Source organism: Cohnella suwonensis (genome assembly GCF_042655365.1).
GTDB lineage: Bacteria > Bacillota > Bacilli > Paenibacillales > Paenibacillaceae > Cohnella > Cohnella suwonensis.
Map to the genome: position 1 here is coordinate 399,121 of NZ_JBHSMH010000005.1, position 55,534 is coordinate 454,654.

The following is a 55,534-nucleotide window of genomic DNA, read 5'->3' on the forward strand; positions in this document are numbered from 1 at the left end:
CAGTCCATCCCGTCGATCAGCGCCGCGATCGTCATGGACGTCGCGGGCAAGCTCTTGAGCACGACGAGATTCTCGGCGTAATCCGCGCTAATGAAGTGATCGAGCAAAGCCCGCTTCAGCTTGTGCGCCGGATTGTATTTCTGGTCTTGCGGCATCGAATATTTGTAGCGCCCGTCTTCGAGGGGCACTTTGATCAATTGCATTTCCTTGATGTCCCTGGAGACGGTCGCTTGCGTCACATGCATGCCTTCGAGGCTTAGCGCTTCAACGAGATCTTCTTGCGTCTCGATTTCCCGCGAGGCAATCAGTTCCCGTATTTTGCGTTGACGTAATCCTTTCATTCGCCAGCCTCCACTTTGAATCGTACGATTTTGACTTGCCTCTCTTGAGCCGACGCGACGACGATGCCTTCGCAATCGGGAAAAAGCAACGCGTAAGGCAGCAACTTTTCCCGGAGGCCGCTGGCCGTCCAGAGAATCGGTTGCCTCGGCCGGTCGAGCTTCACGAGATAATATTTGTCGTCGCGCGAAACCAAATAATCGAAATAAAGCCTAGTCGGCATCGAAGGCTCGTCCCCGACGACGACGCCGAGCGGAATGCGGTGTTTCCCGGACAGCACTTCGAAGCCTTGATCTTCGAGCAATTCCACGGCGTCGTCGCGTTCCACGCCTCCGGCCTGCGCCAGCTTGCGAAGGCGCGAGCCCGGAGGCTCGTGCAGCCATCTGTCGAAGCGCCTGATCGCCCACCAGACTATGAGTCCCGCCGCGATCATGATCAGTAGACCGTCACCGAACTTTTCCATCGCGACCTCCAGGTAAGATCCGAATCGGATCGTCGTTCGCTGCCTGGACTCGTTGCTCGTGCGTCTTTTATCTTTCGCGACGGAAGCCGCATATTCCTCTTTCGCGGGCGAATCGACCGCCGACGTTCTCGCGCTTTAAACGAATAAAACCCGGAGCGGCCGCGAGCCGGCCCGCAGGTATCCGGCCGTTCTTCGGCGCTCCGGGTCGTCCGGACGATAGGTAGTTCAAAAAGTCCGCTTTTGATCACGAAGTGAAGCAGGAAGCGGATTCGGCATCGAATCTTGAATTCAGCCGGGACTTCCGGTTCTCGCGTAGGTTTTGCCTACGCTCCGATCCTCATTCCCTAGCTTCTTTCAACCTTCTCGGTGCTGAAAACCGGACTTTTTGAACGACTTCTAATAAAAGGCTTTCTAAGAACCTGGACCGCGCTTGAACGCCATCGCCGCTTCTTCCGCGGTCGCTTTGGCGAGCTTCGCCAGTTCGTTCTCCTCGAGCTCCGGCAGCGGCTGGTCTCCGCCGTGCAATCGCCACAGCGCAAGGAATTCGATGTTCCCCTCGCCTCCCGTTATCGGCGAGAAGGTAAGTCCTTGAAGCTCGAAGCCAAGGCCGTTCGCCGAGACGAGCACCTCGCGGATCACGCTCGCGTGAACCGCAGAATCCCGGATAACGCCCGACTTGCCGACTTGTTCCCTGCCCGCTTCGAATTGGGGCTTGATAAGCGCGACCGTCAAGCCGCCCGGTACTAGCATCTCCGCGAGAGCGGGCAAAATGAGGCGGAGCGAAATGAAGCTAACGTCTATCGAGGCGAACGACGGTCGCGGCCCTTCGAGCTGATCCGCGGTCATATGCCTGAAATTCGTGCGTTCCATCGCGTGCACGCGTTCGTCTTGGCGGAGCGACCAGTCTAACTGATTATAACCGACGTCGACGGCATACACGAGGGAAGCTCCGTGCTGCAACGCGCAATCCGTGAATCCCCCCGTCGAAGCGCCGATATCGATCATGATCTTGTCTTGCAGATCGAGACCGAAGTGCTTGATCGCCTTCTCGAGCTTCAGCCCGCCCCTGCTAACGTAAGGATGAACCGCTCCTTTGACGGTGATGGCGGCGTCCCGCGGGACCTTCGTGCCCGCTTTGTCGACGCGCTCCGTACCGACGAGCACGAGGCCGGCCATAATGGCGGCCTTCGCCTTTTCGCGGCTCTCGTAAAATCCTTGCTCCAGCAGCAGCACGTCGAGCCGTTCCTTGCCGGCTGTCGTCTTCTCCATCGTCACGTCGCTTTCAGCCGCTGGCGTCCGGGCAACGCGACCAATCGCTTCGCGATCGCTTCCGCCGTCAATCCGCTATCCGCGCGTTGTTCCTTGATCGTCGCGTGTTCGACGAAGAGGTCGGGCACGCCGGCCAGTTGGATCGATGCCGGCTGAATGCCGTTCAGCGCGTAGAATTCGAGGATCGCGCTGCCCAAACCGCCTTGAACGGAGCCTTCCTCGACGACGAGAAGCGGCAGATGTTCCTTCGCGAGGGACAGCAGCATCTTCTCGTCCAAAGGCTTCACGAAGCGCGCGTTAATGACGCGCACGTTCATGCCTTCGCGCTTGAGCAATTCGGCCGCTTCCTCCGCGACTTGGACCATCGGCCCGATCGCGAGTACCGCCGCGTAGTCCCCTTCCTTGACCGTTTCCCAAGAGCCGATCTCGATCGGCGTCATCTCGTCGTCGAACGCAGCGCCGGTTCCCGCCACCCGCGGGTAACGGACGGCGATCGGTCCGCCCTCGTAGTCGACGGCCGTCTTCAGCATATTGCGAAGTTCGTTCTCGTTCTTCGGCATCATCAGCACCATATTCGGAATATGGCGCAGGAACGCCATATCGTATACGCCCTGATGCGTCTCTCCGTCCGCGCCGACGAATCCGGCCCTGTCGATCGCGAAAACGACGTTCAGGTTCTGCCGGCAAATATCGTGGACGACTTGGTCGTATGCCCGTTGCAGGAACGTCGAGTACACCGCGAATATCGGCTTGGACCCTTCCATCGCCATGGCGGCAGACATCGTCGCTGCATGCTGCTCGGCGATGCCGACGTCGAACATCCGGTCGGGGAACCGCTCCGCGAACTTGAGCAAGCCGGAACCGCCCGGCATCGCCGGCGTAATCGCGACGATTCGCATGTCTTGTTCCGCGAGCTCGATGAGCGCGTTGCCGAACACTTCGGTGTACATCGGCGGACCGACCGGCTTGACCACTTGACCCGATTCGATCTTGTAGGAACCCGTCACTCCGTGCCACTTATGGGAATCGGCTTCCGCCGGGGAGTAGCCTTTGCCTTTCGTCGTCAGCACGTGAACGAGCACGGGACCGTCGACGCTATCCGCTTGCTTGAACGCTTCGATCAGCTTGCCGACGTCGTGACCGTCGACCGGCCCGAAATATTTCAAGCCGAACTCCTCGAATAGAACGCCTTCCGGCGCGACGAGCGTCTTCAGGCTGTCCTTGACCCGGTCGGCCGTTCTCGCCAGCTTGCCGCCGATGGCGGGCACTTTGCGCAGCAGCCAGTCGAGTTCGTCCTTCGCTTTGCGGTAAATTTTCTCGGAGCGGATTTTGCCCAAGTAGTTATGGATCGCGCCTACGTTCGGCGCGATGGACATCTCGTTGTCGTTCAGCACGACCATAAGCCTGCGCTTCTCGTGGCCGATATGGTTCAACGCTTCGAGCGCCATGCCGCCCGTCAAGGCGCCGTCGCCGATGATGGCGATCACTTGGTTGGACCCGCCTTGCTGGTCGCGCGCCAGCGCCATCCCCATCGCCGCGGACAGGGACGTGCTGCTATGACCGGCTTCCCAGACGTCGTGCTCGCTTTCGCTGCGCTTGACGAAGCCGCATAAGCCGTCCTTCTGGCGCAGCGTATCGAAGCGGTTTTGCCGCCCCGTCAACATCTTATGAACGTAGGCCTGATGACCGACGTCGAAAATCAACTTGTCGGACGGGCTGTTATACCTATAATGCAACGCCAACGTCAGCTCGACGACGCCCAAATTCGGCGCCAGATGGCCTCCCGTGGCGGACAATTTCTCAATGAGGAAACGCCTGATTTCTTCGGCCAATTGCGGAAGCTCGGGTAGCGTTAGTTGTTTCACGTCGTACGGACTGTCGATTCGCTCGAGCAGCAAGAGTATTTCCCCGCTTTCCCCCTGTGGATATTACGCTTATTATACCATATCGCCGATCAATGCCCAAATTTCTACACGACTCGCGACGACGCGCTTCGCGTAGCCATCAAACGGCAAACCCCGCCATCGGGGAAGGCATGCCTTCCGCCGCGGCGGGGTTTGCCGTGCGCGCGGCGTCTTCGTCCGACGCGCAAATGCTTAATGATCGCGGTTGAGCAAGGAGCCCGCGATTTCGATCAACCGTCGCGGATCGGACAGTCCCGCGCCGAGCAACGCCTCGTTCGCTTCTTCCGTTAAGGAAGACACCCGCTTGCGGCTTTCGTCCAATCCGATCAGGAACGGATAAGTGACCTTTTCCTGTCGTTCGTCGCTTTTGACCGGCTTGCCGAGCTTCTCTTCCGTTCCGGTCAGGTCGAGAATATCGTCCTGGATCTGGAACGCGAGTCCGACGTTCTTGCCGAATCGCTCGAGTGCCCGCAGTTGGTCGTCTCCGGCTTCCGAGGCATGTCCGCCCGCGCGCACCGAGAAAGCGATCAGATCGCTCGTCTTATGCAGATGGATCGATTCCAGCTGCCCGAGGGAAGTGACGCCTTGCTCGCCTTCCATGTCCAGCGCCTGGCCGCCAACCATGCCGAAGACGCCGGCGAACATGGCCAACTCCTCGGACGCGGCCAGCACGCGTTCGGCAGGCACGCCGCCCTTCGCGGCGGACGCGAGAACGTGAAACGCGTGCGTGAGCAGGCCGTCTCCCGCGAGAATGGCCATCGCGTCGCCGTATACCTTATGGTTGGTCGGCCTTCCGCGGCGGAAATCGTCGTTATCCATAGCCGGCAAGTCGTCGTGGATGAGCGAGTACGTGTGGATCATTTCGACCGCGCAAGCGAAAGGCATGGCGCGGTCCGAAGCCCTTTCGGCATCGTCTTGGACCGCCTCCGCGGCGGCCAGCACGAGAATCGGCCGAAGCCTCTTGCCGCCGGCGAGCAGCGAATAGTCCATCGCATCGCGCAGCGTCGACGGAATGCCCCACGCCGGAGGGAACACTTCGCGAAGCGCTTTCTCCACCCGTTCGCGCCTAGCCGTTAAGTATGTATGCAAATCTACCGATGTCGTCACGAAAATTCCCTCTCAGTCTCGAAGCCGATAGTCTCCGACCGTTACTGTTCGGCCGCGAAGGGCTTACGTTGCAAGCCTCCGTCGCCCTCTACGAGCATCTCGATGCGCCGTTCCACCTGTTCGAGCTTCTGCCCGCACAGCTTGGACAAGCGCATCCCTTCCTGGAACAGCTCGATCGCCGTCTCGAGCGGAACGTCGCCGCTTTCCAGCCGGGCAACGATATCCTCCAGCTTCTCCATCGCCTGTTCGAACGAAATCGCGGGAACGTCCGTCCCCTCCTGCGCCTCGTTCAAGTCTTCCGGTTTCTTGCCGGCACCGTTCTTAGCCATGAGCTTGTTCCTCCCCGCGAATACCCCATACTTGGCAATCCAGCGTTCCGTCCGCCAGCCTTACCCGGACGAGATCGCCCGGCTGCACGTCGCCCGTCGTCCGGACGAGCTTCTTCATGCTTTCATCGTACACGAGACTATAACCGCGCCCCATGATCTTAAGCGGGCTTAACGCGTCGAGGTGCCTTACGGCGGAACCGAACTCCGCCCGCCGCCTTCTCAGCAATCCGCCCATCGCCAGTTCCAGGCTTCTCGTCGCCGAGACGAGTCGTTGACGGGAGAGCGCCGCTTGGCGTCCGGGATTCGCCGCGAGCAACTTGCCGACGAGCCGGGCATGCCGCTCCGCGGACAGGGCTTGCCGATCCCGAAGCACGTAGCGAAGCCTTTCCTTCAACCGGTCGAGCCTCTCCGCCTGAACGAGCAAGCTTCTGCGGGGCTGCATGAAATACGGCGATCTCGCCGCATGTCTCAATCGTTCCCGTGCGCTCGCCAGCAGCGACGACAGAGATTTCGCCATCCGCCGCTCGAAATAGGCGAGGTTCTGCTTCAGCTCTCCCGCGTGGCGAACCGCCAGCTCCGCCGCAGCGGTCGGCGTGGGCGCCCGCAAATCCGCCGCGAAGTCCGAGATCGTAAAATCGGTCTCGTGACCGACCGCGGAAATGACCGGAATGCGGGACTCGCCGATCGCCCGAGCGACCGCCTCTTCGTTAAACGCCCACAATTCCTCGAGCGAGCCTCCGCCCCTGCCGACGATGAGCACGTCCGCTTCGCCTAATGCGTTCATTTCCCGGATCGCTTTCACGATGGACGGCGCCGCCGTTTTCCCTTGCACCGACACCGGATATAGTAGCACATGAACGGCCGGATTCCGGCGTTCGAGCGTGATCAGAATATCGCGCACGGCGGCCCCCGTCGGACTCGTAATGACTCCTACGGTACGCGGATAAGCCGGAAGCTCTCTTTTGCGAAGCTCGTCGAACAAGCCTTCCGCTTCGAGCTTCTTCTTCAGCTGCTCGTAAGCGAGGTAGAGACTGCCGATGCCGTCCGGCTGCATCGCCGTCGCGTAGAACTGATATTGCCCGTCCCTCTCGTACACGGAAACGCCTCCGCGAGCCAGCACCTTCATGCCGTCCTTCGGACTGAACGGAAGGCGCTGGTTGTAGGAGGCGAACATGATGCACTTGAGACGGGCCCCTTCGTCCTTCAGCGTGAAGTACATATGTCCGCTGGAATGGAACGTAAAGTTGGAGATCTCGCCTCTGAGCCAGATGTCCTGGAGCCCGGAGTCGCCTTCCAACTTCATCTTAATGAGGCGATTGATATCGCGAATGCTGATCGCGCGTGCCGGGTCCATTCTCTCCGCTCCTCTCTATTTCTTCGAGCGCTTCGCCGACGTCAGCGTGTTCGCCATCAGCATCGTGATCGTCATCGGGCCTACGCCTCCCGGTACGGGTGTAATCCAACCGGCCGTTTCCACGACGTCGTCGTAGTCCACGTCCCCGCACAGCTTGCCGTCCGGCAGGCGGTTGACGCCGACGTCGATGACGACCGCCCCCGGCTTCACCCACTCTTTCTTCACGAGCTTCGGCACGCCGACGCCGACGACGAGAATGTCCGCTTGACGGGCCATTTCTTCGATATTCGGCGTGCGGGAGTGGCAGATCGTCACGGTCGCGTTCTCGCGAAGGAGCAACATGGCGACCGGCTTGCCGACGATGTTGCTGCGTCCGATGACGACCGCGTGTTTGCCTGCAGGGGAGTTGCCCGTCCGCTTAAGCAATTCGATGACGCCGGACGGAGTGCATGGCAAGAGAGCGTCGTCTCCGATCATCAAGTTGCCGACGCTTTCCGGATGGAAGCCGTCTACGTCTTTCTCGACCGCGATCGCGTCGATGATCGCTTTCTCTTCGATATGCTTCGGAAGGGGAAGCTGCACGAGAATGCCGTGAACCGCGCCGTTTCCGTTGTATTCGCCGATCAGGGCCAGAAGAGCTTCCTGCGTCGTGTCCGCCGGAAGACGGACGACTTCGGAATAGTATCCGAGATCCTCGCACGCTTTCGCTTTGTTTCGGACGTACACCTGCGATGCCGGATCTTCCCCGACGATGATGACGACGAGTCCGGGCGTCACGCCTTCCGCTTTCAACCGATCGGCTTCCATGCGCAGTTCTTCGCGAATCGAATCGGAAATTTGTTTGCCGAAAATGATTTGCGCGCTCAATATTATTCCCCCTCTTGCGATTTCTCTTCTCTTTCCCTCATCATCCGGCCGAGCACGCCGTTGACGAATTTCCCGTTTTCGTCCAGACCGAAATGCTTCGCCAACTCGATCGCTTCGTTAATGACGACTTTCGGCGGTACGTCCGCCCGAAACATCATTTCGTAGGCGGCAAGCCGCAAAATTTGACGGTCTACGCGCGAAAGCCTGTCCACCTGCCAACCCGTCAAGTAGACGACGAGCTTCTGGTCGATCTGCTCGCGGTTGTCCGTCACTCCTTGCACGAGCTCGCGCGTAAACGCGTCGACGTGCTTTAATTCCGCGACGTCCGTTCCGATCTCGTTGTCATGGCGCGCCTCGTCCATGACGATATTGACGGCTTCTTCGCACGTAACGCCGTTCATTTCGATTTGGTACAGGCTCTGTACCGCGATTTCCCTTGCGATTCTGCGTTTCATGAGTCCTCCTGGAAACTTGCGATTCGTTTTAGCGGTTGTTCAAAACTCATGCTTAAAGCCGTTTATGTTTATTCTTTCATTATTCCCGTTCGGAACGGCTCTCTAGCATGGTGCGGATAAAAACAAAAAAACCCATGCGTATTTCCGCGCGATCGGCCACCGCGGAGCCTACTTCGCTCTGCCGTACCTCCCGGGCAAGAAACGTTCACGGGAATTATCGCGACCAGGGCCAGCGGTCCGTCATCCAATCGCCAATCCGCCCCCAAGGGAGCAATGGACCCCGTCCTTCGTCCTTCTGTTTGCCTATCCCGTAGCCGATGCCGACGAGCAGCGCGACGAAGAGCATATCCCAAAATCCGCTAATCAAATAAATGATGCCGAATAAGAAACCCGCAGCTACGCCGAGCATCCTACCGCCGAAGGTTTTCACCCAGGCTTTCCACATCCGCGGTTCCCCCTATTCCACGCGGCTTTTGAACGTTTTCGGCGTTTGCGTGACGTTCGCGATGAAAACGGACACTTCGGCTACCGGTATGCCGGTCGCATCTTCGATTTCCTTTGACACCGTGCGTTGCATTTCTTCCGACAATGTCGGAATGGAGCCCTCCCCGTCCACGAAAGCGCGGATAAGTATGCCCAAGCCCCGCTCGGACACTCTGACGCGGGCACGCAAATCTTTCACTCCGCGCGTACGGGAAGCAGCTTTAAGCGCCAAGTTTTCGACGGTTTCCACCGAAATGCGAATGTCGCCGTGCTCGGTTCGCTGGTTGATCGAGGGCGCGGAGCCGCCTTCGCGACGAACCGCCAGCACGAAAAACCGAACGCTGATAAGCAGCAAGACGATCGAGACGCCAATGACCGAAGCTTGCGCGGCTTGGGAGTCCCCCGTGAAGGAATCGACGACGTCCTTCATCCATTTCTCAGAAATGCCGCCGCTCGCCGCCACGATAGCAACGATCGCCGCAGCGCCGATGGCGATGCTGTACACGAACAAAAGCAGCTTGTCCAATACTTTAATCAACGTGTGAGCCCTCCCAGAACCTCGATATCGAGCAAAACGCCTTCGGCGTACTCAGAACATCACTTCCCCGAATAACCGCGAAAAGCCCTCCGCGAGAATTCGCACTGGAATTCCCGCGGAGGACCGTCATCCGCAGACCGGGAGATTTTGCCGTCACCGCGAACGTCAGCCTGCGGTCACGTCATTATCGGACGCGTGCGTGGGACTCGTCGTCGTCGGGCTTGTCGCCCGCTTTGAAGTGGACGTCATGAATATGCACATTGACTTCAACGACGTTCAGTCCGGTCATCGTCTCGATCGAGCGTTTGACGTTGCGTTGAATTTCCGTAGATACTTCCGGGATCTTGCGTCCGTATTGAACGATAATCGATACGTCGACCGCGGCTTCCCGCTGACCGACTTCCACTTTCACGCCCTTGGACAAGTTCTTCCGCCCCAACAATTCGGCGATGCCGGCGGATAATCCGCCGCTCATGCCCGCGACGCCCTCGACTTCGATCGTCGCCAATCCGGCGATCACCTCGATCACTTCCGGGGCGATCTCGATCGTACCTAAATCCGTGCGTTCATAATCTGGCGCTATCGTTTCCATGCGTAGTTCCACCTCCACATACCCGGACTTCATTTCGGAGTATCGTCCGAGCATCCGCTTCACTACTTATAAATATAGCATTCCGGGTTTATTATGACAAACGCTTGATCCGAAAATCACAGAGAGAACTCGTTATCCGAAGCCGCGGCGTCCGCGGCGTTGACGTCGTTCTCCTCGAGAAACTTAATGTCGAACGTGCCTTTGACGAAGGTCGGATGGCTCAGAAGCTTCTGATGGAACGGAATCGTCGTCTTCACGCCCTCGATCATGAATTCGCCCAGCGCCCGGCGAGCCCTCGCGATCGCTTCGGCACGCGTCGGCGCCCATACGATCAGCTTGGCGATCATCGAGTCGTAGTGGGGAGAAATCATATATTGAGAGTACGCTCCGCTGTCGATGCGCACGCCCGGTCCGCCCGGAGGCAAGTAAAATCCGACGCGGCCCGGGGACGGCATGAAGTTGCGGTCCGGGTCTTCCGCGTTGATACGGCATTCGATCGCCCAGCCGTCGAACTTCACGTCCGCTTGGGCGAACGAAAGCTTCTCGCCTTCCGCGACCGCGATCATTTCCTTGATCAAGTCGATGCCCGTGATCATCTCGGTCACCGGGTGTTCCACTTGGATCCGGGTGTTCATTTCCATGAAGTAGAATTTGCCGTCCGGTCCGAGTAAATATTCGATCGTGCCCGCGCCGGAGTAATTCACAGCTTTCGCCGCGCGAACCGACGCTTGGCCCATCCGTTCCCGAAGCTCGGGCTTCATGACAGGGCAAGGCGCTTCTTCCACGAGCTTCTGGCGGCGGCGCTGAACGGAGCAGTCCCTCTCTCCGAGATGCGCGACGTTCCCGTGCTTGTCGGCGATGATCTGGATCTCGACATGCTTCATGCCCGTCAAGTATTTCTCGAGATAGACACCCGCGTTGCCGAATGCTTTCTCTGCTTCCTGCTGCGCGGTCGAGATTTCGCGAACGAGCATGTCCTCGTTGTCCGCGATCCGAATGCCGCGGCCTCCGCCGCCGGCGGTCGCTTTAATGATAACGGGATATCCGATTTCGCGGGCGATGCGCACCGCGTCGTCGAGATCTTCGATCAAGCCGTCGGAACCCGGAATGACCGGAACGTCGGCGTCTTTCATCGTTTGCTTGGCGACGGATTTGTCGCCCATGCGGCTGATCGCCTCGGAGGACGGCCCGATGAAAGCAATATTGCAAGATTCGCAGATATCCGCGAAATCGGCGTTTTCCGAAAGGAATCCGTAGCCCGGATGGATGGCGTCGCAGTCCGTCAGCGTCGCGACGCTCATAATGTTCGTCAAATTCAAATAGCTGTCTTTGGACGCCGTCGGCCCGATGCAATAAGCTTCGTCGGCCAGGCGAACGTGCAACGATTCGCGGTCGGCTTCGGAATAAACCGCTACGGTGGAGATGCCCAGCTCGCGGCAGGCGCGAATGATCCGCACCGCGATTTCGCCGCGGTTCGCGACGAGAATTTTATTGAATTTCAAATTGAAGTCCTCCTCGTGATTATTCGGGCTTCACCAGGAACAGCGGTTGACCGAATTCGACCAGCTGTCCGTTCTCCACGAGAATGTCCACGATCTCGCCTTTCACTTCCGCTTCGAGCGGATTCATCAGCTTCATCGCCTCGAGAATGCAGACGACCGACTTGTCGTTCACGCGATCTCCCGCGTTCACGAAGTTCGGAGCGTCCGGAGAAGGGGCACGGTAGAACGTGCCGACCATAGGCGAAACGATGCGGTGCAGGTTGGACGTGTCCGCGGCCGGAGCTTTCGCTTCCGCGGATGCCGAGACGGCCGGAGCCGGAGCGGACGCCGCTTGCGGCAAGTATGTATGGGTAAGGTGCGGGGTTTGCACGTTAACGACTTCCGTGCGTCCCGGCTTGCGAATCGACAAGCGCATGCCTTCGTTCTCGATTTCCAATTCGTGTACGGTCGTTTGATCTACCAATTTGATCAGTTCTTTGATTTCGCTCAACTTAAACATATCGGTCACTCCTTGATTCGGGATTCCCCGTGTGAAGAAAGCCTGTTCGTGCCCACAACGGAACTATTATACCATAATCGACCGAAATGGAAAGGCTTATGCTCCTCGGAATCCCGGCGCGGCGCGTTCCGACGGCAAGAAGGCCGCGCGGGAGCGCGGATCTTTCCGCTCCCTTGCGGCCTTCCCTGTGACGATGCATCCGTCCGTTCGGCATTGCGATTCATTGCGATTCGTTATTGCACGTATTGGATGGTGACGCGGTCCGGCGTCACGTTAAGTTCCTTCGTGGCCAAGTCGAGAATGCCGATCGCTTGCTTCTTCTCAAGTTTGTCGCTGAGAACGATTACTTTGAAGTTGTTCAAATCTTCTTCTTCCACGACCGCGTTATCGTATTCTTGCAACAGCTTCGACTGGAGGCTAGTGATCCGCTCGTCCGTTTCCTCGAGGCGGGTCATGTCTTCAACCGCTTTGGCGCTTTCCTCTTGCGTCACTTTGGAAGTGCCGGCGATGATGTTGCGCAGCTGCTCGGCTTGCAGGCTGATTTTCTCGCGTTGGTCGAGAAGTTTCTGTTCGATCTGCTGGTTGCCCGAGGAGTTCGCGATTCCTTTTAACACTTCTTGATCTTCCGGGGAGATGCCGGACGGATCGTCGCTCGTCGCTTGCTTGTCGCCGGGCGCCGCCGTGCCGTCGAGCGTTCCCGTCGCCGTCTCCTCCTGGGTGATCGAGACGCCGTTCGCGTCGTCCGCGCTCAGCATGTCGTCGTCGCCGTTTTTCGTCTGCTCGATGCCGCTCGCCGTGCTGCCCGTCTTCGGCGCGTCTTCGGTGAATAAGTAGTAAGCCGACAAAATGACCATCAAACTGAGCATCGACACGAGCCAGATCGTTTGGCGTTTGTTGTTCATTGTTCAATTCCTCCCGAATAATGAATGATTTGGTTCCGAGATCAGCTCTTGCGCGGGACGACAGAAATCCGATGGATCGGCACGTCCAAGCCGCGGGATACCGCTTCGGCGACGAGACGGTGCACGGTCGCGTCCTCCGTCCCTTTGGCGATGATGAGCACGCCGCGGATTTTCGGCTTGATTTTCTTCAAGACGATCGGAGACTGAACGCCGGAAGAGATTTCGTACAGGACGACTTGGCCGTCCTTCGACACGTCGGTAATATGCCTCTTGGCACCGTTGCGGTCGGTTTCTTCCGTCAACGTTTGAACTAGTTTTTCGTTGAGCTGCACGACCGTCTCTTCCGTCGAATCAACCGTCACCATGACGTCCGCTGTGCCGACGCCGACGATCTTCTCCAGCATGTCCTTCAGCTTGCCTTCGATTTCCGTCTCGATGTCCGAGAACAAAGACGTCTTTTCTTCTCCGGCGCCCAGAAACGTCGATTGCTCGGGAGAGTCTTCGTCGCGAGGAGGAGATAAATCCGGATTCTGGCCGGGATCGAGACTTTTCACGTTCATCAGGGAGGACGCGAGCAGCAAGGCGGCGCCGATCAAGCCGATCAGGATGAGCCAGCGGAACGCCTTTACTCTTTTCTGGCCGCCCGATCCTCCTCCGATGAACGACTCCAATTGCTGCAGCCACTTCGCCATCCCTTGCCCCCCCTTATTCCTTGGTTGCGCGACTCTCGTCCGATGCCGGTTCCGCCTTGACTTCGATATCGCGCGACGGAATGCCGAACCGGCCGACGATCAGCTCAATCACGCGCGCGCGCGTCCCGTCGTCCGGTTCCGCGTTCTCGCCCGCCGCGGCCGGGACGTCGCCTTGCGCCGGTCCGCCGGCTTTCCCGCCGTCCGCGGTTGCCGAACCTCCCGTTTCCGCCGTCCATTCCTCGACCGTAACGCTCACGTCGACCGGCTCTACGTCCTTCACTTCCGAAGCGGCTTTCCCGCTGCCCGCGCCCGCTTCGGCGCCGGTATGTTCCGGCTCCAGCGTAACGACGACGCCGGCGACTTGCACGCTTCCGTCCGCTCCGCGCTCAAGCGACACGTCGACGCGGCTGACGCCGCGCTTCTCCGTCCGCTCCACCTCTTGGCGAATCGCGGCTTCCAGCCGCGTCGCGACCAGGTCCGCGGCTTGCGAAGCTTGCTTGTCGCGAAGCTTCGCCCCGTCCGATTCGATCATCGCCATTCGGCTCGCGGCGTTCATCGGTTCTTGTTCGACGGCGGTCAGTCCGTCGGCGAGCTTGGCGCCGAAGTCTCCCTTCATCCAGTTCAATATAGGCGTCGCAACCGTCATGAGGATGAAGAGCCCGGCCACGAGCCTGACGTAGCGTTGCATCGTCCGGTTCGGCAGCAGCAAGTCGATCAGCGACGCGAGAAGAATGACGGCGATGATCTGCCTGAGCCAATGGGATAACCCGTCCATGACGTTCATCGCGCGCCTCCTTCCCAGCTCATCGGATCATGAGCGCCGCGTTGCCGGCGGTCAGAATGATCGTCACGGCCAAGAAAAACATCAGGCCGACCGAAGCGAGCGCGGCGAACACGTAGATCAGCGTTTTTCCGATCGTCTGCAGGCATTGGACGATCGGCGTGTCTCCGAGCGGCTGCATGACCGCCCCCGCCACGTTGTAGATGAGGGCAAGCGTTAAGATTTTCAGCGCGGGGAACGCGCAGAGGAAGAGCAGCACGATAACGCCGGCCAAGCCTACGGCGTTCTTGACGAGCAAGCTCGCCGTCATGACCGTATCCGTCGCGTCCGAGAACATCTTGCCGACGACCGGCACGAAGTTGCCGGTGACGAACTTCGCCGTCCGGAGCGCGACGCCGTCCGTTACCGCCCCCGACGCGCCTTGCACGGAAAGCACGCCGAGAAACACGGTCAGCAGAATGCCCATGATGCCGATGCCGACGTTGCGCAGCAAGTTCGCGAGCTGCGTCGCCTTGTACCGGTCCGAGATCGCGCTGACGAGGTGCAGCACCGCCGAGAAGAACAGCAGCGGGAAGACGACGACGTGGATGAACGTCCCGACCGTATGGATCATGAACACGATAAGCGGATGAAGCACCGCCGCCGAGGCGACGCCGCCGGTACCCGCCAGCAGCGTCAGCAGCAGAGGCACCATCGCGAGCATGAACTGCACCATGTTCGCGATCGCCTCGCCCGCGTAGGAGGTCGCCGTCTTGAAGCTGTTCACGGCGAGAATGATAAGCACCATGTACGCGATGCCGTAGGCGACTTTGCTTACCGCGTTGCGTTCGAAGGCGCTTTGCATCGTCTCCAGCAGCATCGTGAACACGGAGAGCAGCACGATCGTGACGAGCAGCTTGCCGCTATACAGCACCTCGTGCAGGAAGAACCTTGCCAATCCGCCGAGCGCCCGCATCGGATTCCACGGTTCCCCGTTCGGGAACATGAGCTGCCGAAGCTCCGGCAGCTTGCCTTCCGGGAAGTAGCCGCCGTATTCCGACTTAAGGTCGTTCCAGTATTTCTGGATCTGCCCGAGTTCCACGTCTTCGCTCTGTTCCTTGGCGAGGTCGTCGGACAATCCGCCGTCCGCGCTACCGTTCGCGTTGCCTCCGGCGCTCCCGTCCGAGATCCGGGATTCGGTTCCGCCGTCCGGCGCCGCGCGTGACTGCGCCAGAGCGATCGTGTCCCCGAGAAGGAGGAAAACCATAAGCGCGAACAAGAGGACCATCGCTCTTTTCTCGATGCCCGCCCATCCCAACCTATCGTTCCAGCCCATGCTTTCCCTCCCGTCCCGCTCCCTTCGTCAAGCCGGCAATAAATTCAGCACCGTTTCGACGATGACGCTGATGATGGGCACGGCCATGACGAGAATGAGCATTTTACCGGCGAATTCGATTTTCGAGGCGATGCTTTCCAGACCGGCGTCCCGCACGATCTGCGCGCCGAACTCCGCGACGTAGGCGATTCCGATGATTTTGAGCATCGACTTCAGGTAAACCGCGGGAATGCCCGAACGGTCCGCCAGCTCTTCCAGCACGGTAATGACGTTGTCGATCTTGCCGACGAAGGCGAGGAATATCGCCACTCCGACGAACGCGGCAAGCAGGTAAGCGAACATCGGCTTCTGTTCCCGAATGATGAGAATGAGCACGGTCGCCAGAAACCCGATGCCGACGATTTGGACGATGTTCACCCGCTTCACCTACTGGAAAAGAAATATCGTTTTGATTTCCTGAAATAAATCGTTGAGCATCCGAACGACCATGAACAGGACGACGACGAACCCGATCAGGGTCACCCAATGCGCCATATCTTCCTTGCCCATCTGCTTCAGCACCGTATGGATCATCGCCACGATGATGCCGATGCCGGCGATTTGGAAAATGGTGCTGATGTCGATGTTCATCGTAACGGCCTCCTAAGTCGTTGACCGATCGCGCCCTTTCCGGCATCGGTTACAGCATGACAATGACGACGAGCGCGGCCCCGAGCATGCCCAAGCTGCGACTGAGCTTCTCGTAGCGCCGCTGGTCTTCCCTGGCCGTCCCTTCTTCGGCTTGAAGCTGGATCGACGCGAGCCGGATGTGCTTGATCTGGTCTTCCTTCCCGCTGCCGCCCAGCGTCGCCCCCAGCCGAACGAGCGCGTCCATCTCCGCTTTGCGCATCGCCGTCGATGGCCAGCGTTCGGCAATCGCTTTCTCCCAGATTTCCCTGACCGTCTCGCCGGACTCCGCGGATTCCGTGACGAGTCGGGTAGCGACCGCCGAGAATAGCGCGGACAGAGGCACGGACATCGGCTTGGCAATGCTGGCGAGCGCTTCGGGTAACGGCGTTTGGCCGTAGCCGACTTCCGTCTCCAATCGCTGCAGCGCATGCAGCAGTTCGCGAATTTGCCTCGGACGGGCTGCGAACCTCGCCGCCTGAAGGAAACCGATCATCGTCCCGGCGAACAGAACGAGCAGCACGCCCGCGAATTTAATCATGGCCGTCCCTCCGCTCCGCCGTTATGTGAGATGCCGGCGCCGGGGACCGGATCGTCGGCATCGCGCGGGTCTTGACGGTGACGGGCACGGGCTCGGCCGAAGAGACGGCCGGCGAAGGCGCGGGAGCGTCTCTCGGCGTCGCTCCGATCGTCCGACCGAACCGCCTCGACGCTTCGCGGACGGCTTCGTCCGCCGAGACGACGCGGTGCTCCACTTTGCCGCCGGCCCGCGACAGCAGCACGAAACGGCCGAACACGCCATCCGCCGCCAGTCCGGCCAACACCGGCCTCGCGAACACGTCGGCCAATCCCGAAGCGTGAGCCGTTGCCAGCACCCGCACCCCCGCGTGCAAAGCTTCCCGGATCGCTTCCGCGTCCTCAGTCCGGCCGATCTCGTCCACGACGACGACTTCGGGAGATAACGAGCGGATCATCATCATGATCCCTTCCGCTTTCGGGCAAGCGTCGAGAACGTCGCAGCGCGGGCCGAGGTCGAACGTCGGCACCCCTTTGTCGCTCGCCGCGATTTCCGACCGCTCGTCCACGATGCCGACTTTGCGGCTTCCCCAGCCGATCGCCGACGGATGATGCCACTGGCCGGAGCTGATGCAACGGGCGAGGTCGCGGATCAGCGTCGTCTTGCCCTGCTGCGGGGGAGATACGATCAGCGTGTGGGCGATCGTCTTCGCCCCGAAATCGAGCAATTCCGGCAATACTTCCGAGCCGAAGCCGACCCGGGCGCGGGCGACGCGAACGTTGAACCCGGCAATATCTTTCAAGTGGGCGACGGCGCCCTTGTCCAGCACCGCCCGGCCGGCCAGTCCGATCCGATGCCCGCCGGACACCGTCACGAAACCTCTGCGAAGCTCTTCCTCCACCGCGTACACCGAATGATGCGTGATCCTCTCGAGCAGCGCCCGGCAATGCTCGCTGGACGGAACGAACGCTTCGTCCCCGCGCTCCGATAACGCGCCGTCTTCCCGAACGAACGAATACCGGCTTGCGTATCCGATCTCGAGCGGTCTGTTCTCTCTTACTCTGATTTCCTCCAACGTCGTCTTGACGGGCGCCGGCAACTGCTCCAGCACCGCTCGCAAAGAGGCCGGGAACAGCTCCAACAACGGTTGCGGCAAGCTGGTTCCCCCTTTCCGCCGGAATCGTAATGGAATCTGTTTCATGTGTATGCTTGGACGACGCGATTATGACAGCTTGACCCTTCCTCGCGGACGAACCCGCCGTTATTTTCGGAGTATGCCGATGAGCAGGCAACCAACCCCCGCGAGAATCCATACGAACTTCGAGGGCGACAGCTTGTCCGCGATGCCGACGAGACCGATCGTCGTCGTCGAGATCAAGACGAGCGGTCCGACCAACGCGAGCATCGCATTGACGGCGAGCGCCTTCTGCACGTCGTTCAGCCTCAGCATGACGATCGCCGCGGTAAGTTCGATGCTACCGGACAATATCCGAAGCATGGCCATGCTGAAAGCGGCCTTGTCCATCCCCAATCCCCTCCCCGATACGCTAATGAGATGTTCCATTATATGCGGTACGAGCCCGCAACTTGTCTGCCTGGGGAAGAAGTTTATCCTTTTTGCTTGGCTTAAGCTCACCTCCGCATAGGCAGGTGCATATATTGCTTTGTAAAATTCCACCTTGTCACTACGGGGAGAGAGCATACATGAACAGGACGACGCTTACGGCCAAATGGCCCGAAGGATTATCGGATCCGAGCGGCAGCAGGCACGCGAAGCCGCGCGCGAAGGGCCGGACGATGATCATCGACAAAGGGATCGGCGTGCACGCTTTCGAAGATTTGCTATCGACGTCCGGACAATATATCGATATCGTCAAATTCGGCTTCGGCACGTCGCCGCTCTATCCGCCCGAAGTGCTGCGGACGAAGATCGAAACGGCGTCCAAGTACGGGGTCGCGGTCATTCCCGGCGGCACGTTGCTGGAAGCCGCGGTCAGGCTCGACGTCGTCCCAGGATTTTTCCGCCAAGTGCTCGCTTTCGGATTTACGGGCATCGAAGTATCCGACGGCACGATCAACATGAGCCGCACGCTCCGGAGCGACTTGATCCGGGACGCTCGAAGTCTCGGCTTGACCGCGTACACGGAGTACGGAAAGAAGCTGTCGGGCTCTCGCATCGACATTCGCGATTTCGCTGAAACGGCGGAACAGGACTGGGCGTGCGGGGCCGAGCTCGTAACCGTCGAAGCGAGGGAGTCGGGCAAAGGGGTCGGCCTGTTCGACGAGCGCGGAGAACACCGGGAAGGAGAGCTTGCGATGATTCTGGAAGCCGTGCCGAACATGGACCGCGTATTGTGGGAGGCGCCTCTGAAGGAACAGCAAGTGTATTTGATCCGCGAGCTCGGGCCGAACGTCAACCTCGGGAACATTCCAGTCAACGACGTACTAACGCTCGAGACGATGAGACGCGGGCTTCGTTCCGATACGTTCGGTCTTCACCGCGAGCCTTACATCGACTATATGATCTGAGCGGACCCCGACTCCCCACGCTCAAGCCCCGCGTTCTAAACGCGGGGCTTGTTCCATATCGTGTACCATTCGGTTATTCCATTTCGAGCAGCGGGAGCGTGCATCGGTATGTACGGAGAACTCGTTCTCGTCGCTTTAATCGTCATCGGTCTGATCGGCCGTTCATCGATCATTACGACCGCCGCCTGTATTCTGCTCATCATCAAGCTGACCCATCTGGACCGGTACCTTCCGGCTATCGAGCGAAGAGGCATCGAACTCGGCCTGTTGTTCCTGACGCTCGCGGTACTCGTCCCGTTCGCTTCCGGCCGCGTGCAGCCGAAAGACCTCGTCGCGGCGTTCACCGGTTGGACGGGCTGGGTCGCCCTGGCGGGGGGCGCGATCGGCGCGTTCCTGAACAGCCGGGGATTGGACACGCTTCGCGCCGATCCGCAGCTCATCGTCGGTATCGTGCTCGGCTCGATCGCGGGCGTATTGCTCCTGCGAGGTATCCCCGTCGGTCCGCTAATGGCCGCCGGCATCAGTGCCATGCTAATCAAACTCGTTCAGTTGTTCATGGATAAATGAAACGGCGAACCGCCGCCCCCATCTGCGCAAAAAAACCGCCTCCGCGTCATCCGCGCGCTTTCGCGAGGATGACGTGAGGCGGTTTACTTCATAGGCCTATCTATTATCTGCGATCTTGAGGACCGCCGACGAACGCCGTTTCCGCCGTGTCGAGGCTATACGCCGTATGAAGGGCGCGAACGACTTCCTGGACCGGTTCGGCCGCGATGACGCACGACACTTTGATTTCCGATGTGCTCACCATTTTGATGCTGACTCCGACGTCGGAGATCGCCTTGAACATCGTCGCGGCGACGCCCGGGTTCGACACCATGCCGGCTCCGACGATCGAGACTTTCACGAGACCTTCTTCGTACGTCGTCTCGCGGTATGGCACTTCGCCCTTGATGCTCGCGAGCACGTCGATCGCGCGCTGGCGATCGCCCAGCGACACGGTGAACGAGAAATCCGCTTTGCCGTCTTGCACGCCGCTCTGCACGATAATATCGACGTCGATGCCTTTGTTCGCGAGCGCGCCGAACATTTTCGCCAGTACGCCCGGCACGTCCCCGACGCCTAGCACGCTGATGCGCGCTACGTTTTTGTCCGCTGCGATTCCTCTAACGACGATTCCTTGTTCCATTTCCGCGGCCTCCCTCACCAACGTGCCTTGATTTTGCGTAAAGCTCGAACGTACGACCAAGTTGACCTTATAGTGCTTGGCGTACTCCACCGCGCGCGGGTGAAGCACCGCGGCGCCCAGATGGGCCAGCTCCAACATCTCGTCGTACGAGATTTCGTCCAATTTTCTCGCGCATTTCACGACCCGCGGGTCGGTCGAATAGACGCCGTCGACGTCCGTATAGATCTCGCACACGTCGGCTTTGATGGCCGCGGCCAGCGCGACCGCGGTCGTGTCCGATCCGCCGCGTCCGAGCGTCGTGATTTCCCCGCTTTCCGACATCCCTTGGAAGCCGGCGACGATGACGACGTTGCCTTCGTCGAGCGCCGCGAAGATCCGGTCGGGGGATATGTCGTTGATGCGGGCTTTCGCGTGCACCGCTTCCGTCACGATGCCCGCTTGCCAGCCCGTGAACGATTTAGCGGCGTGTCCGTGCTTATGGATCGCCATCGAGAGCAAAGCGACCGAGATTTGCTCGCCGGTGGTCAGCAACATATCCATCTCGCGCGCGGGCGGATTGTCGTTTACTTCGTTCGCTTTATCGATCAGATCGTCCGTAGTATCTCCCATCGCCGACACGACGACGACGACGCGGTCGCCTTGCAGCTTTTTGTCGATTATCCGCTGCGCTACCCGATTCATCCGCTCAGTCGTCCCGACGGAACTTCCGCCGAATTTCATTACTATCAAAGACACCGGTAGTCACTCCCCCAGAGAACATCTGCATACAGCATTATATTATAGCATAAGTCCATCGGCCCAAAAATAAAAAAAATTCCCGCGCGCACTCCAATCCGGAGAACGGCGGGAATCGTCTGTTCCTGCATGATTAAGCGCGGGAAACGTATTTGCCTTCGCGGGTATCGATCGTCAATACGTCGCCTTCGTTGATGAAAAGAGGCACTTGGACGGAATAACCCGTCTCGAGCTTCGCCGCTTTCGTCGCGCCCGTCGCCGTGCTGCCTTTAATGCCCGGCTCCGCTTCGACGACTTTCAAGTCGACGCTGTTCGGTAAGTTGATACCGATGATTTCGCCTTGGTAGCTGGCAATGTTCACGGTCATATTCTCGATGAGGAAGTTGACTTCCCACTCGAGCTGGGACTTTTTCAGTTCGAATTGGTCGAACGTCTCGTTGTCCATGAACGTGTACTCCGTGCCGGAGTTGTACAAGTATTGCACGCCGCGGTTCTCGACGTGCGCGCGTACGACGTTCTCGCCGGCGCGGAACGTTTTTTCTACGACGTTGCCGTTGCGGAGGTTTTTGAGCTTGGAGCGGACGAACGCCGCGCCTTTGCCCGGTTTTACGTGTTGGAAGTCGATAACGCTGCACAGAGCGCCGTCCACGTCGATCGTCAAGCCTGTTTTGAAGTCGTTTACGGAAATCACTTCGATATTCCTCCTGTAGAGACGTTGCTCTTGATTAGTCCAGCGTAATGAGCTGTTTGGGCGATTGCGTCAATATCCGGATACCGCTCTCGGTCATGACGACATCGTCCTCTATCCTTACTCCGCCGAAGCCGGGGAGATAGATACCTGGTTCGACCGTGACGACCATTCCCGGCATGAGCACGGGGCCGCCCGACTTGGACAAACGCGGCGACTCGTGGACTTCCATCCCGAGGCCGTGCCCTGTCCCGTGGCCGAAATATTCTCCATAACCATACCTTGTGATGATATCCCTCGTCAAGGCGTCCCCTTCGACTCCCGTCATTCCGGGACGTAAGTTTTCGAGGGCGTGAAGCTGGGCTTCCAGCACGATGCCGTGGATTTCGCGGTGCTTGTCGCTCGGCTTGCCCACGACGATCGTGCGCGTAATATCCGAGCAGTACCCGTTATAGTAGGCGCCGTAGTCCAGCTTGACGAATTCGTCCCGGCCGATGACCCGGTCGCTGGCGGTGCCGTGCGGCAACGCCGAACGTTCGCCGCTTGCTACGATCGTGTCGAACGAAGAGCTCGCCGCCCCTTGGGAGCGCATGAACACTTCGAGTTCCAGAGCGACCGCCTTCTCCGTCATGCCAGGCTTGATGAAGCCGAGAATGTGCCGGAACGCGCGGTCCGCGATGTCGGCCGCTTCCTGCATGATCGCAAGCTCGCCTTCGTCCTTGATCTCCCTCAGCTTCTCGACCATTCCCGCGGACGTCGACAGCTTCGCCGGCGCGAAATCCGAAGCCATCTTCCGATAGGAAGCGATCGTCACGTCGTTCTCTTCGATCAGCAGCGTGCCGACTTTCCATTCCCCGAGCAATTCGGCGATTTTGGCGTTCATGCTCGCGCCGTGCTCTTCGATCCGGAACCCGGCCGCTTGCTGCGGCGCTTGTTCCCGGTAACGGAAATCGGTCACGAGCACGGCGTCGTTCGCGGTCACGAGGACGACGCCCGACGAACCGGTGAACCCGCTCAAATATCTCCGGTTGACCGGATGGGTGACGAGAAGGGCATCTCCTTCCGAAGACGCGAGCAACTCGCGTAATCGCTTGATACGCGCATTAGGCATGAATGATTCCCCGCTTCCGGCATTTCGTTAGTTTCTCGTTCGTTTCGCCTCGATGTGACGGCAAAGGGCTTGCAGCCCCAACTCATAGCCGAAGGGACCGAATCCGGCGATTTGCCCGACGGCGACCGCGGCGGTTACCGAGACGTGGCGAAACGCTTCCCTCTGATGGATGTTGGACAAATGAACTTCGACGACGGGCAGGTTGACGGCGGACAATCCGTCCCTCAGCGCGTAGCTCGTGTGGGTCAGCGCGCCCGGATTGATTAGAATGCCGTCGTGCTTGCCATACGCAGCGTGAATCTCGTCGAGCAGCGCGCCTTCGTGGTTCGATTGGAAAAAGCCGAGGGAGACGCCGAGTTCCTTGCCGTATTCGGCGAGGCGCGCTTCGATGTCCGCCAGCGTCGATGCTCCGTACACGCCGGGCTCCCGAATGCCGAGCATGTTCAAGTTAGGTCCGTTCAGCACCAAAATGCTTGTCATATCCGATGTTCTCCTCCCGCTAATAGCCGGAATCCGGTTCGGCTTCGCCCTTCCCCGGAGTCGTCAAGTCCATCAGGCATTATACCATATTTGCCCTTCGCGTTGAAGCCGCGACCGGCGGCGACCGGATGCCGGCGAACGGGCGTCAGGAAGCCGGCTGCGGCGAGTCGCCCCTCCCGTTAGCGGTAGGCTCGCGGCCGGATTCGTCGTGCAGTTCGAAGGCGATGCTGTAGCCGATGAAAAGTCCCCATGCGAGAAACAGGCAAAAGTCGGTGGCGATGCTGCTCCACCCGATTTCGCGCAACGGCGGCACGGTGCCGACGAGCGGTCCGAGCCAGGCGTAACATAGCGCCCACCAGAGCGCGCCGAACCAAAAACCCGGCCAAGGGCCGCCGAGCCGGCCAAGCGCGGCGACGTAGACGACCGCGGCGAGCATGGACATCAGAATGAACATCCCCCAACCCGCTAACTGCCAATAAAACCCGGCCAAATACGACCGCGGCACGAAAGGGTCGAGCAGGAACGCCTGATGGACGTTCGTTAAATTCAAGCCCGTCGCGAGCCATCGGATCAGCCCCCAGAACACGCCCGCGAAAAAACCGATTTTCAGGCTGAACAAAATCTTGTTCGTCGGCGCGGGATCGTTGCCGTTGCCGTTGCCGGCCTTCCCGTTCCTGTTCTTTCCGCCGCCCTTCTTACGCTCGCACTCTCTTTCTTCCTCCATGCTGGCCAGCCCCCGATCTCCAGTCGTTAAACTGCGAACTAGTATTTCCTCCCCGCCTCCCCCTTAACCGCCGGGAGAACCGAATTCCTTTGCTTGTGGCGTTCCATCCGCCAATCTAGTAAAATAAGATTACTTGGGCCGTCGATTCCCGTCGCCCAGAGTATCAAGATAAGCAGGTGGCTAACCATGTCGGATCAAACACCCGCGGTCTACGGCGGACAAGCGGTTATCGAAGGGGTCATGTTCGCGGGTAAACACGTCCACGTGACGGCCGTTCGCCGCAAGGACCAGCAGATCGCCTTTTTGGAAGTTCCGAAGAAACCGAACGCGTTCCTATCCGCTTTGAAGAAAATTCCTTTCGTTCGCGGCATCGTCGGCATTATCGAATCAGCCGCCAAAGGCTCTCAGCATCTGACGTTTTCCGCCGAGGCTTACGCCGAAGACGAGACTTCGCCCGAGGACGCGGCCAAGAGCAAGGAGAAAAAGGAACGATGGAACTTGACGATGATTCTCGGCGTCGCCGTCGTCGGCATTCTCTCGTTCGCGGTCGGTAAAATTATTTTCACGTTAGTGCCCGCGTTCGTCGAAGGCATGATCTTTAGCCAAGCCTTCGAGAATAAGATATTGCACAACCTGCTGGAAGGCGTTATCAAAATCGTATTCCTGCTCTGTTATCTCTGGTTCATCTCGCAGACGCCGCTCATCAAGCGGCTATTCCAATACCACGGCGCCGAACACAAGGTCATTACCGCTTACGAAAACGGATCGGAATTGACCGTCGAGAAGGTACAGAAATTCAGCCGGTTGCACTACAGATGCGGAAGCAGCTTCATCATTTTCACCGTCATCGTCGGCGTCATCATTTATTCGTTCTTCACGTGGGATACGATGGGAGAAAGGATTTTGCAGCGTCTTCTGCTGCTGCCGGTCGTGCTCGGCGTCTCGTACGAGGTGCTTCGCTGGACGAACGCCCTGAGGGATATTCCGGTGTTGAAATGGCTGGGCGTTCCGGGGTTGTGGCTGCAGCTGCTGACGACGAAAGAACCGAACGACGATCAAGTCGCCGTCTCGATCGCTTCTTTCAACCGCATGATGGAATTGGATCGGCAAACCAGCAAGAGCTGAAACAAAGCGCAAGGAGGACGATGAGGATGAAAAACCGAATTCAGCCTTGGTTCGCCGTCGTACTCGCCTTCATGGCCATCGGCGTGGCCACGAGCCTGTTCCGGGGCTCCACCCAAAGTTGGCTCGTGCCGGTCGCGCTCATCGCGATCGTGTACTTGCTTTACAAGTTTCCGCCGAATCTATGGCGCGCCAAGCTGAGCAAGCCGAAGCAACCGGCGCGCAAAGCCCGCCCGGACTTCCGCCGGACGAACGCGAAGAGCGAACGGCGCCGCAATTCGACGTTCACCGTCATCGAAGGACGGAAAGACAAGGACGACGAGCCGCCTCGTTACCATTGATCGGCGGCAACGCGAACGGATGATACGCCAAACAAAACCGCCTCCCCGGGCTTCAAGCCAACGGGAGGCGGTTTTGTTATATTCAAGTACCCGGTTCCGTCATCTTCGTCATCGTTACCTTCAACGTGCCGGACTTTCGGTCCCAGCCGCGGAAAAACTTCTCCCCCGCCCGCAGCCCCGATTCGTAAAGCGCGAGGCTCATCTTCGGCGACAAGTCGAACGACGTGCTACCGACGCCGAGCGTCGGGATTTTGATCGTTCGGATAACGTTATGCTTCTCGATATATCTTTCGTCGTGCGCCCCGAGCATCGTTTCGAACATCGCCTGGAACATCGTGACCGGACCGGAAATGCGGTGGGGATGCGCATCGGAGCGTCCGACCATCTGGAAACCGATGACCGGGATCGGCGCCTCTTCGTTCGCGTCCCGTTCGAACAGCCACAACGGAAAATTGCTCAACAGACCGCCGTCCACGACATACGACGCTCTCGACTGGATCGCGCTTCTCTTCCGTTCCTTCCAAGGCTGCTTCAGGACGACGGGATCGAAGAAATACGGAATGCTCGTGCTCATCCGGATCGCCTTGGCGACGGACAGCTTGCCGGGCTCCGCGCCGTAATGGCGAATATCTTCCGGCAAGACGAGAAGCTTTCCGTTCGTAATGTCCGAAGCGACGATCCGCAGCTTGCCTTCCGGCAAGTCGCCGAAACATCGGATGCCTCTGTCGGCCAGCATGCTTTCGACCCACGCTTCCAAGGCGTCGCCGGAGTAAAGTCCTTTGCGAAGCAACACTCTGAGCGCCGGTCCGACGAGCTTGGCGTTGTAGAGGGCACCCCGCTTGAGGAGCGACTTGAATGGGGTCCTCTCGATCATGTCCCGCATCTCGACCGCCGAGTACCCGGCGGCGATCAATGCGGCGACGATGCTCCCCGAAGACGTACCCGCCACGCGATGGAACACGATTCCGTTCTGCTCCGCGGCGCGGACCGCGCCCGTCAGCGATATGCCCTTCACGCCTCCGCCTTCGAAAACCGCGTTCACCGCCGTCGTCTGCACGCGTTACTCCTCCGCCGGGCGGTCCGCCCGCTCCGCCCTACCTTCATCCTTATGCGGCGCCGATAACGCATAAAACCATTCTTGGCGATAACGTTAAAAAAACCGCCCCTCTTCCGGACGTGCCGGATGTTGGCGGTTTCCCCTGTTTGCATGCTTATTCGCTTATTCAAGCTCGCCGGCGGCACCGGTTACTCGTTGTCCAACTCCGCGCGCAGACGGCTCAATTCTTCCCCGCGGGAAGGATCCCGGTTGAAGTATTCGACGAGAGTCTCGATGCACGTAATGGAGTCCCAGCTCAAGTGGTGCTCGATGCCTTCCACGTCTCCGTATATCTTGTCTTCCTGCACGCCGATGATGTGCAAAAACGTCTCCAAGAGATGATGCCGGTCCATGAGCCTTTTGCCCGTCTTCTTGCCTTTGTTCGTCAGGACGAGTCCGCGGTACTTCTCGTAAATGAGGTAATTGTCCTTATCGAGCTTCTGGATCATCTTCGTTACCGATGAAGGATGAACTTCCAGACCCTCGGCGATGTCGGATACGCGGGCATAGCCCTTCTCCTCGATCAGCCGGTAAATTCGTTCCAAATAATCTTCCATGCTTGGGGTCGGCAAAGCTAATCCCCCTTTCCTTCAATATCATACACCTCTGCGAGGTTCGGGAGCAAGTCCGACTGTCGAAAAGAATCGTACCGGATCGCAATTCGCATACTAGCCGTAGGGCCGCCGGGGACAGATTACATACGGCTATCCCGACGAACAAGCGGAAGCGCTCCGCGAATTCATCGCGGAGCGCTTCTTCGAATTATTCCGGAAGCTTATCTTATCCGAGCCACTTCGGCGTAATGCCTTGCAGCCAAATCGTAATCGTCGTCATCCGGTCCGTGAACAGCAGAATGCCCATGACGATCATGAGCGCGCCGCCGATCTTCATCAACAAGTTCGAATACGTCAATATCCAACGAGCCGTTCCCAGGAAGAAGGCAAGCACGAAAAACGGAATCGCGAACCCGAGGGAATACGCCGTCGTCAAGCCGGCCCACGTGCCGGGATGGCTTGCCGCGAGCATGAGGATCGAACCCAGGATCGGTCCGATGCAAGGCGACCACCCCGCCGAGAAGCCGATGCCGAACACGAACGAGCCCAAGTAACCGGCCGGCTTCCAGTTCATCTGAATCTTGCGCTCCTTCATGAGAAGCTGCGGTTGGAACACGCCGGCCAGGAACAGGCCCATGAGCACGATGAAGATGGCGGAAAGCTTGCGGATCGTGTCCTGATGGTCGCGGAACACGTCCGCGAACACGTTCGAGCCGTAGCCGAGCGCGAAGAAGACGGCGGAGAAGCCGAGAATGAAGAAGAAGGTGTGGCTCATCGTCTTGAACCTCATGCTCCGGCTCGTGTCCGTCTTGATCTGCGACACGGATACTCCCGTTATGTAAGATAAGTAAGCCGGATAGAGCGGCAAGCAGCACGGGGATATGAAAGAAGCGAGCCCCGCGGCCGCCGCGATTCCGACGTTCACGTCTGCCATGTCTTGAAGTCCTCCCTTTGGGCGACGACGGCCGCCCGATATATCATCGATGCCGTTAGGCTATGCTCCCCTGAGACGACGGAACAGCATCGACGCAATCAGCACGGAGATGAGCAACAGAACGATCGTGCCGCCAGGCGCCAAGTTCGCGACGCCGGCGATCCACAAGCCGGCGAGTACGGCGACTTCGCCGATGACGACGACGAGCACGACCGCTTGTTTGAAGCTTCGGGCGAGCGTCAAGCCACATGCGGCAGGCACCGTCAAAAGTGCGGACACGAGCAACGCGCCGACGGTCTTGATCGAGGCGCTGATCACGAGCGCCGTCAATATGCTAAGCATGATATTGAAGTATTTGACGGGCAAGCCGCTGACCGCCGCCGCGTCCTCGTCGAATGTGAGCAGGAACAGTTCCTTCTTGTGAAGCAGCACGAGGGCGAGCACGACGACTGTGATCGCTCCGATGACGCCGATATCGACCTGGTTGAGCGTATAAATGTTGCCGAACAAATACGAAATGACGTCCAGATTAAAGCCTTTGCCCATCGTGAACAAGATCGAGGCGAGACCAATGCCACCGGACATAATAATGGCGAGTGATAATTCGGCATAAGTGCGATACGCCCGCCGGATGAATTCGATGGCGAACGAAGCCGCGATCGCGAACGCCAACCCCACCACTACCGGGTATACGTTGATCAAGAAACCGAGGGCGACGCCGGCGATGCTGACGTGAGCCAGCGTGTCCCCGATCATCGCGAGCCGCCTCAGCACAAGGAAAAGCCCCATGAGAGGCGCAGTGATCGCGATGAGCGCCCCGCCGATCAACGCCCGCTGAAAAAATTCAAACGTTAATAAATCCACGCCGGGTTACCCTTCCTTCCGCAGCGAATGCAGCAAGTCCGTTCCGTCGCAGTCGTCCAGGTCATGAGAATGGCGAACGTAGAACGACAGCTTGCCGCTCCGTTCCTTCGGTTCCTGCCCCAAGTAAGAGCGGACCATCTCCATGTCGTGGGACACCATCAAGAACGTGATGTTATGCCTTTGGTGCATGTGCTTGATCATATGGAAAAAGCTTTGTTGCGTCTCGACGTCGATGCCGGTCAGAGGCTCGTCCAGAATGAGCAGCTTCGGGTTGTTGATGAGCGCCCTCGCCAGAAACACCCGTTGCTGCTGGCCTCCGGACAAGGCGCCGATCTTCTTGTTCGCCAAGTCGCCGATCTTCATCGCGCCGAGCGCGTCCTCGCTACGGCCGATATCGGTTTTGCTTAGCCGGCGGAACAGCTTCTGCCGCCCGTACATGCCGGATAGGACGACTTCCCGGACCGTGGCAGGAAAAAGCGGATTGAAGTGGCTCCGTTGCGGAACGTAACCGATATCATTCCATTCCTTGAATTGCGATGCCGGCTTGCCGAACAACGTAATCGAACCTTGCTGGGGTCGGGTCAGGCCGACGATCATCCTGAGCAGCGTTGTCTTGCCCGCGCCGTTGGCGCCGATCAAGCCGACGAAGTCCCTTTCCAAAATCTTGAAGCTGACGTCTGATAGGATCGTCTGGGAATCGTATGCGTACGATACGCCGTCCAGGCGGACTATTTCCCGATGGCAGCCGGCCTGCGGCTTTGCGAATTCGTTCATGGCTGGCGCTCCTGTTCTTCCGGGCGATATCGCCTTCGTCTATTCTATGTTAGATTACCCGAGAGCCTTCCGCAAGTTTTCAAGATTGCGTTCGCTGAGTGTGAAATAATCGTCCCCGGCTTTCTCTTGCTCCGGCGTCAATCCTTCCATCGGGTTCAGCACGAGAGTCTTTACTCCCGCCTCGCTAGCAAGCGTGTTCGCCAGCCGCTCTGATACGAGTTCCTCGAAGAAGATGTAAGGTATTTTGTTTTTCTTCACGAACTTCGCGATCTCGATTAAGTCCTGAGCGCGAGGCTCCGCTTCCGGCGAAAGCCCCAGAATCGCGATCTGATTGAGGCCGTAATCGCGGCACAAGTAGCCGAAAGCTTGATGGGAGACGACGATGTCTTTGCGTGAGAAGCCCGATAAGCCTGCGACGAGCTTGGCGTCGAGTTGCTTGAGCCTTGCCGTCAGATCGGCATATCTAGATTCGTATCCGGCGGCATGGCCAGGATCCGCCTTCACGTAAGCATCCTTGATGTTCGTCGCCATCATCATCGCCGATCGGGGGCTAACCCACGTGTGCGGATCGACATCGAGGCCGCCTTTTTCATGGCCGTGGTCATGATCTTCTTCGTCTTCTTCGGGATTGCCTTGGATCAGGTCGACTCCCTTGCTCGCTTCTACTCTAATGACGTCGCTACCGGACCCGGCGCCGTGAAGGAAGTCCTCGACCCAGCCCTCCAGGCCCGCGCCGTTATAGACGAACAAACGCGCTTTTGTCAGCGCCGTCAAGTCTTTGCTCTTCGGCGTCCAATCGTGCGGTTCGACGCCGGCCGGAATGAGGTTCGTGACGGACGCGTCTTCTCCGCCGATTTCCTTCGAGAAATAATAGAGAGGATAGAAGCTCGTGACGACTTTGACCTTGCCTTCGCCGTCCGCGGCGCTCGATGTGCCTCCGCATCCCGAAATGACGCTAACAATCATCGATAGGCCGAGCGCGATCGCCAGCCGGAAATGTACGTTACGTTTCATGGTCGTTCCCCTTAATCGTAATAATTATTATTAACATTCCGAATTATAGACGCAAGCCCGGCGAACTGTCAACTCGCAAAGTCGAATCCGTAAAAACAACACCCTCTAGTATGGCCATCCGGCACGCTTCGGGCGCGCTTCGGTTGCCATGCTGGAGGGTGTTGTCGGACTTGCTAGGGGAACGGTCCGGATCGGCCGTTATTTCACGATCGCGCCGTTAGGCATGCCTTCCGGCACGGTCGCGAGCGTTAATCGGTCGCCTTGGGAAGCGGCCAGAACCATGCCTTGCGACATTTCGCCGCGCAGCTTGACCGGCTTCAAGTTCGTCACGCAGATGACCTTGCGCCCGATCAACTCTTCCGGCTTATAGAACTTCGCGATGCCGGAGACGACTTGCCGGCGCTCGAAGCCGAGATCGAGCTGCAGCTTCAGCAGCTTGTCGGCTTTCGGAATCGGTTCGCAAGCGACGACCTGCGCCACGCGAAGCTCGACTTTCATGAAGTCGTCGATCGAGATTTCCGGCGCGAGCTCCGGCGTTTCTCCGTCAATCGAAGGCGTCGTAACTTCCGCAGCTTGTTCTTGCGGCTTCGCGGCGCCTCCCGCCATCGTTCCGGTAATGAAGGCGACTTCGTCTGCCAATTCCAAGCGAGGGAAGATCGGATCACCCTTGCTCGTCTTCGTTCCCGCGATCGCCGTCCCGAACGTTCTCAGGCTTTCCCAAGCCGTCGCTTCGCCTTGCGAGATGCCGAGCTGAGACCAGATCAGAGAAGGCGTCTTCGTCAAGAAAGGCTGGATCAGGATCGAGACGTAACGCAAGCTTTCCGCGAGGTGCCCCATGACGGACGCGAGCGCGTTCCGATTCGATTCTTCCTTGGCGAGCGCCCAAGGCTTCGTCTCGTCGATGTACTTGTTCGTGCGTCCTACGAACGCCCAGATCGCGCTTAGCGCCACGGAGAATTCCATATTCTCCATCGCCGCCTCTACCTTCTCGACCGTCGATCTTGCCGTTTGCTCCAGATCGGCGTCGAATTCGGTCGCTCCGCCCGCATATGCCGGAACGGTTCCGTCGAAGTACTTGTCGATCATCGCGATCGTCCGGTTAAGCAAGTTGCCTAGGTCGTTGGCGAGGTCGAAGTTGATGCGTTCGACGAAGTTTTCCGGCGTGAACGCGCCGTCCGCTCCGAACGGCACTTCGCGAAGTAAGTAATAGCGCACCGCGTCGAGGCCGAAATGCTCGATCAGCTTCGCCGGATCGACGACGTTGCCTTTCGATTTGGACATTTTGCCGTCCTTCATGAGCAGCCAACCGTGGGCGAACACCTTCTCCGGTAGCGGCTCCCCGAGCGCCATCAGCATGATCGGCCAATAAATCGTATGGAAGCGGACGATTTCCTTGCCGACGAGATGCACGTTCGCCGGCCAGAATTTGCGGTACAGGCCGTCGTCGTCCGTGCCGTAACCGAGCGCCGTAATATAGTTCGAGAGTGCGTCGATCCAGACGTAGATGACATGCTTCGGATCCCGGGGAACGGGAATGCCCCAGTTGAACGTCGTGCGGGAGACGGCCAAGTCTTCAAGTCCGGGCTTGATGAAGTTGTTGATCATCTCCGTCTTGCGCGACTCCGGTTGGATGAAGTGCGGATGGTCTTCGTAATAGGCCAACAACCGATCCGCGTATTTGCTCATCCGGAAGAAGTACGATTCTTCCTTGACGAGCTCGACCGGGTGGCCGCTGTCCGGGCTTTTGCCTCCGACGACTTCGCCCTTCTCGCCCCTAACGACGTCCGTTAATTGCGTCTCCGTGTAGAACGTCTCGTCGGGAATGCTGTACCAGCCTTCGTACTCTCCCTTGTAAATATCGCCCTGTTCCAGCAAGCGGTCGAAGATCTTCTGAACGACTTCCTTGTGCCGGGGCTCCGTCGTCCGGATGAAGTCGTCGTTCGAGATATCCAGCTTGCGCCACAGTTCCTTGATGCCGACGACGATGTCGTCGATGAATTGCTGCGGCGTCTTGCCCGCTTCCTGCGCCTTGCGTTCGATCTTCTGGCCGTGTTCGTCCGTCCCCGTCAAGTAGCGGACTTCGAATCCTCTAAGCCTCTTGTAGCGCGCCATCGCGTCTCCCGCCACCGTCGTGTAGGCGTGCCCGATATGCAGCTTATCGCTCGGGTAGTAGATCGGCGTCGTAATATAGAACGTTTTGTTGCTGTCGGTCATTCCGGCCATCTCCTCGAATTGTGATCGGTTTTTAAATGCAAAAAGCTCCCGTCCGCATGGGACGGGAGCGACGCTCACGTGGTACCACCCAATTTCCCCTCGCCGGCGGATATCCGCTCGCGAAGGCTCTTGTACGACGTCCGTTAACGCCGGACCCGCGTCGTCCTCTTACGGTAACCGGTCCGCGCATGCGGACGGAACTCGCTCGAAGCCGATTCCTCCGGGACCATTTTCCGAAGCCGTCCTATGCCGGTTCCCAGCTTCCCCGGCTCTCTGAAATAGGCGCGATTCCCCGTACTTATCCCATCACAAGAAGTGATATGAATGTTTCAATGCGCAAAATATACCCGATCCGCGTCGCTTTGTCAAATCGTACTTGTCATTTCTTGGGCGGCACCGGGTCGTAGCCCCCCTTGTGAAACGGATGGCATTTGCCGATTCTTCGCGCCGCCAAGTATGATCCTTTTAACGCGCCGTGCACTTCGATCGCTTCCAAGGCATAGGCCGAGCATGTCGGCAGGAACCTGCAGGACGGCGGAGTAAGCGGCGATATGTATGCCCGGTAAAAGCGGATCGGGGCTTGCAGCGTCATTCTCGCGATACGCATCAGCTTTCGCGTCCGGAGGACGATTGGGCCGGCGCTTCCGCGCAAGTTCCGCAATAGCCGAACACTTCGAATTTATGTTTGACGACCCGGAAGCCTCCCGGCACGTCGGTTTCCGACATCGGGCAGAAACGGATCGGCAGCGTCTTCTCGCAGTTCAGGCAAATCATATGATGATGTTGCATGATTTCGTCCGTCGTCCCCACAGGGCTTCCCTCCGCATTTCCGCTTCGTATTTTCTACTATGCCGGAAATCAACTATTGCGTCAAACGAACCGCGCAATTCGGGCGAGCCCCATAGACTATTACCACCCGCAACAAGTCGACGTTATCCATCAGATCCAAGTCGTCCGTAGACACCACTGCGTGCCGGTGTATAACCACGTGACGACCGTTTCGTTAAAGACGTCTATTGCGGCGATTTCTCCGGAGAGCGCGGCCTCCTGACGTCGAACGTCCGCAAGAGACATTTAAGACGTCGAAAGCCGACCGATCCAGCCCGGCTGGAGCGATCGGCTTTTTCGCGCCTCGCGCGGGCGACCCGTCTAGACGAACCACGCCTCTACCGCGACCAGAAGCCCGACGAACGAAAGAACGGACAAGCCCATGTAAATGCCGCCCTGGCGTTTCTTCAATTGGAAAAACCGAAGAACGCCCAAGCTCAGAAACGAGCCGATCATCAGAATGAACACGATTCCCGTCACGAACAACGCGGGGGAAACGTCCTCTACGTTAACCAAATCCACCGAAAATCCTCCTTCAAGCCTGTGCGCCTCGACATTCCGGCTCTATTTTGTCTCTAGCATTATACCGATTTCCCGCCGGACAAGCAAAAATGTCTTCGGCGTCCTATTAGACGCCGAAGAAGCTTTGCGACAGTATCGGAAGAGTCGGAAGAAATCGAAAACGGATACTTTCCGATATTCCAAGCAAAAATGTCGTCTCGCTATTGCCGAATAAACAATTCGTGTTCCAACTTTTCCGGAGGCTTTCTCTTGAAGCGGATGACGACGATCCCGTCGCCGGTCATATCCGCCCGGCCGGATCGAGGAAAGACGAGACATGGGAATTTAACGAGCTTCTTCTCGTCGTCCGGAAGTCCCGTAATCTTTAATCTTTCGGAAGTGACGAACAGCTGGAGGTGGCGCAATTGGACAGAAGGCGCAAGGCGCAACGTGACGGTCACCGTCTTCGCATCCCGCTTCACGTCGGCGCGCGCGTTGGCGCTTGGGCCTGTTTTCCCGTTCGCGTTCGCGTGGATTCGCGCTCCGTCTTTCCCGTGCTGCAATATGTTTTTCACGTATTGGTCGAGCCAGCCCGAGTCTCCTCGCCGGTCCCATTTCTCCGCCAGCTTCCAAGGGATTTCCTTGCCCAGCCACTGCTGGACGTCTTTCCAATCCGGAAGAGGACCGCTATCGAAAAAAGACCCCACCGGGATCCCCCCTTCGACGATTCGTTGCTTCTATACATATGCCCATGAACGTCCCTCCGTGCACGGCTTCCCGGTAACGAACCTCTGGGCGCTCGCCTTCATACACTGTTCCATGACCCTACAGCGAAGGAGTCGCATTGCCCATGCCTTGCATTGTCGGCAACGTCAAAATACTAAGCGTCGGCGGCAGCGGCGTCGTTCAGTTCGGGGATACGCTTCAGATTTCTCCTTCGAGCAGTTCCAAAACCTACGCCGGGGCGGGCTCGTTCCTGACCGGGGATTTATCCCGCACGAACAACGCCATCAGCGCGACGAACACGAACGATCCTGACGTAGAAGACTCCACGCAGAACACTATCGGCGGCAATTCGGGGGTAATCTAAATGATATGGAACGTTCAGCAAACGATCACGATCGGGCAGCTTCGCATAGACGGCATCACGAACTCCTCCGTCCTCCAGATCGGCAGCGCCGGAAGCATCCAAAGTCTTTCGCAGCTTTACAATACCGGCGGATTCAAGGAACCCGCGCCGGAGCTGACCGAGCTCGGCGCGGCTTCTCAAGCCTTATCGCTCGTGCCGTTGCCCAATCCGACTTAATCCGAAAGGGGGGGTGCCGATGAATACGCGTTCTCAAGAGGAGCGGCAGACCGCGCCTTACGTCTATCCTCAAGACTGGCCGTCGTTGCTGCAGCGGCTCATCATGACCGAAACCGCGCTGCAGCGCGTGACGAACCAGGTCGCCGGCATGCAGAAGCGCATAGACGAATTGTCGGCGAAACAGCCGGTCCATATCGAATACCATTTCGACCAGCTCAAGGTCAACCGGCTGGAAGGCACGCTGAACGTCGGCATTTCCCCGCAAGGCATTCAGGATATCGAACAACTTTCGACGCCGGATCCCTCATGCTTTCAAGTCAATTCGGTGCCCAGCGACAACGCGAACGAAAAGGACGAACCGCCCGACGAGCTGATCAAAGACTTGCAACGGACGGCGCTGGAGGAGATGGGTGCGAACGGCGAAAGCGCGCTGCTCGAGATGGAACGGCAGTTCGAATATCCGCTCGGCGCGGAGCATCGCCGGAGGGTCGTCGAGGACGTGGAGAATCAAGTGGGCGGACGCGTCCATTATTACGCCAGGAAGACGAAATATCCGGCATCCGGAACGGACGAGGAGAAGCGCAAATGGCGCGAAGACGTTCTCGGGAAGACGAGAGCGGACGTCAAAGCCGCCTTCTCGGATTATTTGAACAAACAAAAACGGCAGCAACCTTCGGCAGCGCAACCGCAACGCCGATAGAAAGGCGGGTTATGGAAGCATGGGCAACGCGATAACGTTAAACGTCAACAACGGTCCCGTCAAAGTCGACTGCATAACGCTCGTCGGCGTATCGAGTTCGTCCGCACTCCTTATCGGGGATACGGAATCCTTCTCGCTTTATTCCTATTTCGACACCCCTCCCGAATCGGTCATCGTCGGTCCTCTCGCGCCGATGCCGGTACCTCCGGAGGAGGAGGAGGAGGAGGAGGAATGAGCATCGGGCCGCGAGCGTCCATAATCGGTTGCGTGTTCGTCAATACGGTCAGTTCTTCCGGCATCGTTCAATTCGGGGACGGCGGCGCCTCGACGCTTCGCACGAAGGCGCTCGCCGTTCAGCGTAAAATCTCCAATTACGCGGACGACGAATTCAAATTCGAATCGTATCCGCTTTTCTACATGCCGAGACTCCGATTGGAGCCTTGCGACGAGGTCGCGTTCGACAGCCGCTCGACCGACTGCCCCGACATCCGCGTCGGGTGGATGTACATGCTCGGCGTTTCTTCGTCCTCCTTGCTGCGCGCCGGTTCCGGCGGCCCGGTCGATGCGGAATCCCGGATCAAGAACATTCGCCATTTCAACGATCTCGCGCTCGTTCCGAACCCGGGACATTCGCTGAAATACGAGGAATAAGCATCCTTCCGGTACAAACGTACAGGAGACTGAATGCCCCCCACCATATGCTGACATTGTGATTCGCCATCACAAACAAACAAAACTTCGGGAGGTTTTCTAAAGATGGGTTACCCGGTTGCAGGTGTAGGTACAGGTTGCGGTTGCGGACACGGAGGCATGGGAGCAGCTGCTTTCGCACTGGTTCTCTTTATTCTCTTGGTCATCATCCTTCGCGCTGGCTACTAATACAAAGCTAATTTCTTGAAACGAACCGCATACGCGCGAAAAACCCCTTCGGCCGAAGGGGTTTTTCGCGCGCGTCTTGCAACTTGAGGCTAAGCCGTCGGGGACGGCGTAATTTGCACGAGCTTCAGCGCCAAATGCAATTGAAGCCGATCTTCCGGATCGTCCAGAGAAACGCCTAGAATCGATTGCGCTTTCTCCAGACGGTAGACGATCGTGTTGTAGTGGGCGTACAGCTTCTCCGACGTCAGCTTGATGTTGCCGTTGCAACGAAAGAACATTTCGAGCGTCTCCACGAGCCGGCCGCCGCCTTTGCGATCCGCCAATTGCAGCGGAATCGCGTAACGATTCAGAAACTGCTCCCTCTCGTCGCCGGGCGGAATCAAATAAAGCAGCGAATAGACGCCGAGCTTGTCGTAATGGACGATATCTCCCGGCAAGCCGCACACTTCGGCTACCTGCCTCGCGCGGACCGCCTGCGACCAACTGGCCGGCAAACCTTCGGCGCGTCCGAACGTCCTTCCGGCGTACAATCGAAGCTCTTTATCCCCGAGCAACGAACGAAGCTCCTCCAGCAGCTTGGCGGACACCGCTTCCGCCGCTTTGGACGTTCCGTCGCCCGCGGATTCCGGTACAGGCACGACGATCGCCAAGTCATCGCCGACCGGCGAAACGAGCACCCCTTCCGCGGCACGAACCAGCTCCGAACGCAATCTTCGCGCAGTCTCCTTGAGCTTCTCGGCCGGATCGCGCCGCTGCATGCCTACGAGCAAGGCGCACATCGGCACGCCTTCCGGGACGACGCAGCCGCATACGTCCGCGCGAAGTTTCCAATCGTTATCCGAGACGATCTTTCCCGTAAGCCAATCCTGCACGAATTGATCCAAATATTTGCCCTCGACTTCTCTAACCGCCTCGACGTTGGCGAGCTCCACCCCGACAAGCGGCGCCATCCGATCGACGCTTAGCGCGTCTATCGCGCGAATGTCGCGACTTCGTTCGACGAGCACGAGGCAAGCTTGCCTGCCCCGTCCTTGCGGAATTTCCCGCGCATAGACGCGAAACGACCCTTGAAGCATGGCGAATCCGTTGCCCGCTCCGCGCGAGACTTGGCGATACGCGAGGGATTGCAGAAGCGGCCAAAGCTCGGATGGCTCCTTGACCCGCAAAGAGGCGGAAAGCCATGGCTTGTCGTTCTCGCGAACGATCGCCACCGGATTGTCCAGCAGGTCTTCCATCGCGTCCAGCATGCCGAAGATGCCTTTGCCTTCCAACAGAAACCGGGACATCGCTTGGATACGACGCTGAAGCTCGGAAATTTGCGACGTCTCGAGAGCGAGCACGTTCTCCATGACGGCGACGGCAAGCTCGGAAATGCCGCAGTCGCCGGGAAGCGCCAACAACGGCAAGCCGTATCTCTCCGCTTCTTCTACGACATCGCGAGGCACATCTGCGGAGTCGTCTCCCGTTCGGATGCCGATCGCCGCGACGCCGTTTCTGGCCAGCTCCGGCACGAGGCGGAGCAATCGGTCCGGTTCGTCGCGGTACGGATAGTCGGCGGCCATCAGAAACTCGCCCGGCCGGGTCAGATTCACTCCGTTTCCGTCCGCGACGTTGACGGCCGTGATCGGACGGGAAACGCCTTTATCACCGGTAAGTAAACGCGCGCCTTTCAGCAGCGGTATGCCAATCATATCCTTGACCGTGAACTGTACGTTCGAAATCGGCGTGGCAGATAGCTTATCTTTGCGCGGCATCATCGCCATGAGGGTACCTCCTTCATGCAATCCCGAATTCTGTTTTGTGTCATATAATATAACATCTTAAACGATAGAAATAAAAAAGCTGCTCTATAATGTTATATTTTATTACATAATCGCGAAAATGTCTTTAGCGAACATCGCTAGTTTCAGGAAAGATTTTCCCGGAATCGCAAAAGACCGACCCCGTCGGCCTCATGCCGTTAGGGTCGGTCTTCTCGGGAATCGATTGACGGAGGGGTTATTGGGTCGGTTGACCGCAAGCCGGGCAATAGTGGCTGTCCGCGTAAAGCGGCGTTTCGCAATGCCGGCATTTGATACGGTTATCGACGTAAGCGGATGCGCCTTCGTCCGTCGCCTTCTCCAAGGATACTCGACCAGACACCGAGGAAACCTCCACCTCCGACTCGTTCGTCCCGAACGCGTCCACGTTCTGCTCCGGCCGTTCGGACGGCTCCTCCGCGGCAACGGGCGCCGGGAACTCGCGACCGCATGAAGGGCAGAACCTCGCGTCTTCCGCCACTAGCTTGCCGCATTCGCAATCTTTCTCGTTGCGGATCGCCTTGATCCGATCTTGTAAACCGGCGATTTCTGCGCGAATGACGGCGATCTCCTCGGAACGGCGCAGCACTTCCGTTTCCGCAGTCAACAAGTTGCCAGCCGCGACGGCCTCGTATACGGATTCGCCGATCGAGGCGAACAATTTATCGACTTCCTTGCGCTTGCTCGATATTTGGGCGTGCAACTTCGTGATCTCGACCGTTTGCTGCGCTTTCTCCGTCGCCGTAGCGACCCCTTTGCTTACCGTATCGGTCAGTTTCTTGAAAAAATTCATGCCTACCACTCCTTTCTGACTCTTATTATCTCATACGACGGCCGACGTTACATGGTTCCGAAGCCCAAAAAAAAAACCGCCCGTTCCCGCCTTTTGGCGAAGAACGGACGGTTTTAACGAAATTACGCTTCCTGCCGAACGATCCACAGATCCCGAGCCGCCAGCGTCGCGACGCCCTCGAGCTTGCCGCCGCTTAACAGGTCGGTTCCCGCGAACGATCCCAGATCGACTTGCGCAGGCTCCGGGTTATGGTTCAATACGAACAAGTACCGAACGCCATCCTTTTCCCTGACCGTCGTCTCGACGGCGGTGGGAGCGTCGGCCACGAGCGGCTCGATTCCGCGGGACGCGCACAGCGCCGGGAGCCACTCTTGCAAGAAAGCCGCTTCCGGACTCGTCGCCAAGTACCACGCCTCTCCTTTGCCGAAGGCGTTCTTCGTAAGCGCCGGCATGCCTTTGTAGAAATCTTCCCCGTATTCCGCGACGACCTCCGCGCTTTCCGGGTGTATCAGATCGCAAAGCATGCCGCATTCGTACGACGGCGCAAGATCGCCTTCCGGCGAACGAAGGACGATCCGGTTGCTTTGGGTCGGCAGCAAGGCGTCGATCTCCTCCGACCAGATGCCGAGCAGCTTGCGCAGCTCGCCCGGATAGCCGCCCAGCGTCACCAGGTCGCTTTCGTCGACGATGCCGCTGAAGAACGTCGTCAAGAACGTGCCGCCGCCCTCGACGAACGTCTCCAACCGCCGCGCGGCTCCCGGCTTCACCATGTAGAGAACCGGCGCGATGACGACGTCGTACCCACTCAAATCCGCGTCGACGCCGACGACGTCGACGGCGATATTGGCGCGCCAGAGCGCATCGTAATGCTTATGGAGTTCGTCGACGTACTTAAGAGCGATCGTCGGGCCGCTCGACAGCTCGACCGCCCACCAATTGTCCCAATCGAACAAGATCGCGACCTTCGCCTGAACGCGGGAATCGAGCAAGGCGTCGCCGAGCTTCGCGAGCTCTCCGCCCAGCGCGGCGCTCTCCCTGAATACTCGCGTATGCTCGTGGCCGACGTGCTCGATGACGGCGCCGTGATACTTCTCGCAAGCGCCGATAGATCGGCGCAATTGGAAGAACATGACCGTGTCCGCTCCGCGCGCGACGGCTTGATAACTCCATAACCTCATGACGCCGGGCCGTTTCAGCGAATTGTACGGCTGCCAGTTCTGCTGGCTCGGCGTCTGCTCCATGAGCATGAACGGTTGCCCTTCCTTCAGGCCGCGCATCAAATCGTGCATCATCGCCGTATAGCTGTAGGGCGTATCGAGACCCGGATAGTTATCCCAGGAGACGACGTCCATCTCTTTTGCCCACTTATGATAGTCGAGCTCCTTATACGCGCCCATCAAGTTCGTCGTTACAGGCACGTCGGGCGTAAGTTTTTTAACGGCGTCCCGTTCCAGCTTATAACACTCCAGCAAGCTGTCCGATTGGAATCGGCGGTAATCGATCGAGATCCCCTGGAAGTTCGTCGCCGTACGGCCGTTCCAGCTTCTCCATTCTTCGCTCAGCCCGTTCGGCGGAACGACTTCTTCCCAGTCGTAGAACGTATGTCCCCAGAAGCTGGCGTTCCAAGCGCGATTGAGCGCCTCGAGGCTGCCGTACCGCCCGCGGAGCCAGACGCGGAAAGCCGCCGCGCAATTGTCGCAATAGCAAAGCCCGCCGTATTCGTTGGAAATATGCCAAATGAGCAACGCCGGGTGATCCTTGTACCGCTCCGCGAGCTTCTCCGCCATGCGCACGGAATACGTCCGGTATGTCGGACTGTTCGGACACGAGTTATGCCGTCCTCCGAACTTCCGCTTGTTGCCGTCGAAGTCGACGCGGGTAATGTCCGGATATTTCCGCGCCATCCAAGCGGGATGGGCGGCCGTGCTCGTGGCGAGACAGACGCCGACGCCGTCCGCGTGCAGCTTGTCCATCATTTCGTCGAGCCAACCGAATTCGTAAGCGTCTTCGCTCGGTTGATTGTTCGCCCACGCGAATACGTTTAACGTCGCCACGTCGATGCCCGCAAGCTTAAACATTCTCAAATCTTCGTCCCATACCGATTTCTCCCACTGGTCGGGATTATAATCGCCGCCGTACCAGATTTTCGGCAACCGTTCGTTGATCATCGTCGCACCTCGGTCGTATGATTGATATCGTAAAATGTCGCTACTACGTTTATTATATAAGTACAGAATATTCGATCCCATATAATAAACCGGAAATCGCATATAAGAATATGGAGGTCCCTTTATGCTTAGACGAACCGTGTACCCCACGCCGGCGGAGTTGCTTCCGTTGCAGCTGGAGACGATCGGCTTGAATTCAGAGCAAGAACCGATCGCCCGCCCCCGCGGGTACCCTTGCTTCCACTGGCTGCAGACGATCGCGGGCGAAGGAGAATTACGTCTGCACGGCAAAGCCTACAAGCTTCCCGAACGATCCGGCTTCCTCCTTCATCCGAACGTCGAACATGCCTACTCCGCCAAAAGCGCGAATTGGCAAACGTATTACGTCACGTTCGCCGGTACGCAAGCGGCCGCCTTGGCGATCGAACTGCTCGGCGCCGCCCCCGGCAAGATTCAATGGGACAAAGACGACGACGAAATCGCGGAACAGCTCGAACGCCTCTTGGCGCTGGCCGAATCCGGCGGCGATCCGTCCGGTTGGAAAAGCTCCGCCGAGTTATATCGTTTCCTGACGATGCTCAAAACAAACGGAAGACAAAACCATCTTCCGTCGCTCTCCCGAAGGCTCGACCGGATCATGGAGCTTCTCGAATGGCTTGAAACGCAATACGCCAACCCCGACGTAGGGCTGGCGATGATGGCGGAGCGCCTGCATATCGGCGAAAGGCAACTGAACGAACGGTTCCGCGAGCTGTTCGGCCAGACGGCTTACGCCTATTTAATCCAATTGCGCCTTCGCAAAGCGAAAGAATGGCTCCCCGCCAGACCCGACTTGACCGTTCGCAGCATCGGCGAGGCGGTCGGCTTCCGCGACGCCAGCCATTTCGTGGCGACGTTCCGACAGAAGGAAGGCATGACGCCCGAGCAATACCGGCGTCTTCACGGAACGGCTTTCGTTTGAGCTTGGCCGCCGTATCGTTCCGACGCCGCCAAAGCGCGAACGCGGCCGCTCCCGATCATATAAAGCGAAACATAGATAATGAGGATCATCGTCCCGAACAACAACGTAAAAACAAAAGCGTTGCGATTGATCCCTTCGAGCACCCCTTCGATCAACCGGAACGGACTGAAGACGACGTCCCAGCTGTTCAGACGGACGACGCGACCCAAATAGACGCCGAAGCCGCCCAAATACGAAGTCGCGATCACGAATAACCAGCCCGCGAACGCGCCGCCATAGCGAACGACGATAGAATGAAAATGCCTCGCCGATTGATAGCCCAGCAATAAGCCGCACCAAGAGAATAGAAAGAACAGCACGAGATCGTACCAGACGAGCAAGTCTTCCTCCCGGTTATAGAAGCGGTATTCGTCGTTGAAGATCAAATGAATCAAATCCGTCGTTAAATACGGGGCATTCGGAAAGAGAAGCAGCCAACCGACGCCCAGGACCGCCAACCCTGTCGCAAGAGCGGTGCCGCCCTTGACGATACGGGCGTACGCGACGGCCGTCATCGAGAAGAGAAGCGGCAACCAGGCAAGGAACAAATTCCATAGCAGAAATTGATATTGCACATAGTCCATGCGCTCGGCTCTGATGACGATCAAGCACGCGCACAGCACGGAAGTCGCCGTCAGGACGTAAAACAAGGGATTTACGATCGGCATCGAGACAATCGAGGCATTCGCACCTCTCATTCGGCAACACCTTCTTCGACTGATTTTCTACGCTATACATATTGTATCATTATCGCCGCCATTCGGACAAATCCATACACATGCGACAAAAAATCCCGAAATGCCGCCAAGGCACTTCGGGATTGTTGAATGCATGCATGATTCGCGCTATCTCTCGAATTCAATAGGATCCCCGAATATAAGGATGCACGTCCGTCTCGTAAAACTCCGTTAAGCGGAGGCGTTCTTCCTCCGTGAAGGGAGTAACGTCCATCGCGCCCAGGTTATCTTCGACTTGACGGACGTTCTTGAAGCCCGGAATGACGCATGTGATCTCGGGTTGATCGAGAAGCCAGCGCAGCGAGGACCGCGTCATGTTCTCCCTGCCCTCGGCGATCCAAGCAAGCTTGCGCGCCAGATCCGCGCCTTTGGCGAACGGCAAGCCCGCGAACGTCTCCCCGACGTTAAAGGACTTACCGTCGCGGTTGAAGTTGCGGTGGTCTTCCGCTTCGAAGGTCGCGTCCGACGCGAACTTGCCCGTCAGCAAACCGCTGGCGAGCGGAAGGCGGACGAGCAGACCGACGCCGCGTTCGCTCGCCTTCGGCAACAGTTCCGCGAGTGGCTTCTGGCGGAACAGGTTAAAGATGATCTGAAGCGCCTGCACGCCCGGCTGCCCCAAGCATAGAAGCCCTTCTTCCACGCTTTCGACGCTGACGCCGTAAGCGCGGATCTTTCCTTCCGCCTTCAGCTTGTCGAGCACGCCGAATACGGCGCCATCCTTCAGAATCGCCATCGGCGGGCAATGGATCTGGTACAGATCGATCGCCTCCCGGTCAAGCCTGGTCAAGCTGTTCTCGCACCATTCGCGTACTCGCGCTTCGGAATACGTCGCCGGGTCGCGAATGTCTCCCGCCCGGCAGAACTTCGTCGCGATCGCGATGCGGTCTTCCTTGCCCTTAGTCGCTTGCGCCAGCAGACGCTCGCTTTTCCCGTCGCCGTAGACGTCCGCGGTATCGAAGAAGTTGACTCCCTCGTCCATTGCCCTGTCGAGCGCCCTCAGCGATTCCTTCTCGTCCGTCTGCCCCCAGGAACCGCCGATCGCCCACGTGCCGAAGCTGATTTCGCTAACGTCGATGCCCGCCTTGCCTAAAGGTCTGTATTTCAACCGAATCGAACTCCCCTTCTCTTCGCGATACTTCTCCCCGAACATTGTATCACGTGTATGGCGGGGAGAGAAAAGCGTTTTCCGATCCCAAAGTCTCTCGAATCAATTCCAAGAAACCCGCGAGATCTGCGAACCCGAAGAGTTAGCCGAGGACGAGACGAGCTGCTCCCGCTTCCGCACATATTTGCACACCGTCGATACGAAAGTCGCGTGAGACCACGTTAGCGGGGCGACCGACAACGGCGCGCCCGTCTCCGGGTGCACTTGCTCCGGCAAGTTGCCTCCGGGCAACGCGAACGTCGTCACCTTCTCGAGCGTTCGGCGCGGCTCCTCCAGATCCTCGAGCGACTTTGCCGTCTCGATCTGGAAGTTGGCCACCCACAGCGTGCAGATGATCCACGGATTGCCCGGGATTTTGCCGATATCGTCGGACTGCCTGAAATAATAGTCGTTCGTGTATCTGGCGATGCCGCCGACGTCCGTATGAATGCGAAGCTTCTCGGAGATCGCGTTCATCGTCCGCGACACTTTGTCGTCCTCCGCCGGGAACACGCCGAACTCGAACAAGCCGAACATGCTGCTTTCGACGGTCATGTCCTTCTCCCAGCGACCGTCGACGAAGACGATGCCGCGGGCGTAACGCCCCTCTTGCTCATCCCACAAGTGGGTGACGATGCCTTGCTTGATCTGCTCCGCGACGTCGCGGTACTGGTCGCTCCGGTCGTAATCGCCGAACAAATCGGAGAAATACGCGGCAGCCATAAGCCCGCCGTACACGGACGCGACCGTGTACGTCCAGATGCCGTACCGTTCCTCCCACAGGTCGTAGCTCGGCTTCGGCAATCCGAGATCCGGCTCCAAGTATTCGCACAGGAACGCCGAAGCTTTACGAATGAGCGTGCTATAGAGCGCTTGAGGCAGCTCGATCTCCCCGTGTCGGGCGTAGTCCTTCCAGAGCGCGTACAAGACGAGTGCCGTCTCGTCCTCTTGGATCGGCAGCCTCGGCACCCCTTGCACGACGTACGGATGCCAGCTCGAACCGACCGTGCCGTCCGGATTGTACTTATGGTGCAAGTAGCCATCCGGGGATAGATTGCGACCGCAGAAATGGAAGAAGGAAGCGATCGTGCCATGATACCCGGCAAGCGACATCGCGTCGGCGATCAGCGCGCCGTCGCGCGGCCACATGTAACTGTAATGGTCCCGGTTATATTGGAGAATATCCGTGTCGTTGGCCGCAAGAATGGCGCCCCGTTCGTCGATCTGCGTCCGCACGATAAGCAAGCTATGCTTGAATTGCCGGACGACGTGGGACGGCAAGTCGCCGAAGCTATCCCCGACGCGAGACAGCCAGTGGTTCCAGTAGATGACGATCCGGCTGAGCAGCTTCTCCGGATGGCTCTCTTGAACATACTGGTCGAGACGCTTGACCTCTTCCATATCGGAGCCGACCGACATCCAATAATAAATCGTTCTTTCGTTGCCCGGAGGGACGACCGTGCGGAAGCTGATCGTGCTGTCGACCGAGCCTTGCGCGATCGCGTTGCCCATCAGCTCGCCGTCTTCGGCGTCGCGCCACGTGCCTTCCGCGGAATGGAATCTCTTGATCCCCGTCGAATACTGATAGATGCCGCCCTTCTCCGATCGGCCGTTAAACATGAAATAGGAAGAGCGCTTGAAATGAAACAACGTCCGGTTGCCCGGATAAAATGCCGCCGTATCCCCGACTTCGTTGCCGTCGATCATCAGATCGTGGTGGAAAAACACCCTGACGTCCTTCTCCGCGCCGCCCAGATTGCGAACGACGACCCGCTTCAAGTAGATGCATTCCCGTTGATGGATGCCGTCGTTGAGCTGCAGCTCGAGACCGAGCCGTTCGTTGCGGGCGATGACGTTCGTCACGAGCGAATCCTCGATATAGCCGAGCTCTATTTGCCATTCCGGATCGTCGAGCCAGGCGAATTCTCCGTTGCTCCATACGCCGACCCGGCAAGCATGGCCCCCGACGTGATTCAGTTGTCCCACGAATGGAAAATAGACGTCGCGAATGTAGCAGGTGCCGTCCAAGTTGATGAGCATTTTACCGTTGCCGATGACCAGATGTCGCGCCATTCCTATCCACTCCTATGCTTATTTGCTTATGAGTTCTCTATAGAGTTCGAGGTATAGTTTCGCCGAGGCGCCCCAACCGTAGTCCGTCTTCGCGCCGTTCGCGACGATTTTCTCCCATTGCTCGGGCTTACCGTAGAACGATAGCGCGCGGCGGATCGTAAACAGCAAGTCGTGCGCGGACGGCGGACCGAAAGTAAAGCCGGTGCCGGCGCCCGTAAACTCGTTGTAAGGCTCCACCGTATCGCGTAAACCGCCCGTTTCCCGGACGATCGGCACGGACGAATATCGCAGCGCGATCAGCTGGCTGAGGCCGCACGGCTCGAAGCGCGACGGCATCAAGTACATGTCGGACGCCGCGTAAATGCGGCGCGCCAGCCCTTCGTTAAAGCCGAACCAGAGCGCGATTTTGCCCGGAAGTTTCGCGTGCGCCGAACGAAGCATGTCTTCGATCGCGGGTTCCCCCGCGCCGAGCACGACGAGTTGAACGTTTTCCTTCAGCAAAGCCGGAAGAATCTCCCCGATCAGATCGAAACCCTTCTGCCCGCTCAGCCTCGAGACGACGCCGAACATCGGAACGTTCTCGTCGACCGGCAATCCCAGCTCCCGCTGCAGCGCGGTTTTGTTCTTGCGCTTGCCCGCGAGGTCGTACCGGTATGGGAACGCGACGTTCGGATCGTTAAGAGGATCGTACACGTCGGTGTCGATACCGTTCAAGATGCCCCACAGATCGTGCGAACGTTGGCGAAGCACGCCGTCGAGCTTCTCGCCGTATTGCTCGGTTTGAATCTCGTAGGCGTACGTCCGGCTGACGGTCGACAGCTTGTCCGCGAACCGGAGCCCGCCCTTCATGCAGCTGGCCGCGCCGTAGAACGCCAGGCTGTCTTCCGTGAATGAGTCGTCTCCCGTCGAGAGAAGGTCTTGCAGCAAATCCCTAGAGAATACGCCTTGATACTGCAAATTATGAATCGTAAACACGGTCCGGATATCGCGATAGCCCGGCCGGCCCGAGTAACGGGTGCGAAGCAGGAACGGAATGAGGCCGGTCTGCCAATCGTGGCAGTGGAGCACGTCGGGCATCTCTTCCGGAGGTAGCGCCCCGAGCATCTCGAGCACCGCGAAGCTGAAGAACGCGAACCGCTCCGCTTCGTCTCCGTAACCGTACAAATACCCCCGCTTGAAATAAAACTCGTTGTCGATGAGCAGAAACCGGACGCCGTCGACGGTAACCGTCTGGATACCGCAATATTGCCGCCGCCAGCCCAGCTGAACTTCCATCACCGTTATCGTCTTCACTTCCGCGAGCAACGTTTTCGGGATTTCCCCGTACTTCGGCAGGACGACCGTTACGTCGACCCCTTGCTTCGCGAGAGATTTCGGCAGGGCGCCGACGACGTCGGCAAGCCCTCCGGTTTTCACGAGTGGCATCGCTTCGGATGCCGCGAACATGACCTTCATGGAATCCCCCGCTTAGATGACTTTGCGCTTGAGCGCGATGAACGGCAGCTCGACCGAGCCCCTCAGCTGCTGCATCGGACGAATCTCGACTTCTTTGTCCAAAATGCAGTTTTCGAGCGATCCGTCTTCCCCGACGATGCCGTTCTGCATGATGATGCTGTTGCGTACGATGGCGCCTTTGGCGATCTTCACGCCGCGGAACAGGATGCTGTTCGTAACCGTTCCTTCGATATCGCAGCCGTTCGCGATCAGCGAATGGGTCACGTCCGCTCCGGCGCGGTAATGCGTCGGCGGCTCGTCTTTGACCTTCGTGTAGATGGAGCCGGGCTTGAAGAACAGCTCCTTCCACACTTCGGGCTTCAGCAAGTCCATGCTATGCCGGTAATACGCGGCGATGTTGTTCACGACGCCGAGGACTCCATCGTACATGTATGCGTGCGCCTGTAACCGGTCCAGCGCCGGCAAGATCGCGTGCCGGACGAGGTGGTCCCGGCCGCGCGCGAGCGACGTGTCGACGAGGTCGAGCAGCAATTCCTTGCTCATAACGTACATCTCCATCGAGACGATGTCGGAGTCCAGCCTGCCGAAGTGGTCCTGCATTTCCACGATGCGTCCCGTTTCGTTCAGTCTGGCCTTACGGGCGAGGCCGGGCAAGCTTTCCGAGGTTTTCTTGCAGACGACGGTAATGTCCGCCCCCGTTTCCTTATGCTGCTCCAGCACCTTCGCGAAGTCGACGTTGCACACCATGTGGCTACGGGAGATGACGACATAATCGACCGTGCTGCGGGCGAAATAGTCCCTGTTCCGGTAGAAGTGGTACAGATCCCCCCTGCCGAAATCCGTCTGGTCGTCCATCGAAGGAGGCAGCACGAACAATCCGCTTTGCTTGCGATGCAAATCCCAGTTGCTGCCGGAGCCCAAGTGATCCATGAGCGACCGGTACTTCCGGTGCGCGAACACGGCGACTCTCGGAATGCCGGAATTGACCATCGATGACAATACGAAATCGATCAGCCGGTAACGGCCGCCGAACGGCACGGTCGCCAGGCAACGATTCGCCGTCAGCGACTCCATCTCGTCGGCTTCGTGGATCAAGTTAATGACGCCCATCATGGACAGCTTCATACCGGCTCCGCCTCCTTAAGCTCCGCCTCCGGGCGGATCGTTTCCCCGCTTCCGACGACCGCGATATCTTCCGCGAGGGCGGCGCCGACGTTGCAGCCGTCGCCTACGGACGCGCCTTCGCCCACGATCGCCCGAATGATGCGGCAGTCTTTGCCGATCGTCGCTCCGGGCATCAGGATGGAATCCTCGACGATGCTGCCTTCGCCGATCCGCGCGCCGTGGAACAGCACCGAACGGTTCACTTGGCCTTCCACGACGCAGCCTTCGTTAATTAGGGAGCCTTGCACGCGCGCGGTCGGCGCGACGTATTGGGCCGGTTGGTTCGGATTCGCCGAGAAGATGCGCCACGAGCGATCGTTCAACCGAAGCGACGGCTTATCTTCGAGCAGGTCCATGTTCGCTTCCCATAGGCTGTCGATCGTTCCGACGTCTTTCCAATATTCGTTGAATTGATAGGAGAACAACCGGGCGCCTTCCGCGAGCATCGTCGGGATGATGTCTTTGCCGAAGTCGTTGGACGACGATTTCTCGCTTTCGTCCCGGACGAGCGCTTCCTTGAGCACTTGCCAATTGAACATGTACACGCCCATCGAAGCGAGATTGCTTGTCGGCTTCTTCGGCTTCTCGGCGAATTCGGCCACCCGCCCGTCCTCGTCGACCTTCAAGATGCCGAAACGGCTCGCGTCCGCCCACGGCACGCTGATGACGGCGATCGTCGCGTCCGCGCGGTTCTTCTTATGCTCTTCGAGCAACAGATCGTAGTTCATTTTATAAATGTGATCGCCTGAAATAATGAGTACGTATTCGGGATCGTACCTCTCGATGAAGCCCATGTTCTGATAGATCGCGTTGGCCGTCCCTTTATACCACGTGCCGCCCTTCTGCCGGACGTATGGCGGAAGCACGTGCATGCCCCCTTCGCGCCGGTCGAGCCCCCAAGGCGTTCCGATGCCGAGATGCTGCGTCAATACAAGCGGTTGGTACTGCGTCAGTACGCCGACCGTCTCGATGCCGGAATGAACGCAATTGCTCAGCGTGAAATCGATAATGCGGTACTTGCCTCCGAACGGAACGGCCGGTTTCGCCAAATCCTTCGTGAGAACGCCCAAGCGGCGGCCTTCGCCGCCCGCGAGCAGCATGGCGATGCATTCGTTTTTGCGCATAAACTGCACTCCCTCCATGTTAGGTGCCGAAAGCCGAACTTGCCGATCTACATGTCTTCATGACCGCGAGATGACGCTTCTGACTGCCAAAGCTGGATGGATAAGGCGGGAACCGGTACTTCGATGCTGTAGGACTTGCCGTGCATGGGCGCCTCGGAAGCCGATACCCGGGTCGGCATTGGCGCGCCCGAGCCGCCGAAGTCGCTTTCGTCGCTGTTCAGCACGAGCTCGTACGTTCCGGGGGACGATACGCCGATTCGGTAAGCGCCGTACCCGTCGCGCGAGAAATTGCATACCGTCACGATCGGACGTTCGGCTTCGCCTCCGTTGCGTTGGAACGATAACATTCGTTGCGGAGCGTTGTTGACGTCGATCCATTCGAATCCTTCGGGCCGGTGATCGAGCTCCCAAAGGGCGGGACGGGCGGCGTATACCGCGTTCAGCCGTTCCGTGTACTTGCGCATGCTGTCGTGGAGCGGGTAACGGAGAAGATCCCAATCCAATCCGGCATAATCTTTCCATTCGTCGAATTGGCCGAATTCGCCGCCCATGAACAGCAGCTTCTTGCCGGGGTGAGTCATCCAGTACCCGTATAACAGTCGCAAGTTCGCGAACTTCTCGGGATACGGGCCGGGCATTTTGTTTAGCAAAGAACGTTTGCCGTGCACGACCTCGTCGTGGGAGAGCGGCAACACGTAATTTTCGGAGAAGGCGTAATGCATCGAGAACGTGATGAGGGAATGGCGGGAGGAGCGGTGTTCCGGGTCGGTCTCCATGTAGCGGAGCATGTCGTTCATCCAACCCATGTTCCATTTGTAGTTGAAGCCTAAGCCTCCTAAATAGGTCGGCGACGTGACGCCGGGATAGGAGGAGGAATCTTCGGCCATCATGAGGCTTTCGGGATAATAACGGAATACGGTTTCGTTCAGCTTGCGCAAAAATTGAAGAGCTTCGACGTTCTCGGTGCCGCCGTAAAGGTTCGTCGTTCGCATCTCTTCGGGCTTGTCGAAGTTCAGATCGATCATGCTGGCGACGGCATCCACCCTTAAGCCGTCGATATGGTAAACGTCCAGCCAGAACAACGCGTTGGAAAGAAGAAAGCTTTGGACTTGCGGCTTGCCGAAATCGAAGGCGAGCGTTCCCCACAGCGGCTTCTCCGCCATGCGGTAGTCGGCCGGCTCGTATTGCGGCGAACCGTCGAACCGTCGAAGCCCGTGATCGTCTTTGCAGAAGTGGCCGCACACCCAGTCGAGCAGAACGCCGATGCCCCGTCTGTGGCAGTTGTCTACGAGCTTCTGCAAGCCTTCCGGCGGACCGTAGCGGCTCGTTGCCGCGAAATACCCGGTCGCTTGATAGCCCCAAGACCGGTCGAACGGATGCTCGGCGATCGGAAGGATCTCGATATGGGTGTATCCCATCCCGCAGACGTAATCGACGAGTTCTTCCGCGAGCCGCCCGTAATCCCGGAATTGCTCCGGCGCGTCCATTCTCCACGAGCCGAGATGCGCTTCGTAGATGAGCATCGGACGGTCGTAAGGCTTGCGGCCCGCGCGGGCGCCCATCCATTCGCCGTCGCTCCATTCGTAGCGGTCCAGCTTCGCTACGATCGAAGCGGTATTCGGCCGCAGCTCGCTTCGGAAGCCGAACGGATCGGACTTCAGCCTGCGTTCGCCGTCGGCGCCGAGAATCTCGTACTTGTAACGGTCACCCTCGCGAAGGCCCGGTCCGAAGCCGACCCAGATGCCCGTCGATCCGGCGGGTCGCATGTCGACGACTTTGTTCCAGCCGTTCCAGCCGTTGAAATCGCCGACGACGTTGACTTCGCGGGCGCCCGGCGCCCAGAGGACGAATCGTACGCCCTCCCGTCCTTCCCAGTGCGTAACATGCGCCCCGAACGTGCGATAAGCTTGAAACAACTGCCCGGTATTGAATAAGTACAGGTCGTCGGATGAAACGTGAACCGGCGATGCCTGCATGCGACGTCACCTCCCGGCGGATAGGGGCTTGGTTGGTCTGGAGCGATGGTTAGCGGATGGTTAGCGGATTGTTAACATTGTTAAGTACTTGTTAACATTCCTCACAAATTACATGAAACTTACGTACATTATAGCGAATGTTATGAAAATATTCACCCCATTTTCAAAAAAGTCGCAAGAAAGTTCACGGACTCGCGTCCGAGATCGTCTAAGATTATGTCGATCATACGATTTGTATACCGCGCGTAAACGCGAGAAGGCCGCCGGAGCGCCGGCGGCTTTCTTTGACTTAGATACTATTCGCTTGCTCTCAAGCCATGGCGGCGTCGACGGTCGCCCTGAAATCGAGCTTGCCGTCGACGCTTTCCCTTTATTCCGGCGACTGTACGACCGGCGAAACCTTCTTGCCCCATACCGCCTGGCCTTGATCGTCCAGTCCGGTGAAGACCAGCGTCGCCCGGTTCAGCTCCCAATCCCACGACGTAAGAACGAGCAGCGTCTCCGTCTGTTCCCCGTCGCCGCTGCGCCAATGCAACGTTAGCGTATGGTCGCCGTCGAACGTCCATGCGTCTTCCCCGTCCTCCGTCCCGATCCGCCCGTTCGCAAGCAGCCGCAACGTCTTGGACTCCGCGACGCCGTCAATCAACCGCTCGTGCACGACGCGTTGCCATTCGTCGGCAAGCTCCGTTAGCGGAATCGGCTGCACCTTCTCCCCCGCGTACCGTTCCGGCGAGACGACCGGCCAGCCGTCCGCCGTCCAGAGCAGCTTGCGAACGTGCAGGTACATCCAGTTCGGATCCGCCTCCGGGCGCGCATGATGCACGATATAGTCGTTGTCCCCGTCCTGCAGGATCGAATTGTGTCCGGGGGCGATCCAACCGTCCGCGTCGCCGAACTTATAGCCCCCCATGATCTTCGTGCCTACGTCGAACTGCGGGTCGTAGGCCGTATCGGCCAAGTCTCTGCCGTTATAGTCGAGATAAGGTCCGGTAATCGAGTCGGAACGGCCGACCCGGACGTTGTAATCGGACGAGAGCGAATCGTACGACACGAACAGGAAGTATTTCTTCAGCTTCGGCTGGTAGATGAGATAAGGCCCTTCCACCGCGCCCGATTCGCTGGCCGTATTCCGCGCCGCGATCCGCTGGCCGAAGCCGGCTTCCTTCGGTTTCCCGGTAACCGGATCCAAAGGCAATATGTGAATGCCGTCGAAAAACGAACCGTACACGAACCATAGCTTACCGTCGGCATCCGCGACCACGTTCGGATCGATCGCGTTCGGTCCGTCTCCTTCTCCGGTCTTGACCACTTCCCCTTCGTCCTGCCAAGGTCCTTCCATGGACGAGCTGGTCGCGACCCCGATATACGAACGGTTCGAACCGAACGTAGACGAGGAGTAGTACAGATAATACTTGTCGCCGAACTTCTCCGCGTCGGGCGCCCACAGATTCGGACCTCCCGACCAGGCGGCGGCTTCCGCGGGAACCCCGTCGAACGCCCGGCCGACCCACTGCCAATGAATGAGGTCCTTCGATTGGCGCACCATCACCCCCGGCCGAGCCGGGCCGCCAACCTTGACGTCGGTCGACACGACGTAATACGTGCCGTCGTCCGTCTTGATAATGGCCGGATCGTGCGTATTGGTCGTCGTCCAAGAGGCTTCGTCGTCGATATGCACCGTATCGAACATCGCCGTCTGCGGCGGAGCGGAAGGATACGCGACCTCATGGCGCGGACTCTGGGAGCATCCGCCGATCAACAGCATCGCCGCAACCCCCAATCCGATCGCTATTTTATTCATGCCGCTTATCCTTTCACGCCGGATATCGCCACCGATTCGATAATCTGCCTCTGGAAAATAAGGAATACGACCAGCATCGGAACAAGCGAGACGACCGACGCCGCCATAATAAGCGGATAGTCCGTCTGGATCGCGTACGTTGCGTTGTAGTTGTTGATGACGAGCTGCAGCGTCATTTTCTCCGGGGAATTCAAGTAAATGACCGGCGCCAGAAAATCGTTCCAGATCGCCATGAACCACAGAATCAGCTGGGCCGCGACGGCCGGCTTGATCAGCGGGAAAATGATCCGGGAATAAATGCCGAAGTATGATGAGCCGTCAATCTTGGCGGCTTCGATCAGGGCAATCGGGATGCTGCTCAAATACTGCTTCAGGAAGAAGATCATGACCACGTTGCCGAACAGGCCCGGGACGATCAGCGGCAGCAGCGTGTCGACCCAGCCGATCTTCGAGAACATCATGAACTGCGGAATCATAATGGAAGGGTACGGAATCATAAGCGTTGCGATCAGCAACAGAAAGATTGGGTCCCTGAACCGAAAACGCAGCTTGGAGAATGCGAATGCGGCAAGGCTCGACGTCAGCGTGCCGACGACCGTTACGCTAATGGCGACGATAAAGCTGTTCTTGATGCCGCTGAGCAGCGGCCCCTTCTCCCAAATCTCGCGGTACTTCTCGAAGTGAAACGGATTCGGGATCCACTTAGGCGGCAGCGCGAATACGTCTAAGCGGTCCTTGACGGACGTCGTGAACATCCAGAGCAGCGGGGCGATCATGAATACCGCGCCGAGCAGGAGCAAAGCGAAAATGACGATGTTCACGGTTCTTCTGCGGATAGCCAATATAGTCACTCCTTTCTTACGGCGCTATTCGTGGATCTCGGAGGATTTGTCGAGTTTGAATTGAGTCAGCGTCACGATAAAAATAAACAGGCCGAGAATGACCGTCATCGCGGAGGCGTAGCCCATCTGAAGGTTGCCGAACGCCTTCTGCCACACGTAGAACACGACCGTAGCGGAGCTGTACTCCGGACCGCCGGTGGACGTCATGATGGCGACTTCCGGAAACAGCTGCGAGCCGCCGATAATGCCCGTGACGACGATGAAGAAAGTAACCGGCTTCACCATCGGCCACGTGATGCGC

63 protein-coding genes (2 of these 63 running past the window's edge) are annotated in these 55,534 nt (G+C 58.5%); 11 read left to right on the forward strand and 52 right to left on the reverse strand.

The genetic code is table 11. From position 1 onward, the window contains the following. From ahrC to ACFPPD_RS04130, 23 genes are all read right to left on the reverse strand, one after another. On the reverse strand, positions 1 to 341 hold the 5' portion of the coding sequence (ahrC, locus tag ACFPPD_RS04020) for a transcriptional regulator AhrC/ArgR (protein WP_209743358.1). Its footprint begins 109 nt before the window's first position; the window shows 341 of its 450 coding nt (coding positions 1-341); the start codon lies at positions 339 to 341; its stop codon lies off the left edge, out of view. After that, the gene (locus tag ACFPPD_RS04025; RefSeq protein WP_209743360.1) at positions 338 to 802 is read right to left on the reverse strand and encodes a hypothetical protein; all 465 of its coding nucleotides are present in this window, start codon (positions 800 to 802) and stop codon (positions 338 to 340) included. The genes ahrC and ACFPPD_RS04025 overlap by 4 nt, the downstream gene beginning before the upstream one ends. 411 nt (positions 803 to 1,213) lie before the next feature. Then, on the reverse strand, positions 1,214 to 2,071 hold the full coding sequence (locus ACFPPD_RS04030) for a TlyA family RNA methyltransferase (protein ID WP_209743362.1): 858 nt from the start codon (positions 2,069 to 2,071) through the stop codon (positions 1,214 to 1,216). 2 nt (positions 2,072 to 2,073) lie between these two features. Further along, entirely contained in the window at positions 2,074 to 3,969 is a 1,896-nt protein-coding gene (dxs, locus tag ACFPPD_RS04035) for a 1-deoxy-D-xylulose-5-phosphate synthase (protein WP_209743364.1), read from the reverse strand. Between the two features lie 198 nt (positions 3,970 to 4,167). After that, positions 4,168 to 5,082 (reverse strand): polyprenyl synthetase family protein, encoded by a 915-nt coding sequence (locus ACFPPD_RS04040; RefSeq protein ID WP_378081282.1) that lies wholly within the window; start codon positions 5,080 to 5,082, stop codon positions 4,168 to 4,170. Between the two features lie 41 nt (positions 5,083 to 5,123). Beyond that, on the reverse strand, positions 5,124 to 5,411 hold the full coding sequence (xseB, locus tag ACFPPD_RS04045) for an exodeoxyribonuclease VII small subunit (RefSeq protein ID WP_209743366.1): 288 nt from the start codon (positions 5,409 to 5,411) through the stop codon (positions 5,124 to 5,126). Then, a complete protein-coding gene (xseA, locus tag ACFPPD_RS04050) occupies positions 5,404 to 6,765 on the reverse strand; it encodes an exodeoxyribonuclease VII large subunit (RefSeq protein ID WP_209743367.1) in 1,362 nt (453 codons plus the stop codon). Before xseA ends, xseB begins: the two co-directional genes overlap by 8 nt. Before the next feature lie 15 nt (positions 6,766 to 6,780). Further along, positions 6,781 to 7,632, reverse strand: coding sequence for a bifunctional methylenetetrahydrofolate dehydrogenase/methenyltetrahydrofolate cyclohydrolase FolD (gene folD / locus ACFPPD_RS04055; protein WP_209743369.1), 852 nt, complete (start codon positions 7,630 to 7,632; stop codon positions 6,781 to 6,783). Positions 7,633 to 7,634: 2 nt separating this feature from the next. After that, the gene (gene nusB, locus ACFPPD_RS04060; protein ID WP_209743371.1) at positions 7,635 to 8,087 is read right to left on the reverse strand and encodes a transcription antitermination factor NusB; all 453 of its coding nucleotides are present in this window, start codon (positions 8,085 to 8,087) and stop codon (positions 7,635 to 7,637) included. A gap of 214 nt (positions 8,088 to 8,301) precedes the next feature. Then, the gene (locus tag ACFPPD_RS04065; RefSeq protein ID WP_209743373.1) at positions 8,302 to 8,532 is read right to left on the reverse strand and encodes a DUF2273 domain-containing protein; all 231 of its coding nucleotides are present in this window, start codon (positions 8,530 to 8,532) and stop codon (positions 8,302 to 8,304) included. Positions 8,533 to 8,544: 12 nt separating this feature from the next. After that, complete coding sequence (gene amaP / locus ACFPPD_RS04070; RefSeq protein WP_209743375.1) at positions 8,545 to 9,108, reverse strand: alkaline shock response membrane anchor protein AmaP; 564 nt, start codon at positions 9,106 to 9,108, stop codon at positions 8,545 to 8,547. Between the two features lie 184 nt (positions 9,109 to 9,292). Then, a complete protein-coding gene (locus ACFPPD_RS04075; protein WP_209743377.1) occupies positions 9,293 to 9,700 on the reverse strand; it encodes an Asp23/Gls24 family envelope stress response protein in 408 nt (135 codons plus the stop codon). Between the two features lie 116 nt (positions 9,701 to 9,816). After that, on the reverse strand, positions 9,817 to 11,202 hold the full coding sequence (accC, locus tag ACFPPD_RS04080) for an acetyl-CoA carboxylase biotin carboxylase subunit (protein WP_209743379.1): 1,386 nt from the start codon (positions 11,200 to 11,202) through the stop codon (positions 9,817 to 9,819). A 19-nt stretch (positions 11,203 to 11,221) separates the two neighbouring features. After that, positions 11,222 to 11,701 carry an acetyl-CoA carboxylase biotin carboxyl carrier protein gene (accB, locus tag ACFPPD_RS04085; protein ID WP_209743381.1) on the reverse strand — a complete coding sequence of 160 codons (480 nt, stop codon included), beginning with the start codon at positions 11,699 to 11,701 and terminating at the stop codon, positions 11,222 to 11,224. Positions 11,702 to 11,934: 233 nt separating this feature from the next. Beyond that, entirely contained in the window at positions 11,935 to 12,603 is a 669-nt protein-coding gene (locus ACFPPD_RS04090) for a SpoIIIAH-like family protein (RefSeq protein WP_209743383.1), read from the reverse strand. 41 nt (positions 12,604 to 12,644) lie between these two features. Then, positions 12,645 to 13,295, reverse strand: a complete 651-nt coding sequence (gene spoIIIAG, locus ACFPPD_RS04095; RefSeq protein ID WP_209743385.1) for a stage III sporulation protein AG — start codon at positions 13,293 to 13,295, stop codon at positions 12,645 to 12,647. A gap of 13 nt (positions 13,296 to 13,308) precedes the next feature. Further along, positions 13,309 to 14,079, reverse strand: a complete 771-nt coding sequence (gene spoIIIAF / locus ACFPPD_RS04100; RefSeq protein WP_209743387.1) for a stage III sporulation protein AF — start codon at positions 14,077 to 14,079, stop codon at positions 13,309 to 13,311. A 19-nt stretch (positions 14,080 to 14,098) separates the two neighbouring features. Beyond that, positions 14,099 to 15,391, reverse strand: a complete 1,293-nt coding sequence (gene spoIIIAE / locus ACFPPD_RS04105; RefSeq protein ID WP_378081284.1) for a stage III sporulation protein AE — start codon at positions 15,389 to 15,391, stop codon at positions 14,099 to 14,101. 27 nt (positions 15,392 to 15,418) lie between these two features. After that, positions 15,419 to 15,808 carry a stage III sporulation protein AD gene (gene spoIIIAD / locus ACFPPD_RS04110; protein WP_209743389.1) on the reverse strand — a complete coding sequence of 130 codons (390 nt, stop codon included), beginning with the start codon at positions 15,806 to 15,808 and terminating at the stop codon, positions 15,419 to 15,421. A 9-nt stretch (positions 15,809 to 15,817) separates the two neighbouring features. Further along, positions 15,818 to 16,021, reverse strand: coding sequence for a stage III sporulation protein AC (gene spoIIIAC / locus ACFPPD_RS04115; protein ID WP_094050916.1), 204 nt, complete (start codon positions 16,019 to 16,021; stop codon positions 15,818 to 15,820). Between the two features lie 49 nt (positions 16,022 to 16,070). After that, on the reverse strand, positions 16,071 to 16,598 hold the full coding sequence (gene spoIIIAB, locus ACFPPD_RS04120; RefSeq protein WP_209743391.1) for a stage III sporulation protein SpoIIIAB: 528 nt from the start codon (positions 16,596 to 16,598) through the stop codon (positions 16,071 to 16,073). Continuing rightward, entirely contained in the window at positions 16,591 to 17,730 is a 1,140-nt protein-coding gene (spoIIIAA, locus tag ACFPPD_RS04125) for a stage III sporulation protein AA (RefSeq protein ID WP_209743393.1), read from the reverse strand. Before spoIIIAA ends, spoIIIAB begins: the two co-directional genes overlap by 8 nt. 105 nt (positions 17,731 to 17,835) lie before the next feature. Continuing rightward, positions 17,836 to 18,099, reverse strand: coding sequence for a YqhV family protein (locus ACFPPD_RS04130; RefSeq protein WP_209743395.1), 264 nt, complete (start codon positions 18,097 to 18,099; stop codon positions 17,836 to 17,838). Between the two features lie 179 nt (positions 18,100 to 18,278). On the opposite strand from ACFPPD_RS04130, the gene comA reads away from it, so the two are divergent. Continuing rightward, on the forward strand, positions 18,279 to 19,103 hold the full coding sequence (gene comA / locus ACFPPD_RS04135) for a phosphosulfolactate synthase (protein ID WP_209743397.1): 825 nt from the start codon (positions 18,279 to 18,281) through the stop codon (positions 19,101 to 19,103). Positions 19,104 to 19,211: 108 nt separating this feature from the next. Further along, positions 19,212 to 19,670, forward strand: coding sequence for a DUF441 domain-containing protein (locus tag ACFPPD_RS04140; RefSeq protein ID WP_209743399.1), 459 nt, complete (start codon positions 19,212 to 19,214; stop codon positions 19,668 to 19,670). Positions 19,671 to 19,773: 103 nt separating this feature from the next. Here the strand turns inward: ACFPPD_RS04140 and ACFPPD_RS04145 are convergent, their stop codons facing one another. From ACFPPD_RS04145 to ACFPPD_RS04165, 5 genes are all read right to left on the reverse strand, one after another. Then, positions 19,774 to 21,027, reverse strand: coding sequence for an aspartate kinase (locus tag ACFPPD_RS04145; protein ID WP_209743401.1), 1,254 nt, complete (start codon positions 21,025 to 21,027; stop codon positions 19,774 to 19,776). Positions 21,028 to 21,160: 133 nt separating this feature from the next. Next, on the reverse strand, positions 21,161 to 21,718 hold the full coding sequence (gene efp, locus ACFPPD_RS04150) for an elongation factor P (RefSeq protein ID WP_209743403.1): 558 nt from the start codon (positions 21,716 to 21,718) through the stop codon (positions 21,161 to 21,163). Positions 21,719 to 21,752: 34 nt separating this feature from the next. Further along, complete coding sequence (locus ACFPPD_RS04155) at positions 21,753 to 22,826, reverse strand: M24 family metallopeptidase (protein ID WP_209743405.1); 1,074 nt, start codon at positions 22,824 to 22,826, stop codon at positions 21,753 to 21,755. 27 nt (positions 22,827 to 22,853) lie between these two features. Then, the gene (aroQ, locus tag ACFPPD_RS04160) at positions 22,854 to 23,306 is read right to left on the reverse strand and encodes a type II 3-dehydroquinate dehydratase (RefSeq protein ID WP_209743407.1); all 453 of its coding nucleotides are present in this window, start codon (positions 23,304 to 23,306) and stop codon (positions 22,854 to 22,856) included. Between the two features lie 145 nt (positions 23,307 to 23,451). Further along, positions 23,452 to 24,030, reverse strand: coding sequence for a YqhR family membrane protein (locus ACFPPD_RS04165; RefSeq protein ID WP_209743409.1), 579 nt, complete (start codon positions 24,028 to 24,030; stop codon positions 23,452 to 23,454). A 186-nt stretch (positions 24,031 to 24,216) separates the two neighbouring features. On the opposite strand from ACFPPD_RS04165, the gene ACFPPD_RS04170 reads away from it, so the two are divergent. Together ACFPPD_RS04170 and ACFPPD_RS04175 are read left to right on the forward strand one after the other, a co-directional pair. Beyond that, positions 24,217 to 25,155: a DUF1385 domain-containing protein gene (locus tag ACFPPD_RS04170; RefSeq protein ID WP_209743411.1), complete on the forward strand. Its 939-nt coding sequence runs from the start codon at positions 24,217 to 24,219 to the stop codon at positions 25,153 to 25,155. Positions 25,156 to 25,181: 26 nt separating this feature from the next. After that, positions 25,182 to 25,493 (forward strand): hypothetical protein, encoded by a 312-nt coding sequence (locus ACFPPD_RS04175; RefSeq protein WP_209743413.1) that lies wholly within the window; start codon positions 25,182 to 25,184, stop codon positions 25,491 to 25,493. An 82-nt stretch (positions 25,494 to 25,575) separates the two neighbouring features. Here the strand turns inward: ACFPPD_RS04175 and ACFPPD_RS04180 are convergent, their stop codons facing one another. The 9 genes from ACFPPD_RS04180 to ACFPPD_RS04220 all read right to left on the reverse strand — a co-directional run bounded on the left by ACFPPD_RS04180 (position 25,576) and on the right by ACFPPD_RS04220 (position 33,753). After that, positions 25,576 to 26,550, reverse strand: coding sequence for a patatin-like phospholipase family protein (locus ACFPPD_RS04180; RefSeq protein ID WP_378081290.1), 975 nt, complete (start codon positions 26,548 to 26,550; stop codon positions 25,576 to 25,578). Between the two features lie 188 nt (positions 26,551 to 26,738). Next, the gene (gene mntR, locus ACFPPD_RS04185) at positions 26,739 to 27,161 is read right to left on the reverse strand and encodes a transcriptional regulator MntR (protein ID WP_209743415.1); all 423 of its coding nucleotides are present in this window, start codon (positions 27,159 to 27,161) and stop codon (positions 26,739 to 26,741) included. A gap of 208 nt (positions 27,162 to 27,369) precedes the next feature. After that, complete coding sequence (locus ACFPPD_RS04190; RefSeq protein WP_209743417.1) at positions 27,370 to 28,077, reverse strand: cytochrome c biogenesis CcdA family protein; 708 nt, start codon at positions 28,075 to 28,077, stop codon at positions 27,370 to 27,372. Positions 28,078 to 28,137: 60 nt separating this feature from the next. Continuing rightward, positions 28,138 to 28,941, reverse strand: coding sequence for a metal ABC transporter permease (locus ACFPPD_RS04195; protein ID WP_209743419.1), 804 nt, complete (start codon positions 28,939 to 28,941; stop codon positions 28,138 to 28,140). Between the two features lie 6 nt (positions 28,942 to 28,947). Next, positions 28,948 to 29,715, reverse strand: coding sequence for a metal ABC transporter ATP-binding protein (locus tag ACFPPD_RS04200; RefSeq protein WP_209743421.1), 768 nt, complete (start codon positions 29,713 to 29,715; stop codon positions 28,948 to 28,950). A 54-nt stretch (positions 29,716 to 29,769) separates the two neighbouring features. Continuing rightward, positions 29,770 to 30,729 carry a metal ABC transporter substrate-binding protein gene (locus ACFPPD_RS04205; RefSeq protein ID WP_209743423.1) on the reverse strand — a complete coding sequence of 320 codons (960 nt, stop codon included), beginning with the start codon at positions 30,727 to 30,729 and terminating at the stop codon, positions 29,770 to 29,772. A gap of 198 nt (positions 30,730 to 30,927) precedes the next feature. Beyond that, a complete protein-coding gene (metG, locus tag ACFPPD_RS04210; protein WP_378081294.1) occupies positions 30,928 to 32,943 on the reverse strand; it encodes a methionine--tRNA ligase in 2,016 nt (671 codons plus the stop codon). 379 nt (positions 32,944 to 33,322) lie between these two features. Further along, positions 33,323 to 33,550, reverse strand: a complete 228-nt coding sequence (gene yidD, locus ACFPPD_RS04215) for a membrane protein insertion efficiency factor YidD (protein ID WP_209743428.1) — start codon at positions 33,548 to 33,550, stop codon at positions 33,323 to 33,325. Continuing rightward, a complete protein-coding gene (locus tag ACFPPD_RS04220; RefSeq protein WP_378081296.1) occupies positions 33,550 to 33,753 on the reverse strand; it encodes a hypothetical protein in 204 nt (67 codons plus the stop codon). Before ACFPPD_RS04220 ends, yidD begins: the two co-directional genes overlap by 1 nt. A gap of 55 nt (positions 33,754 to 33,808) precedes the next feature. Between ACFPPD_RS04220 and ACFPPD_RS04225 the strand changes: the two genes are divergently transcribed. Further along, positions 33,809 to 33,994 carry a hypothetical protein gene (locus ACFPPD_RS04225; protein WP_209743429.1) on the forward strand — a complete coding sequence of 62 codons (186 nt, stop codon included), beginning with the start codon at positions 33,809 to 33,811 and terminating at the stop codon, positions 33,992 to 33,994. A gap of 98 nt (positions 33,995 to 34,092) precedes the next feature. Here the strand turns inward: ACFPPD_RS04225 and ACFPPD_RS04230 are convergent, their stop codons facing one another. After that, the gene (locus ACFPPD_RS04230; protein ID WP_209743431.1) at positions 34,093 to 34,293 is read right to left on the reverse strand and encodes a hypothetical protein; all 201 of its coding nucleotides are present in this window, start codon (positions 34,291 to 34,293) and stop codon (positions 34,093 to 34,095) included. A gap of 200 nt (positions 34,294 to 34,493) precedes the next feature. After that, positions 34,494 to 34,979 carry a hypothetical protein gene (locus tag ACFPPD_RS04235; RefSeq protein WP_209743433.1) on the reverse strand — a complete coding sequence of 162 codons (486 nt, stop codon included), beginning with the start codon at positions 34,977 to 34,979 and terminating at the stop codon, positions 34,494 to 34,496. 143 nt (positions 34,980 to 35,122) lie between these two features. On the opposite strand from ACFPPD_RS04235, the gene ACFPPD_RS04240 reads away from it, so the two are divergent. Genes ACFPPD_RS04240 through ACFPPD_RS04260 form a run of 5 tightly spaced genes read left to right on the forward strand, consistent with a single transcriptional unit; the run spans position 35,123 to position 36,929 of the window. Further along, entirely contained in the window at positions 35,123 to 35,362 is a 240-nt protein-coding gene (locus ACFPPD_RS04240) for a spore germination protein (RefSeq protein ID WP_209743435.1), read from the forward strand. Then, the gene (locus ACFPPD_RS04245; RefSeq protein ID WP_209743437.1) at positions 35,363 to 35,578 is read left to right on the forward strand and encodes a spore germination protein GerPB; all 216 of its coding nucleotides are present in this window, start codon (positions 35,363 to 35,365) and stop codon (positions 35,576 to 35,578) included. 19 nt (positions 35,579 to 35,597) lie between these two features. Continuing rightward, the gene (gene gerPC, locus ACFPPD_RS04250) at positions 35,598 to 36,278 is read left to right on the forward strand and encodes a spore germination protein GerPC (protein WP_209743439.1); all 681 of its coding nucleotides are present in this window, start codon (positions 35,598 to 35,600) and stop codon (positions 36,276 to 36,278) included. A gap of 19 nt (positions 36,279 to 36,297) precedes the next feature. Continuing rightward, positions 36,298 to 36,513, forward strand: coding sequence for a spore gernimation protein GerPD (locus ACFPPD_RS04255; RefSeq protein WP_209743441.1), 216 nt, complete (start codon positions 36,298 to 36,300; stop codon positions 36,511 to 36,513). After that, positions 36,510 to 36,929: a spore germination protein GerPE gene (locus tag ACFPPD_RS04260; RefSeq protein WP_209743443.1), complete on the forward strand. Its 420-nt coding sequence runs from the start codon at positions 36,510 to 36,512 to the stop codon at positions 36,927 to 36,929. Before ACFPPD_RS04255 ends, ACFPPD_RS04260 begins: the two co-directional genes overlap by 4 nt. Before the next feature lie 317 nt (positions 36,930 to 37,246). Here ACFPPD_RS04260 and ACFPPD_RS04265 read toward each other — a convergent pair whose 3' ends face one another. From ACFPPD_RS04265 to ACFPPD_RS04275, 3 genes are all read right to left on the reverse strand, one after another. Then, positions 37,247 to 38,920, reverse strand: coding sequence for a PucR family transcriptional regulator (locus ACFPPD_RS04265; RefSeq protein WP_209743445.1), 1,674 nt, complete (start codon positions 38,918 to 38,920; stop codon positions 37,247 to 37,249). Between the two features lie 235 nt (positions 38,921 to 39,155). Next, positions 39,156 to 39,749 carry a zinc ribbon domain-containing protein gene (locus ACFPPD_RS04270; RefSeq protein ID WP_209743447.1) on the reverse strand — a complete coding sequence of 198 codons (594 nt, stop codon included), beginning with the start codon at positions 39,747 to 39,749 and terminating at the stop codon, positions 39,156 to 39,158. Between the two features lie 122 nt (positions 39,750 to 39,871). Beyond that, on the reverse strand, positions 39,872 to 41,917 hold the full coding sequence (locus ACFPPD_RS04275) for a beta-galactosidase (RefSeq protein WP_209743449.1): 2,046 nt from the start codon (positions 41,915 to 41,917) through the stop codon (positions 39,872 to 39,874). A gap of 124 nt (positions 41,918 to 42,041) precedes the next feature. Here ACFPPD_RS04275 and ACFPPD_RS04280 point away from each other — a divergent pair, with 124 nt between their 5' ends. Next, positions 42,042 to 42,878: an AraC family transcriptional regulator gene (locus ACFPPD_RS04280; protein WP_209743451.1), complete on the forward strand. Its 837-nt coding sequence runs from the start codon at positions 42,042 to 42,044 to the stop codon at positions 42,876 to 42,878. On the opposite strand, the gene ACFPPD_RS04285 is transcribed toward ACFPPD_RS04280, so the two are convergent. From ACFPPD_RS04285 to ACFPPD_RS04330, 10 genes are all read right to left on the reverse strand, one after another. Then, positions 42,857 to 43,615 (reverse strand): DUF1361 domain-containing protein, encoded by a 759-nt coding sequence (locus tag ACFPPD_RS04285; protein WP_209743453.1) that lies wholly within the window; start codon positions 43,613 to 43,615, stop codon positions 42,857 to 42,859. The genes ACFPPD_RS04280 and ACFPPD_RS04285 overlap by 22 nt on opposite strands. Before the next feature lie 160 nt (positions 43,616 to 43,775). After that, the gene (locus tag ACFPPD_RS04290; protein WP_209743455.1) at positions 43,776 to 44,759 is read right to left on the reverse strand and encodes an aldo/keto reductase; all 984 of its coding nucleotides are present in this window, start codon (positions 44,757 to 44,759) and stop codon (positions 43,776 to 43,778) included. Between the two features lie 102 nt (positions 44,760 to 44,861). Next, positions 44,862 to 46,871, reverse strand: a complete 2,010-nt coding sequence (locus ACFPPD_RS04295; protein WP_209743457.1) for a glycoside hydrolase family 15 protein — start codon at positions 46,869 to 46,871, stop codon at positions 44,862 to 44,864. 18 nt (positions 46,872 to 46,889) lie between these two features. Further along, on the reverse strand, positions 46,890 to 48,326 hold the full coding sequence (gene glgA / locus ACFPPD_RS04300) for a glycogen synthase GlgA (protein ID WP_209743459.1): 1,437 nt from the start codon (positions 48,324 to 48,326) through the stop codon (positions 46,890 to 46,892). 12 nt (positions 48,327 to 48,338) lie between these two features. Next, a complete protein-coding gene (gene glgD, locus ACFPPD_RS04305; protein WP_209743461.1) occupies positions 48,339 to 49,451 on the reverse strand; it encodes a glucose-1-phosphate adenylyltransferase subunit GlgD in 1,113 nt (370 codons plus the stop codon). Then, positions 49,448 to 50,614, reverse strand: coding sequence for a glucose-1-phosphate adenylyltransferase (locus ACFPPD_RS04310; protein WP_209743463.1), 1,167 nt, complete (start codon positions 50,612 to 50,614; stop codon positions 49,448 to 49,450). Before ACFPPD_RS04310 ends, glgD begins: the two co-directional genes overlap by 4 nt. 47 nt (positions 50,615 to 50,661) lie before the next feature. Beyond that, positions 50,662 to 52,590, reverse strand: coding sequence for a 1,4-alpha-glucan branching protein GlgB (glgB, locus tag ACFPPD_RS04315; RefSeq protein ID WP_209743465.1), 1,929 nt, complete (start codon positions 52,588 to 52,590; stop codon positions 50,662 to 50,664). 370 nt (positions 52,591 to 52,960) lie between these two features. Next, the gene (locus ACFPPD_RS04320; protein ID WP_378081301.1) at positions 52,961 to 54,391 is read right to left on the reverse strand and encodes an arabinan endo-1,5-alpha-L-arabinosidase; all 1,431 of its coding nucleotides are present in this window, start codon (positions 54,389 to 54,391) and stop codon (positions 52,961 to 52,963) included. 5 nt (positions 54,392 to 54,396) lie between these two features. Further along, complete coding sequence (locus ACFPPD_RS04325; protein ID WP_378081303.1) at positions 54,397 to 55,233, reverse strand: carbohydrate ABC transporter permease; 837 nt, start codon at positions 55,231 to 55,233, stop codon at positions 54,397 to 54,399. 24 nt (positions 55,234 to 55,257) lie between these two features. Further along, positions 55,258 to 55,534: the end of a carbohydrate ABC transporter permease gene (locus tag ACFPPD_RS04330; protein ID WP_209743467.1), read on the reverse strand. 611 nt of this gene lie beyond the right edge of the window; only the last 277 of its 888 coding nucleotides appear in the window; its start codon lies beyond the right edge, outside the window — the gene reads right to left on this strand; the stop codon is at positions 55,258 to 55,260.

Excerpts from the sequence above, each read along its gene's own strand:
- ACFPPD_RS04025 (WP_209743360.1), bottom strand. The coding sequence starts at position 802 with ATGGAAAAGTTCGGTGACGGTCTACTGATCATGATCGCGGCGGGACTC.
- ACFPPD_RS04030 (WP_209743362.1), bottom strand. The coding sequence starts at position 2,071 with ATGGAGAAGACGACAGCCGGCAAGGAACGGCTCGACGTGCTGCTGCTG.
- xseB (WP_209743366.1), bottom strand. The coding sequence starts at position 5,411 with ATGGCTAAGAACGGTGCCGGCAAGAAACCGGAAGACTTGAACGAGGCG.
- xseA (WP_209743367.1), bottom strand. The coding sequence starts at position 6,765 with ATGGACCCGGCACGCGCGATCAGCATTCGCGATATCAATCGCCTCATT.
- nusB (WP_209743371.1), bottom strand. The coding sequence starts at position 8,087 with ATGAAACGCAGAATCGCAAGGGAAATCGCGGTACAGAGCCTGTACCAA.
- ACFPPD_RS04065 (WP_209743373.1), bottom strand. The coding sequence starts at position 8,532 with ATGTGGAAAGCCTGGGTGAAAACCTTCGGCGGTAGGATGCTCGGCGTA.
- ACFPPD_RS04075 (WP_209743377.1), bottom strand. The coding sequence starts at position 9,700 with ATGGAAACGATAGCGCCAGATTATGAACGCACGGATTTAGGTACGATC.
- accB (WP_209743381.1), bottom strand. The coding sequence starts at position 11,701 with ATGTTTAAGTTGAGCGAAATCAAAGAACTGATCAAATTGGTAGATCAA.
- ACFPPD_RS04090 (WP_209743383.1), bottom strand. The coding sequence starts at position 12,603 with ATGAACAACAAACGCCAAACGATCTGGCTCGTGTCGATGCTCAGTTTG.
- spoIIIAG (WP_209743385.1), bottom strand. The coding sequence starts at position 13,295 with ATGGCGAAGTGGCTGCAGCAATTGGAGTCGTTCATCGGAGGAGGATCG.
- spoIIIAF (WP_209743387.1), bottom strand. The coding sequence starts at position 14,079 with ATGAACGTCATGGACGGGTTATCCCATTGGCTCAGGCAGATCATCGCC.
- spoIIIAE (WP_378081284.1), bottom strand. The coding sequence starts at position 15,391 with ATGGGCTGGAACGATAGGTTGGGATGGGCGGGCATCGAGAAAAGAGCG.
- spoIIIAC (WP_094050916.1), bottom strand. The coding sequence starts at position 16,021 with ATGAACATCGACATCAGCACCATTTTCCAAATCGCCGGCATCGGCATC.
- spoIIIAB (WP_209743391.1), bottom strand. The coding sequence starts at position 16,598 with ATGATTAAATTCGCGGGCGTGCTGCTCGTTCTGTTCGCCGGGACGATG.
- ACFPPD_RS04130 (WP_209743395.1), bottom strand. The coding sequence starts at position 18,099 with ATGGACAAGGCCGCTTTCAGCATGGCCATGCTTCGGATATTGTCCGGT.
- comA (WP_209743397.1), top strand. The coding sequence starts at position 18,279 with ATGAACAGGACGACGCTTACGGCCAAATGGCCCGAAGGATTATCGGAT.
- ACFPPD_RS04140 (WP_209743399.1), top strand. The coding sequence starts at position 19,212 with ATGTACGGAGAACTCGTTCTCGTCGCTTTAATCGTCATCGGTCTGATC.
- ACFPPD_RS04155 (WP_209743405.1), bottom strand. The coding sequence starts at position 22,826 with ATGCCTAATGCGCGTATCAAGCGATTACGCGAGTTGCTCGCGTCTTCG.
- aroQ (WP_209743407.1), bottom strand. The coding sequence starts at position 23,306 with ATGACAAGCATTTTGGTGCTGAACGGACCTAACTTGAACATGCTCGGC.
- ACFPPD_RS04165 (WP_209743409.1), bottom strand. The coding sequence starts at position 24,030 with ATGGAGGAAGAAAGAGAGTGCGAGCGTAAGAAGGGCGGCGGAAAGAAC.
- ACFPPD_RS04170 (WP_209743411.1), top strand. The coding sequence starts at position 24,217 with ATGTCGGATCAAACACCCGCGGTCTACGGCGGACAAGCGGTTATCGAA.
- ACFPPD_RS04175 (WP_209743413.1), top strand. The coding sequence starts at position 25,182 with ATGAAAAACCGAATTCAGCCTTGGTTCGCCGTCGTACTCGCCTTCATG.
- ACFPPD_RS04190 (WP_209743417.1), bottom strand. The coding sequence starts at position 28,077 with ATGGCAGACGTGAACGTCGGAATCGCGGCGGCCGCGGGGCTCGCTTCT.
- ACFPPD_RS04200 (WP_209743421.1), bottom strand. The coding sequence starts at position 29,715 with ATGAACGAATTCGCAAAGCCGCAGGCCGGCTGCCATCGGGAAATAGTC.
- ACFPPD_RS04205 (WP_209743423.1), bottom strand. The coding sequence starts at position 30,729 with ATGAAACGTAACGTACATTTCCGGCTGGCGATCGCGCTCGGCCTATCG.
- metG (WP_378081294.1), bottom strand. The coding sequence starts at position 32,943 with ATGACCGACAGCAACAAAACGTTCTATATTACGACGCCGATCTACTAC.
- yidD (WP_209743428.1), bottom strand. The coding sequence starts at position 33,550 with ATGCGTATCGCGAGAATGACGCTGCAAGCCCCGATCCGCTTTTACCGG.
- ACFPPD_RS04240 (WP_209743435.1), top strand. The coding sequence starts at position 35,123 with ATGCCTTGCATTGTCGGCAACGTCAAAATACTAAGCGTCGGCGGCAGC.
- ACFPPD_RS04245 (WP_209743437.1), top strand. The coding sequence starts at position 35,363 with ATGATATGGAACGTTCAGCAAACGATCACGATCGGGCAGCTTCGCATA.
- gerPC (WP_209743439.1), top strand. The coding sequence starts at position 35,598 with ATGAATACGCGTTCTCAAGAGGAGCGGCAGACCGCGCCTTACGTCTAT.
- ACFPPD_RS04255 (WP_209743441.1), top strand. The coding sequence starts at position 36,298 with ATGGGCAACGCGATAACGTTAAACGTCAACAACGGTCCCGTCAAAGTC.
- ACFPPD_RS04260 (WP_209743443.1), top strand. The coding sequence starts at position 36,510 with ATGAGCATCGGGCCGCGAGCGTCCATAATCGGTTGCGTGTTCGTCAAT.
- ACFPPD_RS04265 (WP_209743445.1), bottom strand. The coding sequence starts at position 38,920 with ATGGCGATGATGCCGCGCAAAGATAAGCTATCTGCCACGCCGATTTCG.
- ACFPPD_RS04270 (WP_209743447.1), bottom strand. The coding sequence starts at position 39,749 with ATGAATTTTTTCAAGAAACTGACCGATACGGTAAGCAAAGGGGTCGCT.
- ACFPPD_RS04275 (WP_209743449.1), bottom strand. The coding sequence starts at position 41,917 with ATGATCAACGAACGGTTGCCGAAAATCTGGTACGGCGGCGATTATAAT.
- ACFPPD_RS04280 (WP_209743451.1), top strand. The coding sequence starts at position 42,042 with ATGCTTAGACGAACCGTGTACCCCACGCCGGCGGAGTTGCTTCCGTTG.
- ACFPPD_RS04285 (WP_209743453.1), bottom strand. The coding sequence starts at position 43,615 with ATGAGAGGTGCGAATGCCTCGATTGTCTCGATGCCGATCGTAAATCCC.
- ACFPPD_RS04295 (WP_209743457.1), bottom strand. The coding sequence starts at position 46,871 with ATGGCGCGACATCTGGTCATCGGCAACGGTAAAATGCTCATCAACTTG.
- glgA (WP_209743459.1), bottom strand. The coding sequence starts at position 48,326 with ATGAAGGTCATGTTCGCGGCATCCGAAGCGATGCCACTCGTGAAAACC.
- glgD (WP_209743461.1), bottom strand. The coding sequence starts at position 49,451 with ATGAAGCTGTCCATGATGGGCGTCATTAACTTGATCCACGAAGCCGAC.
- ACFPPD_RS04310 (WP_209743463.1), bottom strand. The coding sequence starts at position 50,614 with ATGCGCAAAAACGAATGCATCGCCATGCTGCTCGCGGGCGGCGAAGGC.
- glgB (WP_209743465.1), bottom strand. The coding sequence starts at position 52,590 with ATGCAGGCATCGCCGGTTCACGTTTCATCCGACGACCTGTACTTATTC.
- ACFPPD_RS04320 (WP_378081301.1), bottom strand. The coding sequence starts at position 54,391 with ATGAATAAAATAGCGATCGGATTGGGGGTTGCGGCGATGCTGTTGATC.